The 57424-nt window shown below is 61.9% G+C and carries 53 protein-coding genes, 2 tRNA genes and 1 pseudogene (2 of these 56 running past the window's edge); 29 read left to right on the forward strand and 27 right to left on the reverse strand.

The genetic code is table 11. The features are described from left to right. The 4 genes from EL199_RS06685 to EL199_RS06700 all read right to left on the reverse strand — a co-directional run. Positions 1–671, reverse strand: partial view of an enoyl-ACP reductase FabI gene (locus tag EL199_RS06685; RefSeq protein ID WP_004139940.1) — the 5' portion only. Its footprint begins 124 nt before the window's first position; 671 of the gene's 795 nt are visible here — the first part of the coding sequence; the start codon lies at positions 669–671; the stop codon falls past the left edge of the window. Between the two features lie 247 nt (positions 672–918). Then, the gene (dnaJ, locus tag EL199_RS06690; protein ID WP_004139941.1) at positions 919–2061 is read right to left on the reverse strand and encodes a molecular chaperone DnaJ; all 1143 of its coding nucleotides are present in this window, start codon (positions 2059–2061) and stop codon (positions 919–921) included. A gap of 606 nt (positions 2062–2667) precedes the next feature. Then, entirely contained in the window at positions 2668–4596 is a 1929-nt protein-coding gene (gene dnaK, locus EL199_RS06695; RefSeq protein WP_004139942.1) for a molecular chaperone DnaK, read from the reverse strand. A gap of 68 nt (positions 4597–4664) precedes the next feature. Continuing rightward, positions 4665–5255, reverse strand: a complete 591-nt coding sequence (locus tag EL199_RS06700; RefSeq protein WP_004139943.1) for a nucleotide exchange factor GrpE — start codon at positions 5253–5255, stop codon at positions 4665–4667. A 308-nt stretch (positions 5256–5563) separates the two neighbouring features. Between EL199_RS06700 and EL199_RS06705 the strand changes: the two genes are divergently transcribed. Together EL199_RS06705 and EL199_RS06710 are read left to right on the forward strand one after the other, a co-directional pair. Continuing rightward, complete coding sequence (locus tag EL199_RS06705) at positions 5564–7468, forward strand: translocation/assembly module TamB domain-containing protein (RefSeq protein ID WP_004139946.1); 1905 nt, start codon at positions 5564–5566, stop codon at positions 7466–7468. 41 nt (positions 7469–7509) lie between these two features. Further along, positions 7510–9456 (forward strand): ComEC/Rec2 family competence protein, encoded by a 1947-nt coding sequence (locus EL199_RS06710; RefSeq protein ID WP_004139948.1) that lies wholly within the window; start codon positions 7510–7512, stop codon positions 9454–9456. 197 nt (positions 9457–9653) lie between these two features. Here EL199_RS06710 and yccS read toward each other — a convergent pair whose 3' ends face one another. Next, a complete protein-coding gene (gene yccS, locus EL199_RS06715; protein WP_004139951.1) occupies positions 9654–11774 on the reverse strand; it encodes a YccS family putative transporter in 2121 nt (706 codons plus the stop codon). A 179-nt stretch (positions 11775–11953) separates the two neighbouring features. On the opposite strand from yccS, the gene EL199_RS06720 reads away from it, so the two are divergent. The 6 genes from EL199_RS06720 to cmoB all read left to right on the forward strand — a co-directional run bounded on the left by EL199_RS06720 (position 11954) and on the right by cmoB (position 17141). Next, the gene (locus EL199_RS06720; protein WP_004139954.1) at positions 11954–12742 is read left to right on the forward strand and encodes a segregation and condensation protein A; all 789 of its coding nucleotides are present in this window, start codon (positions 11954–11956) and stop codon (positions 12740–12742) included. A 17-nt stretch (positions 12743–12759) separates the two neighbouring features. After that, positions 12760–13281 carry an SMC-Scp complex subunit ScpB gene (scpB, locus tag EL199_RS06725; protein ID WP_004139956.1) on the forward strand — a complete coding sequence of 174 codons (522 nt, stop codon included), beginning with the start codon at positions 12760–12762 and terminating at the stop codon, positions 13279–13281. Beyond that, complete coding sequence (rluB, locus tag EL199_RS06730) at positions 13274–14056, forward strand: 23S rRNA pseudouridine(2605) synthase RluB (RefSeq protein WP_004139959.1); 783 nt, start codon at positions 13274–13276, stop codon at positions 14054–14056. The genes scpB and rluB overlap by 8 nt, the downstream gene beginning before the upstream one ends. A 41-nt stretch (positions 14057–14097) precedes the next feature. Then, positions 14098–15081: a lipoyl synthase gene (lipA, locus tag EL199_RS06735; protein ID WP_004139962.1), complete on the forward strand. Its 984-nt coding sequence runs from the start codon at positions 14098–14100 to the stop codon at positions 15079–15081. A gap of 385 nt (positions 15082–15466) precedes the next feature. Beyond that, positions 15467–16177: a carboxy-S-adenosyl-L-methionine synthase CmoA gene (cmoA, locus tag EL199_RS06740; RefSeq protein ID WP_004139964.1), complete on the forward strand. Its 711-nt coding sequence runs from the start codon at positions 15467–15469 to the stop codon at positions 16175–16177. 4 nt (positions 16178–16181) lie between these two features. Then, a complete protein-coding gene (gene cmoB / locus EL199_RS06745) occupies positions 16182–17141 on the forward strand; it encodes a tRNA 5-methoxyuridine(34)/uridine 5-oxyacetic acid(34) synthase CmoB (RefSeq protein WP_004139966.1) in 960 nt (319 codons plus the stop codon). 136 nt (positions 17142–17277) lie between these two features. On the opposite strand, the gene EL199_RS06750 is transcribed toward cmoB, so the two are convergent. Continuing rightward, on the reverse strand, positions 17278–18507 hold the full coding sequence (locus EL199_RS06750; RefSeq protein WP_004139967.1) for a disulfide isomerase DsbC N-terminal domain-containing protein: 1230 nt from the start codon (positions 18505–18507) through the stop codon (positions 17278–17280). 92 nt (positions 18508–18599) lie between these two features. Further along, positions 18600–19469 carry a site-specific tyrosine recombinase XerD gene (gene xerD, locus EL199_RS06755; RefSeq protein WP_004139968.1) on the reverse strand — a complete coding sequence of 290 codons (870 nt, stop codon included), beginning with the start codon at positions 19467–19469 and terminating at the stop codon, positions 18600–18602. A gap of 22 nt (positions 19470–19491) precedes the next feature. On the opposite strand from xerD, the gene EL199_RS06760 reads away from it, so the two are divergent. The 4 genes and pseudogenes from EL199_RS06760 to EL199_RS06775 form a co-directional block, all read left to right on the forward strand. Then, positions 19492–20826 (forward strand): Gldg family protein, encoded by a 1335-nt coding sequence (locus tag EL199_RS06760; protein WP_040354570.1) that lies wholly within the window; start codon positions 19492–19494, stop codon positions 20824–20826. A 73-nt stretch (positions 20827–20899) separates the two neighbouring features. Beyond that, positions 20900–21367, forward strand: coding sequence for a hypothetical protein (locus EL199_RS06765; protein ID WP_004139969.1), 468 nt, complete (start codon positions 20900–20902; stop codon positions 21365–21367). 48 nt (positions 21368–21415) lie between these two features. After that, on the forward strand, positions 21416–22234 hold the full coding sequence (mutM, locus tag EL199_RS06770) for a bifunctional DNA-formamidopyrimidine glycosylase/DNA-(apurinic or apyrimidinic site) lyase (RefSeq protein ID WP_004139970.1): 819 nt from the start codon (positions 21416–21418) through the stop codon (positions 22232–22234). 186 nt (positions 22235–22420) lie between these two features. Next, positions 22421–23758, forward strand: a pseudogene (locus tag EL199_RS06775) (DEAD/DEAH box helicase); the annotation flags it as partial. A 178-nt stretch (positions 23759–23936) separates the two neighbouring features. Here EL199_RS06775 and EL199_RS06780 read toward each other — a convergent pair. Both EL199_RS06780 and EL199_RS06785 read right to left on the reverse strand, forming a co-directional pair. Next, positions 23937–24013, reverse strand: a tRNA-Arg gene (locus EL199_RS06780). 53 nt (positions 24014–24066) lie between these two features. Further along, the gene (locus tag EL199_RS06785; protein ID WP_040354576.1) at positions 24067–24741 is read right to left on the reverse strand and encodes a tellurite resistance TerB family protein; all 675 of its coding nucleotides are present in this window, start codon (positions 24739–24741) and stop codon (positions 24067–24069) included. Positions 24742–24796: 55 nt separating this feature from the next. On the opposite strand from EL199_RS06785, the gene EL199_RS06790 reads away from it, so the two are divergent. From EL199_RS06790 to ftnA, 16 genes are all read left to right on the forward strand, one after another. Further along, positions 24797–25300: a retropepsin-like aspartic protease family protein gene (locus EL199_RS06790; protein WP_050768044.1), complete on the forward strand. Its 504-nt coding sequence runs from the start codon at positions 24797–24799 to the stop codon at positions 25298–25300. Positions 25301–25619: 319 nt separating this feature from the next. Continuing rightward, positions 25620–26996: a M48 family metalloprotease gene (locus tag EL199_RS06795; protein WP_004139974.1), complete on the forward strand. Its 1377-nt coding sequence runs from the start codon at positions 25620–25622 to the stop codon at positions 26994–26996. Positions 26997–27060: 64 nt separating this feature from the next. Then, positions 27061–27369: an H-NS histone family protein gene (locus tag EL199_RS06800; protein WP_004139975.1), complete on the forward strand. Its 309-nt coding sequence runs from the start codon at positions 27061–27063 to the stop codon at positions 27367–27369. Positions 27370–27436: 67 nt separating this feature from the next. Next, a complete protein-coding gene (locus tag EL199_RS06805; protein ID WP_004139977.1) occupies positions 27437–27844 on the forward strand; it encodes an HIT family protein in 408 nt (135 codons plus the stop codon). A gap of 14 nt (positions 27845–27858) precedes the next feature. After that, positions 27859–28731: a bifunctional methylenetetrahydrofolate dehydrogenase/methenyltetrahydrofolate cyclohydrolase FolD gene (folD, locus tag EL199_RS06810; protein ID WP_004139978.1), complete on the forward strand. Its 873-nt coding sequence runs from the start codon at positions 27859–27861 to the stop codon at positions 28729–28731. A 40-nt stretch (positions 28732–28771) separates the two neighbouring features. Next, entirely contained in the window at positions 28772–29299 is a 528-nt protein-coding gene (locus tag EL199_RS06815) for a flavodoxin (RefSeq protein WP_004139979.1), read from the forward strand. Positions 29300–29358: 59 nt separating this feature from the next. After that, positions 29359–29556: a DUF1737 domain-containing protein gene (locus EL199_RS06820; RefSeq protein WP_004139980.1), complete on the forward strand. Its 198-nt coding sequence runs from the start codon at positions 29359–29361 to the stop codon at positions 29554–29556. Beyond that, entirely contained in the window at positions 29556–30161 is a 606-nt protein-coding gene (locus tag EL199_RS06825; RefSeq protein WP_004139981.1) for a sugar O-acetyltransferase, read from the forward strand. The genes EL199_RS06820 and EL199_RS06825 overlap by 1 nt, the downstream gene beginning before the upstream one ends. A gap of 20 nt (positions 30162–30181) precedes the next feature. Next, positions 30182–30667 carry a DUF3828 domain-containing protein gene (locus EL199_RS06830; RefSeq protein ID WP_004139982.1) on the forward strand — a complete coding sequence of 162 codons (486 nt, stop codon included), beginning with the start codon at positions 30182–30184 and terminating at the stop codon, positions 30665–30667. Between the two features lie 41 nt (positions 30668–30708). Next, a complete protein-coding gene (lpxK, locus tag EL199_RS06835) occupies positions 30709–31698 on the forward strand; it encodes a tetraacyldisaccharide 4'-kinase (protein ID WP_004139983.1) in 990 nt (329 codons plus the stop codon). Between the two features lie 35 nt (positions 31699–31733). Next, positions 31734–33851, forward strand: a complete 2118-nt coding sequence (recG, locus tag EL199_RS06840; RefSeq protein ID WP_081447801.1) for an ATP-dependent DNA helicase RecG — start codon at positions 31734–31736, stop codon at positions 33849–33851. A 122-nt stretch (positions 33852–33973) separates the two neighbouring features. Continuing rightward, positions 33974–34555, forward strand: coding sequence for an NAD(P)H-dependent oxidoreductase (locus tag EL199_RS06845; RefSeq protein WP_004139985.1), 582 nt, complete (start codon positions 33974–33976; stop codon positions 34553–34555). A 40-nt stretch (positions 34556–34595) separates the two neighbouring features. After that, positions 34596–35450 (forward strand): factor H binding protein domain-containing protein, encoded by an 855-nt coding sequence (locus tag EL199_RS06850; RefSeq protein ID WP_004139986.1) that lies wholly within the window; start codon positions 34596–34598, stop codon positions 35448–35450. Between the two features lie 9 nt (positions 35451–35459). Next, the gene (locus tag EL199_RS06855) at positions 35460–35960 is read left to right on the forward strand and encodes a hypothetical protein (protein WP_004139987.1); all 501 of its coding nucleotides are present in this window, start codon (positions 35460–35462) and stop codon (positions 35958–35960) included. Between the two features lie 8 nt (positions 35961–35968). Beyond that, positions 35969–36994 (forward strand): A/G-specific adenine glycosylase, encoded by a 1026-nt coding sequence (mutY, locus tag EL199_RS06860; RefSeq protein ID WP_004139988.1) that lies wholly within the window; start codon positions 35969–35971, stop codon positions 36992–36994. 72 nt (positions 36995–37066) lie between these two features. Further along, on the forward strand, positions 37067–37567 hold the full coding sequence (gene ftnA, locus EL199_RS06865) for a non-heme ferritin (protein ID WP_040354581.1): 501 nt from the start codon (positions 37067–37069) through the stop codon (positions 37565–37567). 52 nt (positions 37568–37619) lie between these two features. Here the strand turns inward: ftnA and EL199_RS06870 are convergent, their stop codons facing one another. The 10 genes from EL199_RS06870 to lgt all read right to left on the reverse strand — a co-directional run bounded on the left by EL199_RS06870 (position 37620) and on the right by lgt (position 50849). Further along, positions 37620–39194, reverse strand: a complete 1575-nt coding sequence (locus tag EL199_RS06870) for an alanine/glycine:cation symporter family protein (protein ID WP_004139990.1) — start codon at positions 39192–39194, stop codon at positions 37620–37622. Between the two features lie 179 nt (positions 39195–39373). Next, positions 39374–40762: a GTP-binding protein gene (locus EL199_RS06875; RefSeq protein WP_004139991.1), complete on the reverse strand. Its 1389-nt coding sequence runs from the start codon at positions 40760–40762 to the stop codon at positions 39374–39376. Continuing rightward, the gene (locus EL199_RS06880; RefSeq protein ID WP_004139992.1) at positions 40689–42200 is read right to left on the reverse strand and encodes a GTPase; all 1512 of its coding nucleotides are present in this window, start codon (positions 42198–42200) and stop codon (positions 40689–40691) included. Before EL199_RS06880 ends, EL199_RS06875 begins: the two co-directional genes overlap by 74 nt. Next, positions 42197–42604, reverse strand: coding sequence for an acyl-CoA thioesterase (locus EL199_RS06885; protein ID WP_004139993.1), 408 nt, complete (start codon positions 42602–42604; stop codon positions 42197–42199). Before EL199_RS06885 ends, EL199_RS06880 begins: the two co-directional genes overlap by 4 nt. 442 nt (positions 42605–43046) lie before the next feature. Then, on the reverse strand, positions 43047–43703 hold the full coding sequence (gene tsaB, locus EL199_RS06890) for a tRNA (adenosine(37)-N6)-threonylcarbamoyltransferase complex dimerization subunit type 1 TsaB (protein ID WP_004139995.1): 657 nt from the start codon (positions 43701–43703) through the stop codon (positions 43047–43049). Then, entirely contained in the window at positions 43700–45688 is a 1989-nt protein-coding gene (locus tag EL199_RS06895; RefSeq protein WP_004139996.1) for an ATP-dependent DNA helicase, read from the reverse strand. Before EL199_RS06895 ends, tsaB begins: the two co-directional genes overlap by 4 nt. A gap of 1 nt (position 45689) precedes the next feature. Continuing rightward, on the reverse strand, positions 45690–46667 hold the full coding sequence (locus tag EL199_RS06900; RefSeq protein WP_004139998.1) for a tetratricopeptide repeat protein: 978 nt from the start codon (positions 46665–46667) through the stop codon (positions 45690–45692). A gap of 212 nt (positions 46668–46879) precedes the next feature. Next, on the reverse strand, positions 46880–49282 hold the full coding sequence (mrcB, locus tag EL199_RS06905; protein ID WP_004140000.1) for a penicillin-binding protein 1B: 2403 nt from the start codon (positions 49280–49282) through the stop codon (positions 46880–46882). A gap of 21 nt (positions 49283–49303) precedes the next feature. Then, positions 49304–50080 (reverse strand): thymidylate synthase, encoded by a 777-nt coding sequence (locus EL199_RS06910; protein WP_004140001.1) that lies wholly within the window; start codon positions 50078–50080, stop codon positions 49304–49306. Next, positions 50064–50849 carry a prolipoprotein diacylglyceryl transferase gene (gene lgt, locus EL199_RS06915; RefSeq protein WP_004140002.1) on the reverse strand — a complete coding sequence of 262 codons (786 nt, stop codon included), beginning with the start codon at positions 50847–50849 and terminating at the stop codon, positions 50064–50066. The genes EL199_RS06910 and lgt overlap by 17 nt, the downstream gene beginning before the upstream one ends. 193 nt (positions 50850–51042) lie before the next feature. Between lgt and EL199_RS06920 the strand changes: the two genes are divergently transcribed. Further along, positions 51043–51387 (forward strand): cupin domain-containing protein, encoded by a 345-nt coding sequence (locus tag EL199_RS06920; protein ID WP_004140003.1) that lies wholly within the window; start codon positions 51043–51045, stop codon positions 51385–51387. 47 nt (positions 51388–51434) lie between these two features. On the opposite strand, the gene EL199_RS06925 is transcribed toward EL199_RS06920, so the two are convergent. The 8 genes from EL199_RS06925 to clpX all read right to left on the reverse strand — a co-directional run. Further along, entirely contained in the window at positions 51435–52133 is a 699-nt protein-coding gene (locus EL199_RS06925) for a tetratricopeptide repeat protein (RefSeq protein ID WP_004140005.1), read from the reverse strand. 154 nt (positions 52134–52287) lie between these two features. Beyond that, positions 52288–53235 carry a transaldolase gene (gene tal, locus EL199_RS06930; protein ID WP_004140007.1) on the reverse strand — a complete coding sequence of 316 codons (948 nt, stop codon included), beginning with the start codon at positions 53233–53235 and terminating at the stop codon, positions 52288–52290. Positions 53236–53247: 12 nt separating this feature from the next. Next, positions 53248–53793: a 5' nucleotidase, NT5C type gene (locus EL199_RS06935; RefSeq protein WP_004140009.1), complete on the reverse strand. Its 546-nt coding sequence runs from the start codon at positions 53791–53793 to the stop codon at positions 53248–53250. A 5-nt stretch (positions 53794–53798) separates the two neighbouring features. After that, entirely contained in the window at positions 53799–54101 is a 303-nt protein-coding gene (locus EL199_RS06940) for a PTS sugar transporter subunit IIB (RefSeq protein ID WP_004140011.1), read from the reverse strand. Between the two features lie 60 nt (positions 54102–54161). After that, positions 54162–54248: transfer RNA gene (locus tag EL199_RS06945), tRNA-Leu, on the reverse strand. Between the two features lie 110 nt (positions 54249–54358). Then, entirely contained in the window at positions 54359–54670 is a 312-nt protein-coding gene (locus tag EL199_RS06950; RefSeq protein WP_004140013.1) for an HU family DNA-binding protein, read from the reverse strand. Between the two features lie 206 nt (positions 54671–54876). Next, on the reverse strand, positions 54877–57264 hold the full coding sequence (gene lon, locus EL199_RS06955; RefSeq protein ID WP_004140014.1) for an endopeptidase La: 2388 nt from the start codon (positions 57262–57264) through the stop codon (positions 54877–54879). 17 nt (positions 57265–57281) lie between these two features. After that, positions 57282–57424, reverse strand: partial view of an ATP-dependent Clp protease ATP-binding subunit ClpX gene (gene clpX, locus EL199_RS06960; RefSeq protein WP_004140016.1) — the 3' end only. The gene runs 1105 nt beyond the window's last position; only the last 143 of its 1248 coding nucleotides appear in the window; its start codon lies off the right edge, out of view; the stop codon is at positions 57282–57284.

Below are 57424 nucleotides of genomic sequence, written 5' to 3' on the forward strand. Positions count from 1 at the left end.
TCGATGGTGACGCAGCGTTTGAGCGGCGCGGTTTTCTCGAAACCTTTGAGCATTTTGCGGAAGTCTTTGATGCCGGAGGCGGCGAGGGTGCGAATCGGGCCGGCGCTGATGCCATTGACGCGGATACCGTCCTGTCCCAAGTCGGCGGCAAGGTAGCGGATGGCCGCTTCGAGCGAGGCTTTGGCGAGCCCCATGGTGTTGTAGTTGGGGATGGCTTTGACCGCGCCGAGGTAGGTGAGCGCAAGCGCTGCGGCGTTGCGGCCTTTCATCAGCGGGGCGGCGCCGCGCATGAGGGCGGCGAAGCTGTAGGCGCTGATGTCGTGTGCGAGGGCAAAGTTTTCGCGGGTGCAGCCTTCGAGGAAACGTCCTTCGATGGCTTCGCGCGGGGCGAAGGCGATGGCGTGGATGAGGCCGTCCAGCCCGCCCCAGGCTTCTTGCAGGCTGGCGAAGACGGCGTCGATTTCGGCGTCGCTTGCCACGTCGCAGGGCAGGAAGATTTGGCTGCCAAATTCGGCACCCATTTTTTCGACGCGCGGTTTCAATTTGTCGTTTTGGTAGGTGAAGGCGAGTTCGGCGCCTTCGCGGTGCATGGCCTGGGCGATGCCGTAGGCGATGGAGAGGTTGCTGGCAAGGCCGGTGATGAGGATTTTTTTGCCGCTGAGGAAGCCCATGGTTTTGTCCTTGGTTTTGAGGTTTTTGGAAATCTCCCTTCCCCGTGGGGGAGGGCGGGGTGGGTTTGTCCCACCATGACTTGTCATCCGTTTAACGGTGGGGCAAGCCCCACCCTACGGTTTTACATACACCTTGAGCGCTCAGGTGTATGTAAATGTGCAGACTGTCGTTATGGGTTTTGAGGTATGCAGGTGAACCCCACTCCAACTTTCCCCACAAGGGGAGGGGGCAGATTGTAAACGGCGCTTACAGGTTATCGAAGAATTTTTTGACGCTGTCGAGGAAGCCTTTTTCTTTCGGTGCGTGGGTTTTGCCGCCTTCGTTCAGGGTTTTGCCGAAGTCGGCGAGGATGTCTTTTTGTGCTTTGGAGAGGTTTACCGGCGTTTCGATGTTCACGGTGCAGTAGAGGTCGCCGGTGGTGCGGCTGCGCACGGATTTGACGCCTTTGCCTTTTAAGCGGAAGGTTTTGCCGGTCTGAGTTTCGGGTGGCACGGTGAGCATGACGCGCCCGCCGAGGGTCGGCACTTCGAGGTCGCCGCCGAGGGCGGCGGTGACGAAGCTGATGGGCATGGCGCAGTGCAGGTTGTCGCCTTCGCGCGCGAAGATGGGGTGTTTGCGCACCCGTATTTCGACGTAGAGGTCGCCTGCCGCCGCGCCGCGTTCGCCCGCTTCGCCTTCGCCGGAGAGGCGGATGCGGTCACCGTTATCCACACCTGCCGGGATGTTCACGTTCAGGGTTTTTTGTTGTTTGACGCGGCCGTCACCGTGGCAGTCGGTGCAGGGGTTTTCGATGATTTGGCCTTTGCCGCCGCATTGCGGGCAGGCTTGGGCGATGGAGAAGAAGCCTTGTTGCATGCGCACTTGGCCGCTTCCGTTGCAGCCGGGGCAGTTGCGTTTGACGGATTTTTCGGTGGCGCCGGTGCCGCTACAGTTTTTGCAGCGGACGTAGGTCGGGATGCGGATGCGTTTTTCGCCGCCGTTCACGGCTTCTTCGAGGGAGAGGTCGAGTTCGTAGGCGAGGTCATGGCCGCGCGCCTGTTGTTGGCGGGCACCACCGCGGTTGCGTCCGCCGCCGAAGATGTCGCCGAAGATGTCGCCGAAGATGTCGGCGTTGAAGCCGCCCGCGCCGAAGCCACCGAAGCCGCCACCGGCGCCGTTTCCGCTGACGGCGTCGTAGCCGTAGCGGTCGTAGTGGGCGCGTTTTTGTTCGTCGGAGAGGATGTCGTAGGCGGCTTTGGCTTCTTTGAATTTGGCTTCGGCTTCTTCGCGGTTGTCCGGGTTGCGGTCCGGGTGGTATTTCATCGCCAGTTTGCGGAACGCTTTTTTGATGTCGTCCTGGCTGGCGGTTTTGGCGACGCCGAGGATGTTGTAGAGGTCTTTTTCTGCCATTTTTGTGTGGGTGATGGAAAAGGGCGGGTTGCTGATGCCACCGGCGGGGTGGTTTCAGCAACCCGTCCTGGGGACGGGGTTGGGTTGGTAACGGAATTTGGGTATTTACGTTACCCGGTATTTTTTATGGTTCGCACACGTTGTAAACCGTATTAGGGAAAACGATAGTCAACGCTTCAACCCCCTCCCCTGCAAAGCGGCACTACTGTCCGGAATATTTTTTTGGATGAAATTCTTTTTAAAACAGTATGATTTATACAGATTCCCCCGTAATAACGCGCCATATCACACCTCAAAAAGCTGCTTTTGAGCACTATTTTGGGGTGCCTGACGCATCGCACGCGGTTCTGTATGGTGATTATTCACATGATTTATAAGCATTTTATCAACCAAAAATTATTCCGGACACTAGTGCTGCAAAGCGGGGGAGGGTTGGGGAGGGGGTGTACGCAATTCGCATAGCGGCAATATTGGCTATTTGTCGCTCCGCGGGGTGTTTGCTGCCCTCACCCCAACCCTCTCCCACAGGGAGAGGGGGCTTTCAGTGGTTTTTCGAACTTTCGTTTCCTGATTGGGTTTGCATGTTCACAGTGCGGTTTACGCTTGTTATTTGTCGTCTTTGACTTCCTGGAAGTCGGCATCGACGACGTTGTCGTCTTTCGGTGCGCTGTCGCTGTTGCCGCCCGCGCTGGCGCCTGCTGCCGCGCCTTCGCCGCTCATTTTGTTGTAGGCTTTTTGCATGACCGGGCCGGCAGCGTTCATCAGCGCTTCGCTCTTGGCGTTGATGTCTTCGACGCTGCCTTTGTCTATCGCTTCTTTCAGCGCTTTGGTGGCATCGTCAATCGCGCTTTTTTCGTCGGCGGTGACTTCGTCGCCAAGGTCGGCTACGGCTTTTTCGATGTTGTGAATCATGGATTCGGCGTTGTTGCGCGCGCTGACTTTTTCCTGGAAGGCTTTGTCTTCTTCGGCGTGCGCTTCGGCGTCTTTCACCATGCGCTGTACTTCGTCTTCGGAGAGGCCGGAGCTGGCTTTGATGATGATGGATTGTTCTTTGCCGGTTTTTTTGTCTTTGGCCGAGACGTTCAGGATGCCGTTGGCGTCGATGTCGAAGCTGACTTCGATTTGCGGCATGCCGCGCGGTGCGGGCTCAATGCCGGCAAGGTCGAAGCGGCCGAGCGATTTGTTGCCGCTCGCCTGTTGGCGTTCGCCTTGCAGGACGTGGATGGTCACGGCGGACTGGTTGTCTTCGGCGGTGGAGAACACTTGCGACGCGGTGGTCGGGATGGTGGTGTTCTTTTCGATCAGTTTGGTCATGACGCCGCCCATGGTTTCGATGCCGAGCGAGAGCGGGGTAACGTCCAGGAGGAGGATGTCTTTGACGTCGCCGCCGATGACGCCGCCCTGGATGGCCGCACCGAGGGCGACGGCTTCGTCCGGGTTCACGTCTTTGCGCGGCTCTTTGCCGAAGAAGTTTTTCACGGTTTCTTGGACTTTCGGCATGCGGGTCTGGCCGCCGACGAGGATGACGTCGTGGATGTCTTTGGCAGACAGGCCTGCGTCTTTCAGCGCTTGACGGCAAGGCTCCAGGGTGCGCTCAATCAGCTCGCCCACGAGTGATTCCAGTTTGGCGCGGGTCATTTTGATGTTGAGGTGTTTCGGCCCGGAGGCGTCGGCGGTGATGTAGGGCAGGTTGATTTCGGTCTGCTCGCTGGAAGAGAGTTCGATTTTTGCTTTTTCTGCCGCTTCTTTCAGGCGTTGCAGGGCGAGTGAGTCTTTGGAGAGGTCAATGCCGCTGTCTTTTTTGAATTCGGCGACGAGGTAGTCGATGATGCGCGCGTCAAAGTCTTCCCCGCCAAGGAAGGTGTCGCCGTTGGTGGAGAGTACTTCAAATTGTTGTTCGCCTTCGAGGTCAACGGTTTCGATGATGGAGATGTCGAAGGTGCCGCCACCGAGGTCATAGACGGCGATTTTCGCGTCGCGCGCGCCACGGTCCATGCCGTAGGCCAGGGCGGCTGCGGTCGGTTCGTTGATGATGCGCTTGACGTTCAGCCCGGCGATGCGGCCGGCGTCTTTGGTTGCCTGGCGCTGGCTGTCGTTGAAGTAGGCAGGCACGGTGATGACGGCGTCGGTAATTTTTTCGCCGAGGAAGTCTTCCACCGTTTTTTTCATTTTCATCAAAACGCGCGCGGACACTTCCGGCGGGGCCATTTTTTTGTCCACCGCTTCTACCCAGGCGTCGCCGTTGTCGGCCTTGACGATTTTGTAGGGGACGAGGTTGATGTCTTTCTGTACTTCTTTTTCGTCGAAGCGGCGGCCAATCAGACGCTTGATGGCGTAGAGGGTGTTTTTCGGGTTGGTAACCGCCTGGCGTTTCGCCGGTTGGCCGACCAGCACTTCGCCGTCGTCGGTGAAGGCGACGATAGACGGCGTGGTGCGCGCGCCTTCGGCGTTTTCGATGACGCGCGGCTTGTCGCCGTCCATGATGGATACGCATGAGTTGGTGGTACCGAGGTCAATACCGATAATTTTAGCCATATGTATAAACTCCAAATTTCAAATTAAAACGTTTGCTGACAACCTAAGTGGGGCGGCTTGTCCTGATTTCAAGATTGCGGCGGATTTTTCTGCGCGCCATCGGCAACGATGACCTGCGCGGCGCGAATCACCCGCCCGTTTAACAAATAACCCTTCTGCGCCACGTGCAGAATCGTGTTCGGCTCGGCGTCGGGGCTGGGGATGGCAGAAAGCGCCTGATGCCGCTCCGGGTCGAGCTTCTCGCCGACCGGGTTGATTTCCGTGATGCCGTTTTTCTCCAGCGTTTCCAACAGCAGCTTGAGCGTCATCGCCGAACCGGCAATGAACTGCTCCAGCGCCTGCTTGCCCTCCGCTTCGTGCGCTTTTGCTGCGTCCAGGCCGAGGGTGAGCGAATCCAGCACCGGCAACAAATCGCGCACCAACTTCTCGCTGCCGTATTTCAGCGCGCTTTCCTTCTCGCGCTCAAAACGCTTGCGCAAATTGTCCTGATCGGCGCGCTCGCGCAGCACCGCGTTTTTCAGCTCGGCGACTTGCGCGGTGAGCGCCTCAATTTCCGCCTCGCGCGTGTCAATCAACGGCGCTTCCGTTTCGGCGGCAGGCGGCGCGGCGGGCGACTCGTCGGACGGCGGGACGTCGTGTATCATCTCGTCATCAATCATAAAAACCTCTCTGGCATGACAAAAAACAGTTTTTCCGACATGAAGGCAGGCCGTCAAAAAATCAAGGCGGCGAAGTGAAAAAACTACATATCTCCCGCTGTCAATGTCGGAAACCCGCATCCCGCAAACAGCCAAACAGCCCCCTCCCCCAGCGGGGGAGGGCGGGGACGGGGTTTGTCCGCATACTGCGCGCTGCAATACGCCAGCGGACAGCAAAATCCGCGCTGGCGTTCCTTCTCCTCACCGCCCTCAGCGCGCACGCCATCACCCTCGAACTCGCCCTGGACGGACAAATCCACGGCGTCCCTGTGGATAACCTGCAACTGCGCGCGGAAAGCGACGACTACCAACACTGGCGCGTCAGCGGCCAACTGCCCGCCACCCGCCTTGCCGGTTCACCGCTGAAAAACACCGTCCTTGACGCGCAACTGCGCCGCGACGGCGACCACCTCGCCATCGAAACCCTCGCCCTGCGCAGCCAGCGCGGCAAAACCCCGCTGCACCTCAACGCCGACCGTATCCTCCTGCAAAACCTGCTGCGCGGCGAGCTTCGGCTCCCGCCCGGCGCGAAGCTGCGCCTGCAAGCGGGCAAACACACCCTGCAAACCACCTTGAGCGCGGCAAACGGCAGCGCGCATCTCGCCGCCGACCTGCCGCTCGCCCTCGTACAAACCCTGCTGAACGCGCGCGGCATCCAGACCGGCGGCAGCCTGCGTCCCGACCTCACCCTGCGCCAAACCGCCGACGGCCTGCGCCTCACCGGTAGCGTCGCCCTGGACGACCTCCGCTACAACAGCGCCGATAGCCTGCAAGCCGCCGAACACCTCGGCGGCAGCGCCACCCTCGACCTGCACCAACAGGGCGAGCGCTGGCAGGGCGACATCCGCCTGCACCTCGACCGCGGCGAAATCCTCATCACCCCCTACTACCTCAAACTGGACGGCGCACCCATCGACCTCAGCGCCCGCCTTGACAGCCAACCTGGCCGCCTCACCCTGCGCGAGCTCACCCTTGACGACGGCAAAACCCACGCCCGCGCCGACCTCGACTGGAATACCGCACAAAAGCGCCTGACCGCCCTCACCCTGCACCAACTGAGCGGCGACGCCGACAACCTCTACCGCCGCTACCTCAAACCCATGCTGGGCGACGGCCTCTTTGGCGACGCCGAACTCAAAGGCAGCCTCTACCTGCGCGGCAACTACCGCGACGGCAAAATCGGCGAACTCGCCGTCGTCCTCCACCACATCGACATCGAAGACCGCCAGGGACGCTACCAACTGCACGACCTTGACGGCCAGGCGGGCAACAACGGCGCACCCTCGCGCCTCACCCTCGCCGGGGCACGCTGGCACAAACTGCCGGTGGGCGCGCTGCGCGCCGAACTGCGCTGGAACGCCGCGGGCGTTACCCTGGAAAAACCGCTGCACATCCCGCTGCTTGACGGCGGCATCACCATCCACCGCCTCGCGCCACAGGGCGACAACTACAAAATCAGCGCCCAAATCGAACCCATCAGCCTCGCCCATCTGGGCGAAGCGCTGGACACCGTGCGCTTTCGCGGCATGATCAGCGGCACCCTGCCCGACATCCGCCTCGCCCGCGACGGCCTGCAACTGCGCCAACCGGTCAACGTCGCCCTCTTTGATGGCAACATCCAGATCGAACAACTGCACATCAGCCGCTTCTTCAGCAACGCGCCGCTTGCCGTTTTCAACCTCAGCCTGCACCGCCTCGACCTGCAACAACTGACCAACGCCTTCGGCATCGGCGAAATCGAAGGGCGCATCGAAGGCAGCGCCGAAGACGTCGTCCTCACCAATTGGCGGCCACAATACTTCCGCGCCCGCCTGCAAACCCCGGCGCAAAACCCCGGACGGCGGCGCATCAGCCACGAAGCGGTGGCCTACCTCTCGCGCGCCAGCGACGGCGGCAGCAACCTCATGGTCAGCCAATTCATCCGCGTGCTAAACCGCTTCCCCTACGACAAACTCGGCTTCAGCGGCGAACTCGCGAACGGCGTGCTGAAACTCGACGGCATCGCCCCCGCCGCCGACGGACAAAACGGCTACTACCTCGTCAAAGGCCGCGGCGTGCCGCATCTGGACATCATCGGCCACACCCGCGAAATCGACTGGGCAGAACTGCTCAACCGCCTGAAAAGCGCGAGCGAAAGCGAAGGCGCGCAGGTAGAAAGCAAATTGGGACAATAACACCATGAAACGGCAAAACCCGCCGCGCCAAACCCTTTGACATGACAACCCTGCGCGCGCCCGCACCGCTTGACCTCACCCTGCTTGCCGTTGCCGGCGGCATCGCGCTGGCCTGGCAGGGCGCGCCGCCGCTGTGGTTGCTGCCGCTGGCGCTCCTCCTCCTTTACCCGCGTCTGACCCGCTATCCCGCCCTCGCCTTGCTTGCCGCCTTGTGGATGCACAGCCCGTGGCAATACACCGCGCCCATCGCCGTGGAGAGCCGCTGCAACGCCACCCTGCGCCTGGACGACTTTCCCGCGCGCGGCTATCCCGTCGGCAGCCGCTTCACCGCCGTCATCACCGCGCCCGGCGACTGCCCGCTTGCCACGGGCGACCGCCTCACCTTCAACGATTACCAACCCGTCGCCCGCCAACCCGGCGACACCCTGCGCGCCCGCCTGCACCTGAAGCCGGGCAACAACAGCGCCGCCAACCAGCGGCAGCGCCTGCGCGGCTATGCGGCCATCAACAACGCAGAAACCGTCGCTGACGCGCCCGTGCCGTGGCTTATCCGCCAGCGCCTCGCCCTCGCCGCACGCATCGACCGCACCTTTCCGCCCGCACAACGCCCGTGGTTGCGCGCACTGCTCCTTGGAGACCGCAGCGGCCTTAACGCCGACGCACAAACCCGCCTGCGCCGCAGCGGCACCTCACACCTCATCGCCATCTCCGGCCTGCACCTCGCGCTCATCGCCGGACTCATCTACCTCGCGTTACGCCCGCTGCTCGCCAGCCTGCCGCCGCGCTGGCGACGTGGCGTGCAGCCGCGCACCATCGCCCTGCACCTCACCCTTGCCGCCAGCCTCGCTTACGCCCTGCTCACCGGCGGCGCCGCGCCGGTGCTGCGCGCCTGGCTGATGCTCGCCGCGGTGGCGCTGTGCTGGCATATTCCCGTCATTGGCAGCCGCGACGCGCTCAAACTGGCCGCCCTCGGCGTCCTCCTGCAAAACCCGTGGCAACTGGGTGCTGTGGGTGCGTGGCTCTCCTTCAGCGCCGTCGCCATCATCCTCTACAGCGCGCCGCTGTGGCGCGAGCTGCGCCCGCTGAAACAATGGCTGCTGCTACAACTGCTCATCACCGCCATCCTCACCCCGCTCGGCTGGGCGCTCTTTGGCGGCATCAGCCTGATAGCGCCCCTTGCCAACCTCATCCTCATCCCGTGGCTGGCGCCGGTGCTAACGCTCGCCATCCTCGCTCTCATCCTGCCCGTGCTGGTAGCGCCCGCCAGCTGGCTGCTCGACCACTACCTGCGCGCGCTCGCCCAACTCGCCCGCTTTGACCTCGCCTATATCACACCGCCGTGGCAGCCCTCCACCATGACCGCGCTCCTTTTCACCATCGCTTGCCTGCTGACGCTGGCGCGCTGGCGCAGTCCGCTGCGGTTTGAGCAAAACCCCCGCCCCTGCGAAGCGGGGGAGAGTCGGGGAGGGGGTGTAGTCATGTCGCGCAGCGACAGCAAAAGAACGCGCAAACTGCTGATGATATTGCAGCGACCAAACTGGCAAACCCTTACCGCGCCGCCGCTCTGGTTCGCGCTCACCCTTGCCACGGCGCTTGTCACCACCTTCGCCCCGGCAGGCGACTACCACGCCCCGAACGGCAGCGCCATCCTGCGCGCGGGCGGCAAAACCATCATCCACAACACCGGCCTGCGCAGCCGCAACCATGGCCGCGACGATGCCGCGCGTTATCTCTTGCCCGAACTGCGCCGCCATGCCGCGCGTCCGGACGCCATCGTCCTCACCGGCAAAAACCTGCGCGACGTGAGCGCCCTGAAAACCCTGCTTGATGCCTGGCCGGACACGCCGGTGTACAGCACAGTCATCATCCCCAACCTGCCGTATCCCGTGACCTACTGCCCCGCCACAAACCCTGCCGGCATTACCTTCATAAAAACGAACGCGGGCTGCAGCGCACGCTTTGGCGATGCGGTACTCACCGCGCCGTAATGCACAAACCATTTTCATGTGGGGCAGGTAGGGGCGGTTATAGCAATCCTCCGAAAACCTCATGCTGTGTTTCGCTCTTAGGAGTTACAGGGGTGCCTTGGCGCATCATTGATAAGAAACAAATATTTCCTCGACGGTGCGCCGAGGCGCACCCTATAGAGTTGTTTTCTAGGGGGATTGCTTAGGCGTAGCGGTCGCTATGCCTGCGCCAGCGCCTGGTAGCACGGCTCCAGCGTGCGGGTAATCATCAGCAGCTGTTGCCAGAGGATGCTGTGTTGCAGGTCGGGGTCGTCTTCGCGCGGGCGCAGTTGGTCGAGCGCGGTGCGGATGTGTTGCAGGCGTGCGGCGAAGGCGTCCGGCGGCAGTTGCTCGAGCTGTTCCAGCAGGTCGGCGACGTTTTCGCCGAGCGGGTAGTAGTGCGCGAGGAAGGGGTCGTGTTCGCGGTTTTCGATTTGGCTGCGGTAGGCGCCGAGCGCCGAGATGTAGCCGATGAGGCTGTAGTTGAGGTTGAGCAGGCGGAAGGCGTTTTCTTGTTGGGCGGCGTATTTGTGCGGTTCGCTGTTGATGTCGGAGACGGTGCTGCCGAGCAGCGCCGCCTGTTCGTGCGTCTGGCGGCGGATGCTGCGGTAGGCGAGGTCGTCGCCGCCGCCGTGTTGTAGTTGGCCGAGGATGTGGCGCAGGTAGGCGGCGTCGCTACGGATGGCGGCACGCGCGGTGTTGGTCAGCGTCAGGTAGCGCCAGTCCGGCCAGAGGTAGGTGACGGCCGCCCAGGCGATGCCGCCGCCGATGAGGGTGTCGATGATGCGGCGCGGGATGGCGTCGGCGAGGTTGAATCCGGCCAGCGAGAAGGCGGTCAGCGCCTGTACGGTGATGAAGAAGGTGGAGAAGCTGTATTTGCGGTTGCGGAAGTAGAAGAAGCAGGTGGTGCTCACGATGATGAGCCACAGTTTGGTGGCAACGGTCGGGGTGAAGTTCGGCGCGATGCTGCCGGCGATGACGCCGAGGATGGTGCCGAGGACGCGCTGGTTCACCCGGCTTTTGGTGGCGCTGTAGTTCGGCTGGCAGACGAAGATGGCGGTGAGCAGTATCCAGTAACCGAGTTCGAGTTGGAGTGTGGCGACGATGAGGCAGCAGACGAGGACGACGAGGGTGAGGCGCACCGCGTGGCGGTACACGGGCGAGGCGAGTGTCAGTTGGCTGCGCAGGGCGGGCAGGAGGGCGGCGAGGGTCGGGTCTTCTTGCGCGGCGATGGCGCTGTTTTGTTCGTGCGGGTTGGGGTCGTCGCTGTCGAGATGGGCGAGCTGGTAGTTGATGCTGCGCAGGTTGTCGAGTAGGCGTTGTAGCGGGTGACGGCTGCCGCCGTGCGCCGGACGGGTTTCGAGGTGGCGTTGCAGGGATTGGCGGACGCCGTCAATGGCGCGTTCGAGGCGCGGGTCGTGGTGGTAGGCGTCGTGGGTGTGCAGCGCGGTGGCGACGTTGCGGCAGGCCTGCGCCTGCCATTCGACGAGGCGCCAAAGGCGGAAGATGAGGTCGCTGTTTTTCAGGGCGCTTGCCAGTTCGCGGTAATCGACGTGCGCCGAGCTGATGCGTTCGTGGATGTCCTGTGCGGCGAAGTAGTAGCGCAGCATGCGCGTGGTGCGCGGGTGGCGGTGCTGGCCGCGCAGGCGGTAAAAGAGGGTACTGCGGCAGCGGTTGAAGGTCTGGATGAGCGCGGTGTTGGCCAGCGCGAGGCGGGTCTGGCGCGCGCGGTAGTCGTCGTCATCGGGGTCGAAGAAGCAGGCTTTGGCGTCGATGTAGTCGGCAAGCGCGGCGTAGGCGGCGGCCATGTCTTCTTGTACCTGGCGGTGCGGCAGGAGGATTTGCGTCAGCAGAGTGCAGCCGCCATAGAGCAGGGTGCCGAGGAGGATAAGCAGGGGGTTGGCGTACCACGGCAGGGCGGTGTTGTAGGCGAGGGTAGTGTAGATGGCGACGACCAGCGCGCCGAAGGCGATGGTGCGGTAGCGCAGGCCGACCGCGCCCATGAAGGTGAAGGTGAAGGTCATCAGCAGCATGGCGATGATGTAGGCGAGCGGGCGGCTCAGGGTGAGCTGCACCGCGAGCGAGGAGGTGGCGAACGCGGCGAGGACGATGCCCAGGTCTTTGATGCGCCCGCGCAGGCGGTTGTCCAAATCCACCAGGCCGCCGGCGATGACGCCGAGGATGAGTGGCATGGCGAGCTGCGGGATGTTGAGCAGGCCGATGGCGAGCGCGGCGGCGCTGACGCTGAGGAATACGGGCAGGGTGGAGATGAGGCTGACGCTTGGCAGGAGTTTTTTCACGGGTATGGCGGTGGCTAAAGGGGCGGCGATTGTAGCGGCCGGACGCAGGCGATGCCATGAGAAATGGCATGAAAAACCCCGTCGGCGACGGGGTGGTGTTTGGAAGGCGTTTTCGTACGCGAGGATGCGTATAATGCGCGCCTTTTCCGCAGGTTGTCAGAGGCAAAATCAGGAGCAGGATGGAGCAGCAGGTATTGGTGTTCGGCGAGCCGGTGGTGCAGTTGCCGAAGGATTTGTTTATTCCGCCGGATGCGCTGCGGGTGTTGCTGGAGACGTTTTCCGGGCCGCTGGATGTGCTCGTCTATTTGATTCGCAAACAGAATTTTGATGTGCTGGATATTCCGGTGGCGCTGATTACCGAGCAGTACCTCGCCTATCTGGAGGTGATGGAGCAGCTTGATATGGCGCTGGCGGCGGAGTATTTGCTGATGGCGGCGACGCTCGCCGAGATTAAGGCGCGGATGTTGTTGCCACGGCCGCCGCTGCCGGAAGACGCCGAAGAAGCACCCGACCCGCGCGCGGCGCTGGCGGAGCAGTTGTTGCTTTATGTGCAGACGGGGCAGGCGGCGGAAGCGCTCGCCGCGTTGCCACGGGTCGGCGCGGGCACGGCGCTGTCGGCGCATGTGCCGCCGTCGGGCGCGCAGCCGTTGGTGAAGCCGTCAGCGGATGCGGGCAAGTTGGCAGAGATGTTGCGCCGGTTGTGGCTGCGGCATGATTTGCGCCGCGCGCATGAGGTGGAGTCCGAGGAGTTTTCGCTGACCGAGCGGATGGACGCGATGCAGGCGCGGCTGCGCCATCATGACGGCTGGCAGTCGCTCTCGTCGTTTTGTCAGGCGGGCGAGGGGCGCGGCGGGCTGGTGATTTCGCTGATGGCCATGCTGGAGCTTGACCGCTCGCAGTTGCTGGAGTGGCAGCAGAAAGCGCTGTTCGCGCCGGTAGATGTGCGGCTGCGGGGCGGGCGCCTTTAGTTTTTGGTACGGTTTTTATGACGACTTTATCCCGCCGCATTGAGGCGATTTTGTTTACCCGCGATGAGGCGGTGAGTGAGGCGCTGCTCGCGCAGGCGCTGGATGTGTCGGAAGATGCCATCCGCGCGGCGCTGCTTGTGCTGGAAGCGCGCTATGAGGCGTCGGCGATGATGCTGGTGCGACTTGCCGGCGGTTGGCGTTTGCAGTTGCGTCCGGCGTTTTTTCCGGCGGTGGCGGCGTTTGCCGAGGCGCAGCCGGCGCGTTTTTCCCGCGCCTTTTGGGAGACGCTGGCGTTTATCGCGTATCATCAGCCGGTCACGCGCGCCGAGATTGACGCGGTGCGCGGTGTGACCACCAGCAGCGGGATTTACCGCCAGCTGTTCGAGCTGGAATGGATTGAGGTGATTGGCACGAAGGAGGTGCCGGGGCGGCCGGAGTTGCTGGCGACGACGGCACAGTTTTTATCCGATTTTTCCGTGGCAAGTCTTGAGGATTTGCCCGCTTTGCCCGATGACGGGTTTGGAGGCAGTAATGAGTAATGAGTTGGAGCGCATCCAGAAATGGCTGGCAGCGCGCGGTTTGGGTTCGCGACGCGAGATTGAGGGCTGGATTCGCGAGGGGCGCCTGCGCGTCAATGGCAAACTGGCCGAGCTTGGGCAGCGCATCAGCGGCTATGAGCGCCTGAGTCTGGACGGCAAACCGCTGCGCGTGTCGCCGGAGCGCGAAGCACCGCGACAAATCCTGATGTATCACAAACCACCGGGCGAGATTTGCTCACGCAACGACCCGGACGGCCGCCCGACGGTTTTCCGCCATTTGCCGAAACTGCGGCAGGGGCGCTGGGTCAGCATTGGCCGTCTCGATTTGAACACCGCCGGATTGCTGCTCTTTACCAACGACGGCGAACTTGCCAACCGCCTGATGCACCCCAGCGCCGAAATCGAGCGTGAATACTGGGTGCGGGTGGCGGGCGAGGTCAATGAAGACACCTTGCAGGCGCTGCGCAACGGCCTTGAGCTGGAAGACGGCTTCGCCTGCTTTGACGACGTGCAGCCGTTGCAGGCCTTGCACGAGGACGACACCCAATACAACCGCTACTTCAGCGTGGTGCTGAAAGAAGGGCGCAACCGCGAAGTGCGGCGGCTGTGGGAAGCGGTCGGCTGCCAGGTCAGCCGCCTGAAACGCATCCGCTTCGGCAATCTGTGGCTGCCGAAAAACCTCGCCGCCGGACGCTGGCGGCCACTTACCGCCGGTGAAGTCAATGCGCTGCTGGACCTGCTGCAACGCAAACAGCGGCGCGACGCGGCGAAATGACAAGACTATAATAAGCACACATTAATAATCAGGGCATCACCATGAGCGACAGCGAACAAGCCGTCCCCGTGCGCGTCAAACCAAACGCGATGGGGGTGAAGAAAAAAGGGGCGGAAAAAATCCGCCAGGTTCCCGAAAACACCGGCCACGTCGGCGAAGAACGCCTGCGCAAACCGGGCTGGATACGCGCGCAATTCCCCGGCGGCGAAGAAGTGCGGCGGATGAAAGCCATCATGCGCGAACAGAAACTGCACAGCGTCTGCGAAGAAGCCTCCTGCCCGAACATCGGCGAATGCTTCCGCCACAACACCGCCTCCTTCATGATCATGGGCGACATCTGCACGCGCCGCTGCCCGTTCTGCGACGTCGGCCACGGCCGCCCCAACCCGCTTGACCCGATGGAGCCGACGCACCTTGCTGAAACCGTGCGCAACATCGGCTTGCACCACGTCGTCATCACCTCGGTGGACCGTGACGACCTGCTCGACGGTGGCGCGGCACATTTTGCCGCCTGCGTGCGCGAAATCCGCCGCCTCGCACCGCGCATGACCGTCGAAATCCTCACCCCCGACTTCCGCGGCCGCATGGACAAAGCCATCGAAATCCTGCGCCACACCCCGCCGGACATCTTCAACCACAACATGGAAACCGTGGCGCGGATGTACGAAGAAGTACGCCCCGGTGCCAACTACGAACAATCACTGGAACTCCTGCGCGAATACAAAAAAGCGAGCAACAAACCGGTTATCACCAAATCCGGGCTGATGGTCGGACTTGGCGAAGAAGTGGACGAAATCCTCGGCGTGATGGAAGACCTGCGCCGCCACGACGTCAGCATGCTCACCGTCGGCCAGTACCTGCAACCCTCGGTGCACCACTTGCCGGTCAAACACTACTACACCCCGGAACAGTTCCAAATATTTACCGACGAAGGCCTGAAAATGGGCTTCACCCACGTCGCCTCCGGGCCGATGGTGCGCTCCTCCTTCCACGCCGACATGTCGGCGAAAGCGGTACTGGATTAACTAAAAGCCTCCTTTCTCTCTGGGACAAGCATCGCTCGTTCACAGGAATTAAGAGTGGGGGAGGGCTTGAGGCGTGTTGACAATTCGGCGAACGAGCCCCTCTCTCGCTACGCGAGCAATGCTTGTCCCTCTGGGACTGGAACAGCTCACGCAGTGAGAGAGGGGTTGGGGTGAGGGCAGCAATCAATTGAAAAACAGGAATTTTGGTTCATCAATGATTGCTCACCCCCTCCCCGGCCCTCCCCCGGACCCCATGCAAAATGCGTCCGCATTTTGCATGGGTACCCGCCCGCTGCGGGCTTCGCCCTGCGGGGGAGGGGGACTCAAATTGCAAACAGACTCTTAGAGCCTCACCTTTCCGCCATCCCATCACCGTACCCATCCCATGCCCTACCAACGCGACACCCTCTACGACACCCCGCAAGCCGTCGTCGATTTCCGCTTTGACGAACGCACCGCCGCCGTTTTCCCCGACATGATCCACCGCTCCGTGCCGGGTTACGCCACGCTCCTGCAACTCTTTGCCGTCATCGGTGCGGGATTCGTTCCGGAAGGCGGCCACGTCTATGACCTCGGCTGCGCCCTGGGCGGCGCCAGCATCGCCCTGCAACGCCACATCCCGCAGAGCGCGACCATCGACGCGGTAGACAACGCCGAAGCGATGACCCGTCGCCTCGCCGCTTACGTCGAAGGCGCGGGCATCCGCAACATCCGCGTCCAGCAAGCCGACATCACCGCACTCGACTACCGCCCGGCCGACCTCATCATCATGGCGTTCACCCTACAATTCATCCCGCCACAGGCACGCGACGCGCTGCTCACCCGCCTGCGCCAAACCCTGCGCCCCGGCGGCGCGTTGCTACTCGCCGAAAAAACCCGCCCGGATGACGACCGCCTGCGCCAGTGGCACGAAGGCTTCAAAGCCGCACAAGGTTACTCACAAATGGCGATTGCACAAAAACGCGAGTCGCTGGAAAACGTGATGCAAACCGACCGCGCCGCCACCATCGAAACCCGCCTGCAACAAGCGGGCTTTACCCGCATCGAACCCTGCTTTCGCGCCCTGCAATTTTGCGGCTGGGTAGCAAGCGTCTAAACCCATGCCCCACCTCGCCCCCGCCCTTGCCCAATGGCAACACGCCCTCGCCCTCAAACCCGCCCTCGCCACGCAAGACGACGCGGTGCGCGCTGCCCTTGCCCGCGCCACGCCGCACGGCCATTTTGCCGACTGGCTCGGCATCATCGCCGCGCTGCCGTCGCCCGTCGCCGCAAGCATCGACCTGCAAAGCGCCGCCGTGAGCGCGAGCGGCGACACCCCGCCCAATCTCGAAGCGGGGCTGCGTGCGCTGCAACCCTGGCGCAAAGGGCCGTTCACCCTCTACGGCGTCCACATCGACAGCGAATGGCGCAGCGACCTCAAATTCGCGCGCCTGCTCGCCGCCGGCGTGGACTTTTCCGGCAAACACGTGCTGGACGTTGGCTGCGGCAACGGCTACTACCTCTACCGCGCCCTCGGTGCGGGGGCAAAAATGGCGCTTGGCCTTGACCCCTCCTGGCATTACCTCGCGCAGTACCTCGCGCTGGAACGCCTCCTCGGCACGCAGCACTGCGCCTACCTGCCGCTGACGCTGGACGACTGCGCGCCAACCGGCTTTGACCTGACCCTCTCCATGGGCGTGCTGTATCACCGCCGCGACCCGCTACAGCACCTGGCGCAACTGCGCGACACCCTGCGCGACGGTGGCCAACTCATTCTGGAAACACTGGTGATTGATGGCGACGCACAAACCGTGCTGGTGCCGCCTGACCGCTACGCCGGCATGCGCAACGTCTGGTTTCTGCCGAGCGTCGCCGCGCTGCACCGCTGGCTGGCGCGCCTCGGCTTTGCCATTGCCTACAGTGGCGAAACGGTCGCGACAACGAGCGCCGAACAACGCGCGACCGACTGGATTGACCGCTACTCGCTCGCCGATTTCATGAACGCCGATTTCAGCGCGACCATAGAAAACCTGCCGCCACCGCAGCGCGTCATTATCATTGCGACGAAAGGGCGGGGATAAATTTATCTATCGGCATAGAAGACGTAAGTTTTATTCCTGCCCAATACGCTGAATTCGTGCGCGATTCTTCCGCTGTCAAACCTCGCACCGCATAAAAAACGGCTCATCATGAGCCGTTTTTTCTTGCGGATAGCGCTTACTCCAGCGCTGCCCTGGCCGCTTCGTGTCCCTGGGCGGCGGCTTTTTCAAACCAGACGCGGGCTTGCGCGGCATCAACGGGGATGCCCAGCCCTTCGCGGCACATCACGCCCAGTTGGTATTGGGCGTCGGCGTCGCCCGCGTTGGCGGCTTTTTCCCATTGTTGCCGCGCGGTTTCGTAGTATTGCCCGGCCTTGGTTTTGTCATGGGCGTCGTCGTAGAGGCGGCCGAGTTTGTAGGCGGCATCGGCATAGCCTTGCGCGGCGGCTTTTTCGTACCATTTTTTCGCTTCCATGAGGTTTTGCGCGGCGACGTAGTGCTGGCCGAGGCGGTATTGCGCGCTGGCGTCGCCGTGTTCGGCCTGGGTCCGGATTTTGGCGGCTTCCGGAGTCTGTGCGACGATGGCGGCAAGCACGCTGAGGGCAAAGTCGGGAATGGGCGGGGGCTCGCTGGGGTTAAGGGCCGGTGGCAATGGCGGCGGCGGGCGGCGCACCGGGCTGCGCGGTTCGGGTGGCGGCTCGCGCTGGCGCAGGTGCTGGCTCAGGATGGCTTCAAGGTTGGCCGGAGCGACGAAACCGGGGATGAGCGTGCCGTCTTCGAGGATGACCGACGGCGTGCTGGCGATGCCCATGCGCAGGCCGGTGGCGAAGTGGTCGCGGATGATGTTGGTGCAGTCGCCGCGTGAGTTGGGCAGCGGTTGGTCGGTTTCGGCGAGTAGCAAGGCGCTCAGGCGGTCGGGCGAACACCAGACTTGCGACATGCGCAGCGCGGCGACGGATTCGGGGCCGCTGCGCGGGAAGGCGAGGTAGCGGATGGCGATGCCGCGCTGGGTGTATTCGAGGATGTTTTGCTGCATGACGCGGCAATAGGGGCAATCAACGTCAATGAAGACGGTCACCTGGTACTGCGGCGCGTTCGGCATGACGCTGATCATGGTTTTCGGATCCAGCTGCGTCAGCGCCTTGACGCGCTCGGAGGCGCGGAAGGCTTCGGTGACGTTGTTTTGCGTTTGCAGGTCAATCATTTCGCCCTGCATGACGTAGCGGCCGTCGGCGCTGATGTAGAAGACTTCCGCCCCCTGCGCGAACTGGTACAGCCCGGGAATGGGCGATTCTTCTGCATTGCTCATCACGCGCGGGTCGAAAACCGATTTCGCCAGTTCCATGTTGGGCGAGGCGGCGTGCACGAGGGGAATCGCGGCGGTGAGCAGGCAGAGCAGGGGGCGCATAGGGGGCAGGTTATCCAGGGAAATATCAAATGTGTATCTTACCGACAACAACGCCGCCGTTTCATGACGATGCGGGGGTTATTACCGTAACGTCATGCGCGCGGATGGTGCGCGGCAAAGACTTTCGCCAGCCGCGCTTCGGCGACGTGCGTATAAATCTGCGTGGTGGAGAGATTGCTGTGGCCGAGCAGCATTTGCACCACGCGCAGGTCGGCGCCGTGATTGACGAGATGGGTCGCAAAGGCATGGCGCAGGGTGTGCGGCGAGACGGCGGTGCGAATGCCGACGGCAATCGCATAATCATGAATAAGCTTCCAGAAAGTGCGGCGGTTCATCGCCCCACCGCGCGCCGCGATGAACAGCACATCGCTCACCCGCCCCTCAAGCAGCAGCGGGCGCGCCTCGCGGCAATAACGTTCGACCATTTCCGCTGCCTGCTCGCCCATCGGCACGAGGCGCACCTTGTCGCCCTTGCCGCGTACGCGCAACACCGCTTCCTGCAGGAAAACCGCCGACAGCGGCAGCCCGACCAGCTCGCTCACCCGTAGCCCGCAGGCGTAGAGCAACTCCAGCATTGCCGCATCGCGCAGACCGGCGGGCGTTGCAAGATCCGGCGCGGCGAGCAGGCGCTCCACCTCCGCCTCGGACAAACTGCGCGGCAAAGGTTTCTCATGCCGCACCGCTTCCAAGAGTACCGTCGGGTCGTCCGCGCGCAAACGCTCCTCCACCATCCAGGCAAAAAAACGGCGCAACGACACCCGCATCCGCGCCAGGGACGACGCCTTGCGCTGCAAATCCAGCAACTGCGCCAGCACCGCCTGCACATCCGCCGCAGAAAAATCCGATAACGGCTTCGCGCACAGCCGCTCCGCCAACCGCAAATCACGGCGGTACGACGCCACTGACGCCTCCGCCAGCCCCGCTTCCAGCCACATCGCCTCACAAAAGCGCTCGATCACCACAAACCCCCGCTAAAATAGCCAGATGAAAAAACAGACCCTATATTACACCGCCCTGCTGCCGCTCATCGCCGCCACCCTTCTCGCCAGCGCCTGGTGGAGCCTGCACGACAACCGCGCCCTCATCCTGCGCGACCAGCCGCTCTTACAACTCAGCGAAGCACAAAAACAGGCCATCCGCGACCTCAAGGGCGACATCACCCTCGAAGCCTACGTGCGCAACAACCCGCGCCAGCGCCGGGGCTTTGCCGACCTCGTCGCGCCTTACAAACAACTGCAACCGCGGCTGCACCTCGAATTCATCAACCCCGACAGCGACCCGCTGCGCGTCCAAGAACGCGACATCACCCGCGAAGGCCAGCTCTACCTGACAGACGGCAGCCACGGCGAACGCATCGACATCGCCAGCCCGCAAAGCCTCGCCAGCGCGCTCCTGAACCTCGGCGAAACCACGGACAGCCAAATCCTGCACCTGCAAGGCCACGGCGAACGCGCCTGGCGGCAAGACAGCAGCGGCAATTGGCGCGCCGCTTACGAACGCATCCAAAACGCCAAAACCAGCCTCGGCGACCAAGACCAAAACCGCACGCGCGACATCCCGCGCAGCGTCAGCCTGCTCGTCATCGCCGACCCCGAAACCATCCCGCAAGACCACGGCAGCGCGCTGCAAACCTACCTCGCGCGCGGCGGCAACCTCCTCTACACCACCGACACCCGCCACCCCTACCTGCCGCCGTGGCTGGCGAGCCTCACCGGCCTGAAACTCGTGGAGGGCAGCATCGTCGATCCCGGCGCGAAAACCTACGGCCTGAACGACCCGCAAATGCTCATCATCGACACCCTGGGCGACGACCGCGTCAGCGACGGCATCAGCCAGGCGCCGCTCTTGCCGACTGCCGTTGCCATCGCCGCAGACCCCGAACACCCGCCGACCAGCGACTGGACGCGCACCGCCCTCCTCTGGACGAACAACCAAAGCTGGGCAGAACACACCCCGGACGCCGCCGCCCTCCTGCCCGATGCCAACGAGGCCAAAGGGCCGCTCGCGCTCGGCTGGCTGCTCGAACGGCAGTATCAGGACAAAGTGCAGCGCATCATCATCCTCGGCGACAGCGACATCTTCCAGGACAACTACCTCAACATCGGCGGCAACAGCACCCTCGTGCAGAACCTCTTTGCCCGCCTGCTGCCGGACAAGGCGCACGGCAACATCGCCCCGCCCGAACTCAAAGACCAATACCTCACCCTGCCCGAAGCCGAACAACTGCCGCTGGCGTTGACCCTCATCGTCGCTTTGCCGCTCATGCCGCCCGTTGTCGGCTTGCTGCTCGCCTGGCGTCGCAAACGGAAATATGGCTGAGTGCCCCCGCCCTGCACCCAAATTCACGTTCCCTTGGCGCCGCAGCCCTTGCCCGCCACACCGCCCTCATCGCATGAAAAACCGCTTTCTCCCCCTCGCCCTCATCCTCTGGAGCGGCCTGCTCGCCGCCTTCGCCACCCTCGACTACCGCCTCGACCACGCCGACCGCTTCCTTGACCCGGCTCGCGTGCAGCGCATCGCCATCACCCAAAAAGACAGCGCCATCACCCTCGAACGCAGCACAGAGGGCTGGCATGGCGACGGCAAGCCCATCCGCCCTGGCAGAGCCGAACAAATGCTGGACATCCTTGCGAGCTGCCACAGCCCGCAACCGCTCGCCGACCTCAAAGCGCCGCCCAACCCGCGACCGCTAACCCTCACCCTCGACGACAAACCCTACACCCTCGGCGGCTACAACACCTACCACCACGCGCACTACCTCGACGACGGCACAACCGTCTGGCTGTGCAGCGAAAACCTCAAAGCCATGCTCGCCCAACCGCCCGCCAGCTGGTATCCCGCCGCTGAAAACCCGTCATAAAAAAGCTGCAAACGCCATAGCACCGCCCCAACCATACAAAACCCTACCATGCCCGAACTCCCCGAAGTCGAAACCACCCGCCGCGGCATCGCACCGCATCTCGAAAACCACCGCATCCACAGCATCAGCGCGCACATCGCCAAACTGCGCCAACCGCTGGACACCGCGGAGCTGAACCGCATCAGCGGCCACACCCTCACCCGCATCGAGCGGCGCGGCAAACACCTCATCCTGCACAGCGACCAGCCAGAGCTCGCGCTACACATCCACCTCGGCATGAGCGGCGCGCTGCGCATCACCCCCGCCAGCAGCCCGCACAAAAAACACGACCACGTCGCCATCACCCTCGATAACGGCGACGAACTGCGCCTGCACGACCCGCGCCGCTTCGGCCACGTCGCCCTTATCGACCCGACCCGTCCGCCTGCAAGCCTTGCCAACCTCGGCGACGAACCGCTGGACGACAACTTCAACGGCGCCCGCCTCTACGCACAAACCCGCGGCAAAAAGAGCGCCATCAAAACCCACATCATGAACCAGCGCTACCTCACCGGCGTCGGCAACATCTACGCCACCGAAGCACTGTTTGCGAGTGCCATCCATCCGGCGCGCGCCGCCACAACACTCACCCGCGCCGACTGCGACCGCCTGGCGGAAGCCATCAAGACAGTATTACAAGCCGCCATCGCCCAGGGCGGCACCACCCTGCGCGACTTCACCCAACCGGACGGCACGCACGGCTACTTCGCACAAACCCTCAACGCCTACGGCAGAAGCGGCGAACCCTGCCCGCGCTGCCAGCGCCCGCTACAAAACATGACAATCGGCGGGCGCAGCACCGTTTACTGCGCACATTGCCAACACTGACGCTGCGACAAAATTCCGAAAAAACAAAACTTTTCCTTTACAACGCGCCGCGCTCGCGTACAATGCGCGCCCTTTGACGACATCGCCCGCGATCCGAAGCACGAGGCTTCACCTGATTGTTGCCGATGATTTGAAAATTCCGGCAACCCTCATCTTCGTAACCCCCCCAACGGCGCTGCGGTCGTCATGGTTTGCCATTCTCATTGCCCGACAACAGGACAACACATGCAAACCTTTAACGACCTTCACCTCCCCGAAGCCCTGCTCAAATCCATCGCTGACAGCGGCTACACCACCCCGACGCCCATCCAGGCACAAGCCATCCCGCTTGCCGTCGCCGGGCGCGACCTGCAACTCTCCGCACAGACCGGCAGCGGCAAAACCGCCGCCTTCGTCCTGCCCATCCTCACCCGCCTCATCGAAAGCGAACAAAAAGGCAAACGCCCGCGCGCGCTCATCCTCACCCCGACGCGCGAACTCGCCCTGCAAGTCCACGAACAAGTGCGCAAATACGGCAAAGAACTCAAATGGCTGTTCTCCGTACCGCTGGTCGGCGGCGCCCCCTACGGCGGACAAATCCGCGCCCTGAAAAAAGGCGTACAAATCATCATCGCCACGCCTGGCCGCCTGCTGGATCACATGCGCGACGAACGCATCGACTGCGGCGCGCTCGATATGCTCGTTTTGGACGAAGCCGACCGCATGCTCGACATGGGCTTTGCCGACGACATCAACGCCATCATCGAAGCGCTGCCCGAAACCCGCCAAACCATCATGTCATCCGCCACCTGGGACGGCGCGGTGGGCAAAATCGCGCGCCGCTACACCCGCGAGCCGGAGCGCATCGCCATCAAAGTCGAAAGCGCGCACATCGAAGAAAAAGTCTACTTCTGCGACAACGCCGAACACAAAAACCAAATCCTTGAGCACCTCGTTGCCGACCCGGAGATGGGACAGGCAATCATCTTTGCCGCCACCAAACGCGCCAGCGAAGAAATCGCCGACAGCCTGCGTGACAACGGCTTCCGCGCCCGCTACCTGCACGGCGACCTGCCGCAAGTCAAACGCAACCGCATCGTTGAAGACCTGCGCAAAGGCAAATGCGACATCCTGGTCGCAACCGACGTTGCCGCGCGTGGCATAGACGTACCCGCCATCAGCCACGTCATTAACTACGACCTGCCGCGTCAGGTCGAAGACTACGTGCACCGCATCGGCCGCAGCGGCCGCGCCGGACGCACCGGTACCGCCATCAACCTGTGCAGCCTTGCCGACCGCAGCCAGCTCTCCGCCATCACCCGTTACCTGGAGCGGAAAATCGAAGAACATCGCATCGCCGGGCTGGAGCCGAAAATCACCAGCAAGCCGAAAACCAAGCCGGGCAAAAAATTCCGTGGCGCGCCGGGCAAGAACTACGGCAACGGCAAACCGGGCGAGAAAAAATTTGACGGCAAACGCGGCGGCAAAAAACCGTTTTCCGACCGCAAAGGCGGCGACCGCAGTTACACCCGCAAAGGCAACCGGGTTTAACGATAGCCGCGTCACATAAAAAGCAACCCCGCTGCGGCGGGGTTCTTTATTATTTAGACGGAAGACCGTCGCCATACGAAAAAAGCCCCGCAACTCGCGGGGCTTTCCATTTAAATAAGACAAAAAAGAACCCGCTTTGCAGCGGGTTGAATGTTTTTTACAACAAGGAGATTGGCCTGCTCGAAGGGATTCGAACCCCCGACCTTTGCCTCCGGAGGGCAACGCTCTATCCAGCTGAGCTACGAGCAGTGTGGCGGCGCATTGTACTGGAAGCCCTGCACGCGGGCAAAGGCTTTTTCGCCTCAAAAACCGGCCTGATGTTCCAGTTTTTCCACCAGTGCGTCGTCAAGATGCAGCGCCTCGGCGAGTTCATGCAGATAGACGATTTCCTTGCGGTCAAGATCGCCACAAACGATGCGCGAGGCAAGATAAATTTCCGCCGCCAGCGCCGGATCATTGCCCACTTCGGCGGCAAGCGTTTGCGGCGTCGGCGGGTTGTGGATTTGCTGCTCCAGCCAGGCGCGCGCTTCGGCGTTTTCCGTGCCGATTTGCGCGAGAATGGCGCTGCTTTCGGCGGTATCAATGCGGCCGTCTGCCGCGGCGGCGGCAATCATCGCCTTGATGGTCAGCTCGCTCGCCTGTGCGGTTTGCGCCTGCGAGCGTTCTTCTGCCGGGATGAACTGCCCTTGTGCGGCGCTGGCAGGCGCGGCTTGCCCGCCCTGATAATTCTTCCAGGCGTTATAGGCGAGCGCGCCGAGGGCTGCCATGGAGCCCAGTTGCAGCGCGTTGCTGCCAAAGCCTTTTTTGCCCATCAGTAGCGACAACAGCCCGGTCGCGGCAACGCCGCCGCCAAAGCCTTTCAGCGTGTCGTTATTGATGTTGCCGAGAATATTGCCGAGTGTGCCGCCGCTTTTGCGCTGCTGCGTGATTTGCTGACCGCCGTTGAGTACCTGGTTTAGAATGCTGTTGAAGTCCATGCGAGGCTCCTGTGTGGGTAAATGGGCGGTCATCATGTCATGTTTGGGAGATTTTATGCAAACAGAACCGGTGGGACGGCGTTATGCGACCGCCTTCGCGCTAATCGTGTTTTTCCTGTTCGGCTTTCTTTTTTTCTATTTTTATCAACGCTACGAGCAGGACGCCTATCTGCCCAACCGTGACGCGACCGCGACTGCCGACGGTCTGGCGCTGAAAGCCTCTGCCGACGGCCATTTCCGCACCACCGGCACGATTAACGGCGAACCGGTAGTGTTCATGCTTGATACCGGTGCGACGGGCGTCGCCCTGAGCGAATCATTGGCGCGACGGTTGGGCGTGACGGGGCGCGGTTCGGGGCAGGTCAGCACCGCCAACGGCGTCACCCAAGCGCAACTGGCGCAGCTGGACGTGCTCGCCTTCGGCGGTTGGACATTTGAAGATGTACCCGCCTTCATCATGCCGCAGATGGACGACGAAGTGCTGCTCGGCATGCAGGTTTTGCGCCATTTCCGCTGGCACCAAGAAGCGGGGGTTTTACGGCTGCAACCCCCGGAATAGCAGGGCTGGCGCGTTTTCCACTTATCCACATTTTCTGTGTATAAGCGCCGGGGATAAATCCTTACCCCGCGTCCGGAAAACAGTTTTTTTCTTGCTTAAATTTTGCGCAGGGTTTGTGGCATGGCGGATACAACCCTTGCCGCGCATCGGGTCTTTGTAAAAGCACCATCTATTACGGGCGACGTATTTCTCCGGGAATCGTCGCCCGTTGCATTTTATATAGATGGTCATCATGAAAGCATAAAAGTCATATTCCCATGTAGATGGAATCGTAATGGGATGGCGATATAATGCGCATTCATTTTTTTCGACGATTCCCATGCACAAACCGCTCGCCTTTTTCATCGCGGCTTTTGCCGCTTGCGGCATTTCTGCTGCCGATCTTGAATTACCCGATCTGGGCAATCCGGAAAAACGCATCTTCATCGGCGACAAGGCGCGCAATATCGGGATGGGCGTCGAGGGACAACTGCGGCAGCGTGGCGAATTACTGGAACAGCCGGAAATCACCCAATACCTGCGCGAATTGGGTAACCGTCTTGCCGCCTATGCGCCCGCGCCGTCCGGTTATCATTTCTTCGTGATTGATTCACCCGCGATCAATGCCTTTGCCACCAGCGGCGGCTATATCGGCATCAATAGCGGCCTGATTGCCATGACCGATAACGAAGACCAACTCGCCGGCGTCATTGCGCATGAAATCGGCCACGTCAATCAATCACATATTGCCCGCTCCATTGCCAATGCGGAAAAATACGGCTGGATGCAGGCGATTAGTTTACTGGCGGGCATTGCCGTTTCCGTTGCGGCAGACAGTGCCAGCGGCGCCCAGGCGACCATTGCCGGAACGCAGGCCTATATTCAGGAAAAGAAACTGGAATACTCGCGCGCGCATGAACAGCAGGCCGATGATGTCGCGGTCAAAGTGTTGCAGAAAGCGGGTTATGATGCGACGCAAATGGCGACCTTTTTCGAAAAACTGATGATTAACGGCAGCCATCCGCCGGAATTTCTCATGACCCACCCTTTGCCGGAAAACCGCGCCGACCGTCAGCGCAGCAAAGCACAAAAACATACCGCCGCACGCAATCCGCTCGATTATCAATTGGCGAAAACGGCGATTCAACGTTACAGCCGCCATAAACTGCGCGATTATCGCCCTGATAACGCCTTCGCCGAGCAATACCGGCAAGTGCTGGAAGCGCAGCGCCGCAATGACCAAGCCGTATTGCCCACCATGCTCGCCGCCTTGCCGCCAGAAAAACATCCGTTATTCGCCCGCTTGCATGGAGAACAGGCATTATTAAATGGCGATCCGGTGCAGGCGGAAGCCGTATTGGAAAATGCATGGAAACGCTGGAAAAACAATGAAAATCTGATTATGCCCTATGCGCGCACGCTTATCGCCAATGGCAAAGCCGCCGAGGCGGAGAAACTGTTGCAGGGACAAATTGCGCGCGATCCGGGAGCGGTGCAATATTATGATCTCTATGGGGATTTATTGGAAAGGCAACGCCGCCGCGGCGAGCAACTTTTGCTTACCGCCAAATATTATGCGCTGATTGGCGACTATAAACTGGCAGCCGAACAAGTCGGGCGCGCACTAAAAGACCCGACGCTCCCTGCCAATGAAAGACAAAAAGCACGCACATTGCAAAAGCGCTATGAACTTTTGCAGGAACAGGACGAAAAATAGGCTTTACATTTCTTTTCGCCTCGCTATAATTGCCCCGTCTTTTAAAAAAAACCGAGGAACCAAAATGAGTCTTGAAGATCTCTTTAACCAAGTTGATAACCTGAACAATGACGACTTTGAAGCATTGATCAATCATGTGGACAAGCAAAAGAAACGCCGCGCCCGCGATATTCTGGCTGAAGCCCAACGCCAGGCTTCCCGCTTTATCAGTAGTGCTGAAGGCGGCAAACCTGCCACCCAACGTACCGCTATGCCGCCGCGTTATCGTAACCCGCACAATCACAGCCAAACCTGGAGTGGCATGGGTCGCCAACCGCAATGGTTCAAAGAGAACCTTGAGCACGGCATGAGCGAACACGACATGCTAATCTAAGTTTGCGACTTGCAAGGAAAGGCACGAAATCTCGTGCCTTTTTTATTACCCCGAAAGGAGCATAAAAATGAGCGATACCATCTTCCACAAAATTCTTGCCGGTGAAATTCCCTGCGCCAAAATTTATGAAGACGAACACCTTTTTGCCTTCATGGATGCCTTCCCGCAAAGTAAAGGGCATAGCCTGATTATCCCGAAAAACTTTGCCCCCGATCTTCTCACTGCCCATCCTGAATCGCTGCAACATATCATCGTCTTTAGCCAAAAACTGGCGCGGGCGCAGAAAAAAGCGCTGGCTGCCGATGGCATCAAAGTCGTGCAATACAATGGTGCAGCCGCCGGGCAAACCGTCTTCTATTACCATATGCACCTTATCCCGGTCTGGGAAGGCAAAACGCTCGGCGCACATGCGCAAGGCCCTGCCGATATAAATGAATTACGCGAAACCGCAGCGGCGATCGCCGCCGCCTTATAAATAAAGGAGGAAACATGAGCGCAGAAATCATTGATGGCAAAGCCTTTGCCGCAAAAATTCGCGCCGAAGTCGCGCAAGAATGTGCCGCGTTTCGTGCGCAAACCGGCGTGCAACCCGGATTGGCGGTCGTTCTCGTTGGCAATGATGCGGCGAGTGAAGTCTATGTGCGCAACAAAGGTATTCAGGCGAAAGAAGCGGGCTTTAACAGTCTCGAATACCGCCTGCCCGCAGAAACCACCCAAAGCGAATTGCTCGCCCAGGTCGCAGCGCTCAATGCCGACCCGCAGGTGCATGGCATCCTGGTGCAACTGCCCTTGCCCGCGCACCTCGACGCCGATGCGGTATTAAACGCCATTGCGCCGGACAAAGACGTGGACGGCTTCCACCCGGTGAACGTCGGCCGCCTGTGGACGGGCAACCCCGTTTCCATCCCCTGTACGCCGCTCGGCTGCGCGCTCATCCTGAAAGACCGCCTCGGCGACCTTTCCGGCAAACGTGCCATCGTCATCGGCCGCTCCAACATCGTCGGCAAGCCGATGGCGGCGCTCCTGCTCGCGGCAAACGCCACCGTTACCATCGCCCATTCGCGCACCGCCGACCTTGCTGCGCGCTGCCGCGAAGCCGATATCGTCATCGCTGCCGTCGGCAAGCCCGAGCTGGTGCGTGGCGACTGGCTCAAAGCGGGCGCGACCGTGCTGGACGTTGGCATCAACCGTATTGCCGAGGGCGAGAAAACCCGCCTCGTTGGCGACGTGCATTTTGCGAGCGCCGTGGCAGTCGCCGGTGCCATCACCCCCGTCCCCGGCGGTATCGGCCCGATGACCATTGCCTGCCTGCTGCGCAACACGTTGGCATGCGCGAAAGCGTTGCACGGCACGCACGATTAACCGACAATAGCCGCCGTTTTAACCCCTTCAGGAGACTGAAATGAGTCAAGAAATCGGCTTCTTCTACGGCAGCACCACCGGCATGACCGAAGACGTCGCCTACCGCATCGAAGCCTGCATCAAAGAAAAGTTCGGCCTGGAAATTGTGCCGATCAACATCATCGACCTCGACGACCCGAACGACATGTTCCTCTACAAGCGCATCATCCTCGGCATGCCGACCTGGAACTACGGCGAATACCAGGACGACTGGGAGCTTGTCGTCGATAAAATCGCCAGTGCCAACCTCCAGGGCACGGTGATTGCGATGTTCGGCCTGGGCGACCAAATCGGCTACCCCGAATACTATCTGGATGCGATGGGCATGCTTGCCGAACAACTGGGCGCACAAGGCGCGACCTTTGTCGGTGAATGGCCGAGCGCCGATTACAAATTCGCCTCGTCCAAGGCGCTCAAGGCAAACGGCAACTTCATCGGCCTCGCGCTGGACGAAGACAGCCAGCCGGAAAAAACACAAGAGCGGCTGGAAGCGTGGGTTGCGCAAGTCATCCCGCTGCTGCTCGCCTGACGACCCCATGCCCGCCACGCGCGGGCATTTTCAATACTGCGCTAACCACCGGAGACCCCATGAAAATCTACCGCTTCCTCACTGGCCCGGACGACAGCAGCTTCTGCCGCCGCATCACCGAAGCCCTGCAAAACGGCTGGGAACTTTACGGTGACCCACAACTGACCGGCGACGCGAACGGGCGCTACTGCGGCCAGGCCGTCGTCAAGGAAATCGGCGACAGCTACGACCCCGCCAAACCGCTTGGGGACTACTGATGAGTGCTGCCTGGGAAGCGATGCGCAGCGGCGCGCCGCACCAGCCCTATGATCACGACCTCAAAGCGCGGCGCGTGCGTTGCCGCGCGCTGCTCTGGCGCTATAACACGCAAATCCCGCCCGGCGACAGCGCCGCGCAACAGGCGCTACTTGCCGAACTTTTCGGCGAACTGCCGGAAGGCATCCACATCACCCCGCCGTTTCACTGCGACTACGGCCGCGGCATCCGCTTTGGCCGCCATTTCTATGCCAACAGCGGCTGTACCATCCTGGATGGCGGCGCGGTTCACATTGGCGACCACGTCCTGTTCGCGCCGAACGTCGCGCTCTACACCGTCGGCCATCCGCTGCATCCCGCACTGCGCCGCGCGGGCTGGGAGCAAACCGCGCCGATTACCATCGAAGACGACGTCTGGCTCGGCGGCGGCGTCATCGTCCTGCCCGGCGTGACCATCGGCGCGGGCAGCGTCATTGGTGCGGGCAGCGTCGTTACTAAAAATATCCCGCCGCACAGCCTCGCTGTCGGCAATCCCTGCCGCGTATTGCGCGCCATCACCGACGCTTACCGCGAGCAATACGCCGCCTGGAATATCCGCGCCGAATAAAATCCATAAAGGAGTCACTCATGAAAAAGTATCTTCTACTCGCATTGGCACTCTCTGCCGGCGCCTTCGCCGCGCCCAAAGAAAGCCCGGCGCAAATCGTGCAGAAACTCTATGACGCCTATCAGCAACCCAGCGTGCAAGAAAATACGGCTCTATTTGAAGACTACGCCAGCGCAGAACTAAAAGCGCTCCTTGCCAAAGACGAGCAGCTGGCGGGCGATGAAATCGGCTGCCTCGACTACGACTTTGTTATTCAGGGACAGGATTATGATGCGGAAAGCATCAAAAAAACCCTGAAAATAAAAGCGCTGGATAAAGAAAGTGTAGAAGCTAAATTTACCAATTTTGATCCGACGACGGTCATCTATAAATTCGCCTGTACGGAAAACCAATGCGAAATTACAGACCTGCTCGAAGAAGACCAGGAAACGCACAAGCCCAAATCCTTCAAAGAAGGCCTTGCCAACTGTTTGGTGGATTTGGAAAAAAGCGCGAGCGCCAAATAACACCTTGCTATCCCGCGGGCATCGCCCGCTTTTTCATCGCCATGCCGCACGACATCCCCCGCTTCTGGCGCCGCCGCACACTCCTCAGCTACCTGCTGCTGCCGCTGGCGGCGCTCTTTGCCCTCATCACCGCCTGCCGCCGCGCGCTTTACCGTGCGGGCATACTGCGCGCCTACCGTGCGCCCGTTCCCGTCCTCATCGTCGGCAACATCAGCGTCGGCGGCAATGGCAAAACGCCGCTGGTGCAGGCGCTCGCCCGTGCCTTGCAGCAAGAGGGCGTTGCCGTCGGCATCATCAGCCGCGGTTACGGGGGCAGGGCGGTTGCGGCGACCGACGTTGCCGCCTGCCCGGATGCCGCCATCGTCGGCGACGAGCCGCTGCTTCTCTGGCAAAGCACCGGCGCACCGGTGGTGATCGCCCGCAAACGCGCGCAGGCGGCGGCGAAGCTGCTGCGCGATTACCCCGCCACCCGCCTCATTCTCGCCGACGACGGCCTGCAACACTACGCGCTCGCCCGCGATGCGGAAATCGCGGTTATCGCCGCCGATTTTGGCCTTGGCAACGGCTTTCTCATGCCCGCAGGCCCCCTGCGCGAAAGTGCCTCCCGCCTGCAAAGTGTGGATGCGGTGGTAGGCAGCGGGGCAGGGCAGGGCAGGGCGGACGGCTACGTTCTCCAGTACACCAGCGACGGCGTGCGACCGCTCAATGGCGGCGCGCTGCGGCCACTCGCCAGCCTCGCCGCAGCGCCGCTCTATGCGCTGACCGCCATCGCTCGCCCCGAACGCTTCTTTGACAGCCTGCGCGCGCAGGGCGCAATGCTCACCGCGACGCACAGTCTGCCCGACCACGCCGCCATTCCCGCCGATGCCGCTGCGTTTGCGGGCGACGGCAACCTCCTCATCAGCGAAAAAGACGCAGTGAAAACCGCCGCCTGGCCGGAGGCGCTCAAGGCGCGCACCTACGTCGTCGATTACCGCGCGCTGCTGCCGCCGGAACTCTTGCCCGCGTTGCGGCGCAAATTGGGGGTATAGATGCGGTTTACTGCGCGCGCGGCACATGGCACAAGATGCAGCCAAACGCCTGCTGTTGCACAATAGCGCCTCCTTCCGGCCAGACCCGTCCCATGCCCCTCAACCAACCGCTCTCCGCCATCTCCAGCCACGGCGACAAAACCGCCGAACTCCTCGCCCGCTGCGGCGTGGAAACCCTGCGCGATTTACTCACCCACCTGCCGCTGCGCTACGAAGACCGCTCGCACATCACCCCCATCGCCGCCCTGCGCGACGGCGCCACCGTACAAATCCACGGCGAAGTGCTGCACGCCGACCTCATCCAGCGGCGCAAGCGGATGCTGCACGTTACCCTGCGCGACGCCGCCGGCGATTACTGCAAACTCGTGTACTTCAACTTCTACCCCAGCCAGCAAAAAGCCTTCGCCCCCGGACGGCGCGGCCTCTTTTACGGCAAGGCGGTGTGGACGATGCAGGGCTACCAAATCCACCACCCCGAAGTGCAATGGCTGGCAGACGGCGAAACGCCGCACCTCTCCGCGCAACTCCATCCGGTCTATCCCACCGTCAAAGGCCTGGGGCAGACGCGCTGGCACGACCTCATCCGCCGCGCCCTCGCCCACGCCCTGCCGCAACTGCCCGCAGACGACCCGCTCACCGCAATGGGTTATTGCCCGCTGCCCGCCGCGCTCACCACCCTGCACCAGCCGGACGAAAGCACCGCGCCCGATGCGCTACTTGAGCGCAACCATCCGGCGCGCCGCCGCCTCATCATCGAAGAACTCATCGCGCACCAACTCTCCATCCAGAACGCCCGCCAGCGTCTGCGCGAACAGCGTGCCACCGCGCTACCCGCCGAACCGCCGCTGCTACGCGAGTTTCGCGCCGCTTTGCCCTATACGCTGACCGCCGCACAAAGCCGCGTCTGTGCGGAAATCGCCGCCGATCTCGCGCAAGCGACGCCGATGCTGCGCCTGGTGCAAGGCGACGTCGGCAGCGGCAAAACCGTGGTTGCGCTCTCGGCCTGCCTGCAAGCCATCGCCGCCGGACAACAGGCGGTGTTCATGGTGCCGACCGAACTGCTCGCCGAACAGCACGCCGCCAACATCCGCCGCCTGCTCGGCGCGCTGCCGGTGCGCGTTGCCGTCCTCACCAGCAAAATGCCCGCCGCCGACAAACGCGCCTGCCTGCAAGCCATTGCCGACGGCAGCGCCGACCTCATCATCGGCACGCATGCCGTCTTTCAAGAACAAGTCCGCTACGCCCGCCTCGCCCTCGTCGTCATCGACGAACAGCACCGCTTCGGCGTGCACCAGCGCCTGCAATTACAAGACAAAACCGCGCCCGGTGTCAGCGTGCACCAACTCGTCCTGACCGCTACCCCCATCCCGAGAACGCTGGCGATGAGCCACTACGGCGAGCTCGACTGCTCCATCATCGACGCCCTGCCCGCCGGGCGCCAGCCCATCCAGACCAGCGTCGTCTCCAACCAAAAACGCGATGCCGTCATCGCCCGCGTCGGCGAAAACTGCCGCGCCGGGCGGCAAGCCTACTGGGTCTGCCCGCTCATCGAAGAATCCGACACCCTCGAATGCGAAAACGCCGAAGCAACCGCCGCACAACTGCAAATGATGCTGCCGGACATCCGCGTCGCCCTGCTGCATGGCCGCATGAATAACGACCAGCGGCAGGCGACGATGAGCGCCTTCGTCGCCGGCGAGGCACAACTGCTGGTCGCCACCACCGTCATCGAAGTCGGCGTGGACGTCGCCAACGCCACCCTGATGATAATAGAGAACGCCGAACGCTTTGGCCTGGCGCAACTGCACCAACTGCGCGGCCGCGTTGGCCGGGGCAGCGCCCAATCCTACTGCCTGCTGATGTACCAGCCGCCGCTGGGCGAGACCGCACAACGCCGCCTGCGCATCATGCGCGAAACCACCGACGGCTTCCGCATCGCCGAAGAAGACCTCGCCATCCGTGGTGCGGGCGAACTGCTCGGCACACGGCAGACCGGCGAAGCCAGCTTCCGCGTTGCCCGCCTGCCGCGCGACGGCGACCTGCTCGCGGAAACCGAACGCCTCACCCGCACCCTGCGCGCAGAACATCCCGACTACTGCGCCGTCCTGCTCGCACGCTGGACGGCCTCGCGCGAAAAATACCTCAATGCTTGAACCGTATCCGCGCAGGTTGGGTTAGGCGCTTGCGTCGTAACCCAACAAAGCGAGTGCAAGCTGGGGAAGAACCACCGCCAGCCGCTATAATCCCCGCTTCTCTCAACCCACCCGGAGCCCCCATGAACATCCTCCTCATCAACGGCGGCAAAGCCTACGGCCCGTCGCAAGGCCGCCTCAACCACAGCCTGCACACCCACGCGCGCGACACCCTCGCCGCCCTCGGCCATCACATCCAGGAAACCCACATCGACGACGGCTACGACGTCCCCGCCGAAATCGAAAAATTCCTGTGGATGGACGCCGTCATCTGGCAAATGCCCGGCTGGTGGATGGGCGAGCCGTGGATCGTCAAAGAATACATCGACCACGTCTTCTCCCTCGGCGCGGGCAAACTGTTTGCGAGCGACGGCCGCCACAGCGCCACCCCGACCGAAGGCTACGGCACCGGCGGCCTGCTGCACGGCAAGCACCACATGCTCTCGCTCACCTGGAACGCGCCGATCGAAGCCTTCACCCGCCCCGGCGACTTCTTCGACGGCGCCGGCGTGGACGCCGTTTACCTCCACTTCCACAAGGCCAACGAATTTCTCGGCATGAAGCCACTGCCGACATATATCTGCAACGACGTCGTGAAAAACCCGCAAATCGCGCGCTTCCTCGCCGACTACACCACGCATTTACAGCGCCTTTTCCCCGCCTGAACGTGCGACAATGCCGCGACGCCCAAACCGGAAACCAGCCATGCAGCAAAACCGCCTTATCGCCCTCATCACCACCCTCGCACTCAGCGCCTGCGGCGGTAACGACGTCAGCCTTTCCCTGAGCGGCCCCGGCATCAACATCAACACCCAGCACTACGGCAGCCGCAGCCCGAACCGCCCCGGCTTCACCCCGAACCCAAACAGCCAGAACAACAACCGCGCCACCCCGCCTGCCGCCAACTGGCGCCGCCTAAACGGCATGGTCGCCACCACCGCACGCACCGACGGCGACAACATCCAGCGCTACTTCCCGGACACGAGCGGCTGTCGCGACTGCGCCGCCATCCCCAGCGCTGACCGCAGCAGCCCCTATTACCTGAACGGCGGCAACGGCACATACCGCGACACCACCCCCGGCGGCGGCCAAATCCTCTACCGCAACCTCTCCTACGCCAGCTTCGGCAGCTACCACGCGCCCGGCGACCGCTACCGCCATTTCCACGTCCTCCAGCCGACGCCCTACGCCGCCGTGCCGACCAGCGGCAGCGCGCACTACGCGGGCGCGGTCATCTACCGCGATGCCGAAGACGGCCGTATCGCCCTTGACGTCGATTTCGCCAGCCGCGCCGTCGGCGGCAGCGTCAGCGGCCTCTCTGCGGTCGGCGGCCAGCCGCTCGACATCAGCGCCAACCTCGCTGGCAACAGCATCAGCGGCAACCTGCACTACCGCGAGCGCAGCCAGGAAAACCTCGTGCCGTACAGCGGCGGCATCCTGGACGCCACCCTCTCCGGCCCGCGCGCCGAGCACATCATCGGCCAATTCAGCCTGCCTGCCGCCAAAGCCGTGCGCCAGTACCCGGAAAACACCGCCGTCTTCGGCGCAGACAAACAATAGGAAACCATCATGAGTACCTACCAAGACACCCTCGCCCGCCTGCAAGCGCAGATGCAAAACCACAGCGAGATGGCGCTCGAACGTCTGGCGCGCAAAATCATCATCGCGCTGGAAGCACAAATGAAAGACGAAGAAATCGCGCAAGAACTCACCATCGAACAGCCGCATTACCGCAACCTGCGCCGCCTCATACAAGAGCGCGACTGGAACGACCGCCGCATCGGCGCCGAACTCGACATGCTCGACCAAGTCGCGCAAGCGCTTGGCGACGACTACCCCGGCGATACCGCGCAGAACAACCTGAGCTTCACCTGCGCGCTGGACTACTGGCGCGAACTACAAAACCACGCCGATGCCGCGACCGTCGCCGCCATTGCCGGACTGTACCTCGATAACGCCGACCACGCCGCTTTCGGCGCCGACGGCGCGCCGGACGAAGCCACCTGGGCGAACGCGCCGGGCATCGCCAGCGCCATCCGCCAACTGGAAGAGTGGATTCAAAACGCCTGAACGACCGGATGACCCCTTTCGCCCACCGCCTCGCCGCCTGGCAAGCCCGCCACGGCCGCAACCACCTGCCTTGGCAAAGCGACGACCCCTACCGCGTCTGGCTCTCGGAAATCATGCTGCAACAAACGCAGGTGGCGACCGTGCTGCAATACTACCCGCGCTTCCTCGCCCGCTTTCCGGACGTCGCCAGCCTTGCCGCCGCCGCTGATGACGACGTGCTGGCGCTGTGGTCAGGCCTTGGCTACTACAGCCGCGCGCGCAACCTGCACCACGCAGCCAGGCAAATCATGGGAGAACACGGCGGGCAGTTTCCGCGCGACCGCGCCGGACTGGAAACACTGAAAGGCGTCGGCCGCAGCACCGCCGCCGCCATCGCCGTCTTCGCCTACGGACAAAAAGAAGCCATCCTCGACGGCAACGTCAAACGCCTGCTTGCCCGCCATGCCGGCATTTACGGCGCGACCGACCAACCGGCGACGCTCGCCGCCCTCTGGCACGAGGCCGAAGCGCGCCTGCCGGACGACCCCGCCACCCTGCGCCGCTACACCCAAGGCCTGATGGATCTTGGCAACAGCATCTGCACCCGCAGTCGCCCGCACTGCGACGCATGCCCGGTCGCCGCCGACTGCTACGCCTACCGCCGCGACGAAACCGCCGCCCTGCCGGAAAAGCGCGCGAAAAAAACCAACCCCGAAAAACACACGGTAATGCTGCTCGCCCGCTGCGGCGACCGCCTGCACCTCTACCGCCGCCCCGACCACGGCATTTGGCGCGGCCTGTGGTCTTTGCCCGAATACGACACGCTCGCCGCAGCCGATGCCGCCGCACAAGCGCTCGGCACAGTTAGCGCCCGCGAAACACTGCCGACCATCACCCACAAATTCACCCACTACACCCTGCACATCGCGCCGCTCGCGGTTCGCATCGCGGCACCCGTAAGTCCCGCCGACTGGCTAGCGCAGGAACAGGCGCTGGCAAAAGGCCTGCCCGCACCGGTGCGCCGCCTGATTGAAAAATTGCGCGCCGCCGCATGACTTTCTTGCCTCGCACGTGCTACGCTTTCCTCGCCGCGTCCCGCGGATTTTTTCTTAACAATGGAGCAAACCATGCTTTCTGAAAACATCGTCAAACACCTCAATGCGCAAATGAATGCCGAGTTCTATTCCTCCAACGTCTATCTGCAAATGTCAGCCTGGGCGGACAATAAAGGATTCCCCGGCGCGGCGAAATTCCTCAAGGCGCACGCGGCCGAAGAAATGGAGCATATGCAGCGCCTCTTTACCTATCTGTGCGAGACGGGCGCGATGCCGCATATTGGCGCGATTGCCGCCCCGAAAACGGAATACGCCAGCCTGAAAGAACTCTTTGAAGAAGTCTATGCCCACGAAAAAGAGATAACCAGCAAAATCAACAAGCTGGTCGAGGAAACCTTCAAGGAAAAAGACTATTCTTCCTTCAATTTCCTGCAATGGTATGTCGCCGAGCAGCATGAAGAAGAACACCTCTTTACTTCCATTCTCGACAAATTCAATCTCGCCGGAAATTCCGGTATCAGCCTTTATCATATTGACGAAGATTTGGGCAAAATGGCGGATGCGACCAATTAAGCCATTTGCCGGATATAAAAAGCCGCCCCGAAGGGCGGTTTTTTATGGGTCTTTATGACGATTTTTCTTTTTCTGCTTTTGCCCGCTCTTCCCAGAAGGTCGCGTTTTTGATGCCGAGCGCCTGCGGGTCGAAGGTGTAAACCGCGGCATTTTCCTTTTGCTGGCGCTCGTAGTCGCGCAGGGCGCGGATGGTCGGCCGGCCGGCGGCAAAGAAGATGATGACGAGGCCGACGATGTTTAGCCAGGCGTTGAGGCCGACGCCGATGTCGCCCAGTTTCCAGATGTAGCCCGCGCTGCCGATTGCGCCGTAGGTGACGGCAAGCATCGCGCTCAGTTTGACGATGAGGGTTACGTCGCGTTTCCAGCCAAATTTGCGAGCGAGGTAGAGGATGTTGGTCTCGGCGATGTAGTAGTAGGCGAGGATAGTGGTGAAGGCGAAGAAGAAGGTGGCGATGCCGACCAGCACCGGGCCGCTCTTGCCGAAGACGCTCGCCATCGCGTACTGGGTGAAGGCGGTGGTGCCGGGGTCGGCGTTGATGACCGCGCCGCTCGCGTCTTTCAGGTGGGTGACGAGGTATTGCGTGGCGTCCCCGGCGAAGGTCTGGTCGGCGACGATGTTGTACTGCTGTGTCATCAGGATGATGAGCGCGGTCGCGGTACAGACGAAGAGGGTGTCGATATAGACGGAAAACGCCTGCACCAGCCCCTGCTGCACCGGATGCTCAACTGCCGCAGCGGCAGCGGCGTGCGCGCCCGTGCCTTGTCCGGCTTCGTTGGAATAAATGCCACGTTTGACGCCCATGCCGATGGCCGCGCCGAGACCGGCGGTGGGGCTGAAGGCATCGCTGACGATGAGCGCGAGCAGCTCCGGTACGCGGTTGATATTGATGAAGACGATGATCATCGCCAGCACGATGTAGGCCAGCGCCATGAACGGCACCACCACCTGCGCGAAATTGGCGATGCGGCGGATGCCGCCGAAGATGATGAAGGCGAGCAGCACCAGCACGCAGGCGGTAGCGATGAGGCGGTGCGAGCCGACCGCACCGGCGATGCCGGTCGTTACCGCCTGCCCCTCGCCGAAGACTTGCACCACGGCGCTGGCAACGCCGTTCGCCTGCGGGCCAATCAGAAAGAGACCGCAGGAAAACGTCGCGGCGACGGCAAAGAGGATGCCGTACCAGCGCCATCCGAGGCAGCGCTCAAAATAATAGGCGGGGCCGCCGAGATACATCCCCGATTCCTTGTCGTGCATCTTGTAAATCTGGCCGAGGGTGGATTCCACATAGGCGGTGCTGGCGCCGAGGAAGGCAACGACCCACATCCAGAACACCGCGCCGGGCCCGCCGAAACCAATCGCCGCGGCGACCCCGGCGATGTTGCCGATGCCGACGCGGCCGGAGAGCGACACCGACAAGGCCTGAAACGAGGAAATACCGTGTTCGGACGAATCATCCGAGCGAAAGAGCAGGCGGCACATTTCGGCGAAGTGGCGCACCTGGGCGAAGCGTGTCATCACTGAAAAAAACAGCCCGACGCCGAGGCAAAGCCAGATGAACGACGGGTTCCAAATCACATCATTGAGCCAGAGGACGGCGGCCTCAATCACACTTTTTTCTTGCGGCATGACTATCTCCAGTAATTATGAGGGAACGTCAATGTACAACGCGGCGCGCAGGGCTGTCAGCAAAAAAACGCAAGGAAGGGTCGGGAAGTGGCGCGGTCGGCGGGGCAAATCCGCGCGAATAAAGGGAAAAATGCCGCCCGCGGCGGCGCGGGAACGCGCAGGTTGGCAGGGCAGGGCGGTCAGCTTTTTTTGCCGAGGTACTGCGCGATGGAGGTTTTCGCTTCCTGGATGAGGGTGTCTTTGTCCAGATCGCGCAGGATTTCTTCGATGACAGGTTTGGCGCCACCCGCGCCCCAGCTCGCCCCTTGCGCGAAGTAGCGCTCTGCTGCTTTGCCGATGACGTAGCTGCCGTAGTAGGCCACACCTCCCTGCGCGCCCGCGGTGAGCACGGTGGAAAGTCCGGCAGTGAGGCCTTTCAGGAGCGAGGAGAGCGCCTGGATGCCGTAAACGGTGCCCATGAGGTAGCCGGTTTGCAGGGCGATGGTGCGCACCAGTTCGCCTGCCTGGTGGCGGGTGATGTCAATGCCGTAGGTGCGCGAGAGGTGGACAATCATGGTCGCGTCTGCGGCGAGTGCGAGGAGATCGACCGCCGGGATGGGGTTCACCGCGACGCCGACGGCTTTGATGAGTGCGTAGTGGCGGATGATGTTCTCTGCCAAATGTTGGCGCGCGGCGACGATTTCCTGGCCGACGCGCTCGGAGAGTTTGCCCGCAAAGACGCTGGCGTTTAATGCTGCGTAGCTTTTGCCGTCGGCTTCGAGCAGTTTCCACAGGACGGTTTTGAGCGCATCCACGTCCGCTGCGGGCTGGATGGTTTCTTCGTGTTCGCGCCCCTCTGCGTCGGTTGCGATTTGGATGTAGGTGTCGGGGCGGGCGCTGGCGGCGACGATGCGCTGCGCCGGGATGATGCCCGCGACGCGGCGGGTGAGGTGCGCCAACAGGGTGTCGCGGTCGGCTTCGTTCAGGCGGTCGGCTTTGTTGAGGACGAGGATGAGCGGCTGGGTTTTTTCGTGGAGTTGCAGGAGCGCCTGGTATTCGTCGCGGGTCATGTCGCTGTCCACCACGAACAGGACGGCGTCGGCCTGGCGGGCGACGTGCGCGGCGAGTTCGGCGCGGCTCTTGCCGCCGATTTCGTCGATGCCGGGGGTGTCGATGAGGTAGATGCCGCCGCTGTCGAGGGTTTGCCACAGGGTGTGTTCGCTGTGGCGGGTTTTGCCGTGCAGGACGCTGGTGGCAAAGATTTCTTTGCCGGCGAGCGCGTTTAAGAGCGCGGATTTGCCGACGCTGACGCGGCCGTAGGCGGCGACGTGGACGTGGCCCTGTTCGAGTTTGTCGAGCAGGCGCTGGAGTTGGCGGTAGTCTTCGCCGAGGCGCGCTTTGGCGTCATCCGGCAGGCGCTTGTCGTCGAGCAGGGCGGCGACGCTGTCGCGCGCTTTTTTGAGGTGCGCTTCGGCTTTGCCCGCGCGGCGTGCGGCGGCGGCTTTTTGGTGCGCTTCAGCTTTGGCGGTTTTTTTCGCGGCTGCCGAGGGCGAGCCGGACGAGGCTTTGCGCCCGCGTTTCGAGGTCATGATGCAGTTGTTCCTCAAAGTTTTGCATGATGTTCTGGGTGTTGAGCGCGCCTTGGCTGCTGTGTTCGAGCGCTTGCAGGGTGGCGCGGCCGAGGCTTTCGAAGATGAGGCCGTAGGCGACGGCGTGCGAGGCGCCGCCAATGACGGTGCCGACGCCGGGGAAGGCTTTGCAGACGTTACCGGCCAGCGCGAGGATGACGGTGAGGTGGGTTTTGACTTTGCTGCTCGCCGCTTCGACCAGGGTTTGCAGGTCGATGTCGCGCGTGGGGACGTCGTAGAGTTTGGTGAGGTGTTTCAACATGTCCATGCCGAGGTAGCCCTGGATGAGGACGTCGGTACCGGGGCCGACCGCGGCGACGCCGCCGAGCATGGCTTTGCGCGCGTAGCTTTTGACCATCGCTTCGCCGCGTTCGCGCCGGTAGTGGGCGAGGCGTTCGCTGAGCGCTTCGTCGGCCAGTGCTAGCAGCGCTTGGCGGTTGCGCGCGGTGAGGGTGCCGCGTTCGGCGGTCATTTGCGCGAGTTGTTGCAGGAGCGCGCTGACCTCTCCCGGCGCTTCGCGCTCTTGCCAGACGGTGCTGCCGTCCGGATTCAGGCGGCGCACGCTCTGGCGGTGCGCGCTGGCGCTGGTGATGAAGGCGACGCCTTCCGGCAGGCGGGCGCGGATGCGGGTTTGCAGTTCTTCCAGTTCGGATGCGCTGTAGAGGTTGGTTTTGTTGAGGATGACCAGCATCGGTTTGTCGAAGGCGTGCAGGCGCAGGATGGAGATCATGTCGCTTTCGGTGAGGTCTTGGTCGATGACGTAGGCGACGATATGCACGCGCCGCGCGGCATTCATCACTTCCTGGTCGAGCGTGCCGTCCGCGCCCGCCTGGTGCGTTCCGGGCATGTCGAGCAGGGTGAGGCTGAGGCCGCGCGGGTTTTCGTAGTGGTAGCGCTCGATGGTGGCGGTGCTGCCGCCGATGATGGAGGTGTCGATGGTCGCGTGCGGCAATAGCGTCTGGATGAGCGAGCTTTTGCCGGTACTAATTTTGCCGAAGAAGGCGAGTTCCAGCTCTTGCGGTTCGGCGGCGATGGCTTCAATTTCGGCGTCGATGGCGCTGGTGTCGAGGCCTTGCGCGCGGGCGGCGGCGGCGCGCGCTTGTAGTTCTTCGAGGCTGACGCGCTTGCGCTCGGCGGCGGGGGTTTTGCCGTTTTTGCGGTTGCGCCCGACCGTCCAGATTTTCCAGATGAGCCCGGCGCCTGCGGCGGCAATCAGGCTGATGATGATGAGGTAGAAGACGAGGAAGCCGGGCGAGGTGTGCTGCAGGCGGTCCCAGACGCGGAAGGCGATGTCGGTGAACTGGAAGATGATGAGGAAGACGACCAGCACGATGAGCACGGTCAGCAGGATGATGGCTTTGCGAATGAGCGAGACGCTGTTGCCGTTGTTCGGGGTCATGCGGTTTCTCCGTGCAGGCGGGTAAGCGCTGCGGTAAAGGCGGGCGGCAGGGCGGTGATTTTGCGCGCCTGGTAGTCAAAGGCAACCATTTCGGTCGCAGCTTCGGCGATGAGGATCGCACCGCGGCAGACGCGGTAGTGCAGGGTGAAGGCGGTGCGGCGCAGGTCGCTCGCGTGCAGGGTGATGTCGAGCGTGTCGCCGAGGAAGGCCTCGGCGCGGTAGTCGCAAGTCAGGCGGCGCATGATGAGTCCCGCGCCGAAGCAGTGGTGTTCTTCCGCGCCGAGGGCATGCAGCCAGTCCAGCCGCGCCTGGTGCAGCAGGGTGATGAGGCGGTCGTGGCCGAGATGGCCGCCGTAGTTGATGTCGCCAATGCGGACGGTGAGACGGGTGGTGATGGTGGTCATGATGGTGGGAGGTTTTTCTTTAGAGAGCGAAAGCTGGAGGCGCAGCAGAAAGGCGGGCGCTGGTGGGCGAATGTAGAGGGCGGTGCGCCAAGGTGTACGCGCTATGCTTATTGTGGGGATGAAAGTCGGAGATGCCGCAGAAAGACGCCCTCCCTCGCAGGGCGAAGCCCGCAGCGGGGGAGGGTTGGGGTGGGGGTAGCCATCGCGGCTTTACCATGAACGCTGCATGTTTAACGCAACGACGGTGCGCCAAGGCGCACCCTATGCCGGGATGGTTTACATACGCCTGAGCGCTCGTGCTGTATGTATAGCGACACTCATAAAGTCTCATACAAGGCGTGCCGCCGAAGACAGTACGCGGTTGTACGGCGAGGCGACGCAACGCCGTATGAGGCTTTAGGAGGATTGCTATAAATGGCAGGGCGGTATTCATCGCGGCGGCTTACCGTTGTACTACGTCGTTGCGCAGGTAGTGCAGTTCGATGCCTTGTAGCGGCGGTTGCCAGGCGGCGCTGTCGAGCAGGCTGAAGGCGTCGATGGCTTCCGGCATGTAGTGGTCTTCGGCGAGTGTCGCGCCTGTCGGGAAGCGGTCGGCGTACACGGTGCCTGCGCCTGCGACCAAGGCGCCCTCGAACCATGCGGCGGGCAAGGCTTCCGGCGCGCAGACGCGGTCTTCGCCAGTGCAGGCGCCGTTTTCGTACAGTCCGGCATAGACTTCGCCCATGCGCGCGTCCATGACGGCAAGGATTTTGTTCGCGCCGCTGTGGCGTTGGACGGTGGCGGCAAGTAAGGCGAGCGAGGAGACAGGCAGCAGCGGTACGTTCCAGGCGGCGGCCAGCCCCATCGCCACTGCCGCGCCGACGCGCAGGCCGGTAAACGCGCCCGGTCCGGCGCTGATGATGATGCCCTGGATGGCGCTTTTTTCGATGCCGCCTTTTTGCAGGAGTTTGTCCACCAGCGGCAGGATTTCGCGGGTGTGTTTTTGTGCTTCGAGTTCGTAGGCTTGCAGGGTGTTGCCGCCGGCAAGCAGGGCGACGGAGCAGGCGGGGCCGGAGGTGTCGAGGGCGAGCAGAGTGCTGTGTTTGTTGGGCGGGATCATGCGGTTTTGGTGGTTTCGTGGTAGGCGAAGAAGCGGTCAATGACTTCTATTTTACGGGTTTTGCTCATGGGCGGCAGGCTGTTGAGGAAGGTTTGGCCGTAGTTTTTTTGGGTGAGGCGCGGGTCGGCAAGGACGAGCACGCCGTAGTCGCCGCTGTCGCGGATGAGGCGGCCGACGCCTTGTTTCAGGGTGATGATGGCTTGCGGCAGGGTGTCGTGCATGAAGGGCGACAGGCCTTTGTCTTCGAGCAGGCGGTGGCGGGCGCGGGTGACGGGGTCGTTCGGCGCGGCAAAGGGCAGTTTGTCGATGACGACGCAGACGAGGCGGTCGCCGCGTACGTCCACGCCTTCCCAGAAGCTGGAGGTGGCGAGTAGTACGGCGCGTTCGTGGCGGCGGAAGTCGGCGAGCAGTATGTTTTTGCCGGCGCGGCCTTGTACCAGCAGGTGGTAGTCGGTGTCGCGCAGGGCGCGTTCGGCGGCGTGCAGCGCCTTGTAGCTGGTAAACAGCAGGAAGGCGCGGCCGCGGCTGCGTTCCAGTACGGGCAGGATGGCGCTGATGAGGGCGTCGTTGTAGCGCGCGTCGTTCGGGTCGGGCAGGCCGGGCGGGTGGTAGAGCAGCGCCTGGTGGCGGAAGTCGAACGGGCTTTGTAGCTGGATGCTGCGGTATTCGGAAAGGCCGAGTTCGCGGCTGAAGTGGTCGAATTTGCCATTTACCGCCAGCGTCGCCGAGAGGAAGGCCCAGCTGGCGTTGCTGTTCGCTATCCAGCTGGCGAAGCGTCCGGCGGCATTGACCGGCACGGAGCAGAGGGTGTAGTGGCGCGGGCCGACGTCCAGCCAGATGGCGCGCGGCACCGGCGGTTTGTCGTTGTTTTCTGCGTCGTTGCCGGTTTTTTCGGTGGCGGCGGGCAGCGCGGCGCGGTCTTCGGCAAGGAAGGCGGCAAGCAGTTTTTGCAGGTCCTGACAGCGGCCGTCGAGATGGGCGAGCAGTTTGCCGCGCGCTTTTTGCGGCGCGAGTTGTATGTGCAGCAGTTCAAACAGTGCCGCCAGCGCCTGTAATTCTGTCCAGAAGGCGCGGTGCGCGAACAGTTGTTCTTCGTCCAGCCGCGTTTCTGTCGGCTGGCGCACGGCGAGGAGGATTTTGCTGTGTTGTAGTTTGAGCTCGCGCAGGGTTTCGCGCAGTTCGAGCGCGTCCGGCGCTTCCGCGAGTGCCGCCGCTTCGCCGTCGCTGATGAAGCCGAGCAGTTGCCGCGCGGAGAGGCGGTCGCCGAGGAAGTGGATGGCCGTCAGCGGCAGGTGGTGTGCCTCGTCGATGACAAACGCCTGGATGTCCGGCAGGATTTCCGCGAATCCTTCGCTTTTCAGGGCGAAATCGGCGAGCAGCAGGTGGTGGTTGATGATGGTCACGTCCGCTTCTTTCGCCTTCTGCCGCGCCTGCTGCACGAAGCATTCTTCAAAGAAGGCGCAGTCGCGGCCGAGGCAGTTTTCTGCGGTCGAGGTGATGCGCGCCAGCACCGGCGCGTCTTCCGGGATTTCGGTCAGGGCGACCAGATCGCCGTCGGCGGTTTTGTCGAAAAAGCGCTCAATCGCGCGCCGCCACGCTTTTTCTTCCGCCGTGTGCGGTTCGCTGTCGAGGTACTGGTGATAGTGGTGATGGCAGAGGTAATTGCGCCGCCCCTTGAGCAGGGCGACGCGCGCGGTGGAGCGCAGCACTTTGCGTACCAGCGGCAAGTCTTTTGTAAAAATCTGCTCTTGCAGGTTGCGTGTTGCGGTCGAAACCAGCCCCTTCTTGCCGCTGGCAAGGAGCGGCAAGAGGTAGGCGAAGGTTTTGCCGGTGCCGGTGCCTGCTTCTGCCAACAAAATGCCGTCGTCCGACAGATTGTCGGCGACGGCTTCTGCCAGTTCCTGTTGCCCCGGTCGCGGCTGGTAATCGCGCACCGCTTGCGCCAGCGCGCCATCCGCGGCGAACAGGGCCTTGATGTCAGCCAAATCAGTACGATGCGGCTTTGGTCGCGGCCTGCACCGCACCCTGGCTGTCGCCCAGCTTGTTGCGCGAGTTGGAGATGAGCGACCACGATTTTTTCAGCATCGCATTGCTGCCGCCGGTTTGCACGGCGCGGCTTGCCATGCTTTCCGCTTCTTTGTAGCGGCCTTGGTGATAGCGGATATTGGCGATGTCGTAGAGGATTTTGCTGTTTTTCGGGTCGAGGCGCTGCGCGTTTTCCAGATACGCCGCCGCACCGTCCAAATCGCCCTTGCCGAGCGAACCGGAGGCTTTTTTGAGCAGCGCGGAGACGGCGGTTTCGCCTTCCGCTTTCGGCGCGGGGTCAGGCGCGTTGCTGGCGACCGTTTTCGTTTCCACCGGCGGCGGTACGGCCGGGTTGGCAGCGGGCTCCGTGCCGGTGTTCGGGCGCAATGCCTGGCGCTTGTTGTTCGCCCCGGCGGCGGGATCGGCGACCGCGACTTTCGGCGCTTCCTTCACCGCATCACGAATCGCTGCCGCGCCCGGTGCTTGCGGCTGGTTGGCGTTAGGCGCGGGCGTAACCTTGGGCTGGTCGGCAGGCGCGCCCCAACCCGGTGCGGGGGCGGGCGTCTTGGCAATATTCGGCGCGGCGGGCTGGTAGGGGTTCGCCGCCTGCACCTGCGTCTGCTGCACGGGCGGCGGTACATTCGGCACGGCGGGCGTATTGACCGGCGGCTGTCCCATCTGCGGGCGTAGCGGCTGGTTGTTGGCGTAAGCGGGATTGACCGGCGGCGGTACTGCCTGCCCGGCGTTGGCATAGCCGCCGTTGAAGTTGAAGCCGCCCTGTTGCGGTTGTTGCGGCTGTAGTCCGCCTTGCCCGCCGAAATTGCCGGATTGGCCGTAGGCGACGTTGCGGTCAACGACGCGTGCGCTTTCGTTGCCGTAAATGCTGCAACCGCTGAGCAGAAGCGCGGCCAATGCGGCGCCCAACCATGTGTGTTTCATGTTCCGTACCCTCTGAGAGTGTTGTGCTGAAAGTGTGAAGGCGCGCATTTTACCTGGATTTTCCGGGGCGTGGCAGGGATGAACGTGGTGTTAATGTTTGCGCGGGGTGGTGCCTGCGCAGGGCGCTCATCATGGTCTGTTGTTTTTTGCGGTGTATAGCTATAAATGTAAAAACGCCGGATAGTCGGCGTTTTTGTGGGGGGAATGTACGGTCAGTTGCCTGGTCCCCAACCGGAGACGGGTTGGCCGCTGCTGCCGCCGCTGTTGCCGCGCGTGCCTGTGGGTTGTTCCCATTGTAGGCCGCCGCTGTTGTCAAAGACGCCGGTGCCGCCGCCTTCGTCGTCGTCTTGCGCGGCGGGTTTGGGTGCGGCGCAGCTTTGGTAGTGGGTCGGCTCGGAGCCGGCGATGAAGGCGAATTCTGCCGCGCGTCCGGCGCAGCCTTGTCCGGCGAGCGCGCCGCTGTATTTGTCCACCATGCGGGTGACGATGCCTTCGGGTTTTTTCAGTTCAAGCGGTTCGTTGGGCAGTGCTTTCATGATGTCCATCCAGACGCGCATTGCGCCGGTGCCGCCGGTGAGTTTGGTGATTTTGTTCTGGTCGTTGCCGACCCAGACGACGGAGAGGAGGTTGCCGGAAAATCCGGCGAACCAGCTGTCGCGGTAGCTGTCTGTTGTGCCGGTTTTGCCTGCGATGTTGAGGCTGGGGCTGATTTTTTCTTTGAGCGCGGTGGCCGTGCCCCGGCGCGGGATTTCTTGCATGGTGGAGACGATGAGGTAGTGCGGCCCCGGCTCGATGGCTTTTACTGCCTTGAGGTCAAAGCGGCTGATGACGGTGCCATCCTGGGTGGTGATTTCGCGGATGGAGCGCAAAGGGATGAGGTAGCCGCCGCTGGCGAAGGTTTCGTACATTTGCGCGACTTCAAAGGCGTTCATGCTGACGGCGCCGAGCGAGACGGCGGGGTAGTTCGGCAGGTCGGCGCGCGCGCCAAGGCGCTGCATGGTGCCGGTGACGTCTTTGATGCCGATGTCGAGGGCGATGCGCGCGGTGGGGACGTTGTAGGAGCGGATGAGGGATTCTTGCAGGGTGACTTTGCCGCGGCTGCGTTTGTCGTAGTTTTTCGGTGACCAGGTGGTGCCGCCCTGTTTGTAGTTGAGCGGGCTGTCGTCCAGCGGGGTGGCGAGCGTGTAGATTTGCGGGTATTCGACGGCGGCGAGGTATACCATCGGTTTGACGACGGAGCCGATGTTGCGCTGTGAGTAGAGGGCGCGGTTGTAGCCTTGTTCGTTGGCGACTCTGGAGCCGACGACGGAGAGCACTTCGGCGTTGGCGGTATTGACGACAACGGCCGCGCTTTGCAGGAAGTTGGCTTTGAGGCCGTTGCGTTTTTCCAGCGTCGGCAGCGCGCCACTAAGCGCTTTTTGGGTTTTTTGTTGGATGAGCGGGTCGAGGGTGGTGAAGATGTTGAGGCCGTCTTTGGTGAGGTCTTCCGGTTTGTAGTGTTCGCCGAGTTGTTGGTAGACGAGGTCGACGAAGGCGGGGAAGCGCACGCGGTCGCGTTGGGTTTCGGCATTGACGACGTCCAGCGGCAGGCTTTGCGCCAGTTTCATGTCGGTGTCGCTGATGAGGCCGTTTTGTTGCATCAGGCCGAGCATCATGTTGCGCCGTTGCAGGGCGTAGTCGGGGTGGCGGCGCGGGTCGGCGTTGCCCGGTTCGCGCACGAGGCCGATGAGCATGGCGATTTCGTGCAGGCCGAGGTCTTTGAGTTCTTTGTTGAAGTAGTATTCGCTCGCCAGGCCAAAGCCGTGGATAGCGCGCTGCCCGTCCTGGCCGAGGTAGATTTCGTTGAGGTAGCCTTCGAGGATGGTTTTTTTGTCGTTGTGGTATTCGATGACTAGCGCCATCAGCATTTCTTTGAGTTTGCGCGAGAGGGTCTGTTCGTTGCTGAGGTAGTGGTTTTTGATGAATTGTTGGGTGAGGGTACTCGCGCCCTGTTTGCCGCCTTTCTGGATGTAGGTGACGTAGATGGAGCGGGCGAGGCCGCGCGGGTCAATGCCGGGGTGTTTCCAGAAGTTTTTGTCTTCGATGGCAATCAGGCTGTCCACCAGCACCGGCGGCACGTCGTCAAGGTCCACCAGTACGCGGTCCTGTTTGTGCGCGGGGTAGATGCTGGCGATGCGCAGCGGGTCGAGGCGCTCCAGCACTTCTTCTTCGAGGGTGGTGAGGTTTTGTACGTCCGCGACTTTGTCTTTGTTAAAGCGGATTTGCATTTTCCGCGCTGGGCGCGCGCCGTCCCAGAAGGCGAACGGCTGGGCGTAGTATTCGACGGTGTCGCCGTCGCGGCGGTATTGTTTGATGTCGCTGAGGTTCGCCACTTCGCGGTAGTCGAGCAGGCGCAGTTCGTTGATGAGGTCGTCGGCGGAAAGCGTCGCGCCACGGTAGATTTCCAGCGGACGGGCGTAAACCCGTGCCGGGACGGACCACAGCGCGCCATCCAGGGTGCGGTCATCGAGGTGGTATTCTTTTTCCAGCTTGAGCGCGTACATGAAGAGCAGCACGCAGCCAAAGATGCCGATGATGATCAGGAAATAGAAGGTGTTACGGATGAGGCGCAGCAAGGAGGTTCTCCGGTAAGCGGTTTAGACGGCGACCGGCGCGGGAATGGCCGGGTGGCTCTGGTAGTTTTGCAGCGTGATGTCGCTGTACTGGTAGGCGTCGATGGACGGCGCGTGGCGCAGCGCCAGCGTCGGCAGCGGGTAGGGTTCGCGCGCCAGCTGGGTTTCGGCCTGGGCAAGGTGGTTGTTGTAAAGGTGAACGTCGCCGCCCGTCCATACCAGTTCGCCCGGTTGCAGGTTGGCCTGTTGCGCCATCATGTGGATGAGCAGGGCGTAGCTCGCGATATTGAACGGCACGCCGAGGAAAACGTCCGCCGAGCGCTGATAGAGTTGGCAGGAGAGGCGGCCGCCTGCGACGTAAAACTGAAACAGCGCGTGGCAGGGCGCAAGCGCCATTTGCGGCAGTTCGCCGACGTTCCAGGCGGAGACGATCATCCGGCGCGAATCGGGGTCGGTGCGCAAGAGGTCAAGCACGTTGGCAATCTGGTCGCAACCGCCCCAGTCACGCCATTGTTTGCCATAGACCGGGCCGAGGTCGCCGCGGGCGTCCGCCCATTCGTCCCAAATGGAAACGCCGTGTTCGTGCAGCCAATGGATATTGGTGTCGCCGCGTAAAAACCACAGCAGTTCGTAAGCCACGGATTTGAAATGCACCCGCTTGGTGGTCAGCAGCGGGAAACCACGGGTGAGGTCAAAGCGCATCTGGTAGCCGAAGACCGAGCGCGTGCCGGTGCCGGTACGGTCAGCCTTGGGCGCGCCGTGTTCCAGAATGTGGCGCAGCAGATCAAGATAGGTTTGCACGCGGCCCCCGCCGGAAAAGCAGCCACAGGCCGAGGACAATCATCGGCAGGCTGAGCGCCTGCCCCATCGTGATGCGGCCAATGATGAAGTCGATATGACCGTCCGGCTGGCGCACCATCTCGACCAGCGAGCGGAAAACGCCGTAAAGGACGAGGAACATGCCGGAAACCTGGCCGCTGCGGCGTGGCTTGGCGGAATAAAACCAGATGATGACAAACAGCGCGATGCCTTCCAACCCCGCTTCATAAAGCTGCGAGGGGTGGCGCGGAATGCCGTCGTGCGTGCCGGGGAAAACCATGCCCCAAGGCACATCCGTCGGCCGTCCCCACAGTTCGCCGTTGATGAAATTGCCGATGCGGCCAAAGAACAGCCCTGGCGGAATCATCGGCGCGACATAATCGGTCACATCCCAAAAGCGTTTGCCTTTCTTGCGGCCAAACAGCCACAGCGCAAACATCACGCCGAGCAGCCCGCCGTGGAAAGACATGCCGCCTTCCCAAATCTTGAACGGATAGAGCAAATCCTGCGCCCAGTAGCCCATGCCATAAAAGAGCACGTAACCGATGCGCCCGCCGAGGACAACGCCGAGCATCAGATACGTCATGAGATCGCTCACCTCCTCCTTGTTCCAGGCCGGGTTGGATTTGGTGCGCTGCACGCCGAGCAAATAGGCGCAGCCGAAGCCGATGACGTACATCAGGCCGTACCAGGTCGGGTGAATCGGGCCGAGCTTGAAAATATAGGGATTAAAATCGGGGAAAGTGAGCATGAAAAGTGAGCCTTGTTGTTGTAAATGCGTAAGTTAGCAGCGGAAAAACCGCGCGATAATAGCACAAAATCCCCGGGATAGCGGGGGCGGCGTGCAGGATGAACAAACGGAATATGGTTGAGAGGAAATCGCATTTGCACGCCGAGCGACCGGGGGGTATAGTCGCGCCTCCATTTACAACCGGAGCATCTCCATGAAAACCCTGCTGACCGCTGCCCTCATCGCCCTTGCCGTCCCCGCTTTTGCCGCCGACGCGCCTGCGGGCAAAGTGCTGAGCGAAGAAGGCAAAGTCTTCCACAACACGAACGGCACCGTGGTGCGCAAGGCGCTGAAAAGCGGCGAGAAAATCGACCGCCATAACCACGAAGGCGAAGACATCATCTTCAACGTGATGAGCGGCAAAATCACCGTTACCCTGAACGACGGCGAAGTGCATGAGTTGAACGCGGGCGACACCCTGGTCTTCAACGGCAAAAACTACATTTCCGCCGTCGCTGGCGCCGATACGGTGGTGGTGATTACGCTGGTGAAGGAATAAACGCTGCGGCGAACGTTTTAAAAGGCGGGATTTCCCCGCCTTTTTTGTTACATGTTTTGCACTTGTATCTGGCCGCTTTCGATGGCGCCGAGGATTTCTTGCGCCTGCGGGTCGTTCGGGTTGGCGCGGGTGTATTCTTTCAGCACTTTGACGGATTCGTCGCGTTTGTCCTGGGCAAGCAGCGCCATGGCAAGCGGGATGGCGCTCATGCGGTTGCCGTTTTTGTAGGCGGCGCGCAGGTTTTCTACGGCTTCGCCCGCTTTGCCGACTGAGGCGAGGAAGCGGCCGAATTCGTCTTGGATGTCGGCTTTGCGGTTCGCGGGCGTGTATTGCAGCAGTTGGCGATAGGCGGCTTCGGCTTTTTCGCCGTAGCCAGGCTGGTCGAGGTTGTGGCCGATCCAGGCGAGGCGCGCGCTCATCAGCAGGCTGGCGAGGTGCGCTTCGCTCGCTTTGCCGCCGGCGGGCGGAGCGCTGTTTTCGGTCATGTTGTCCAGCACGATGGCGATTGGCGCAAGGTCGTTGATGGCTTGTTGGCGGTCGGCGTCGCTGTCGAATTGCGGCGGGTAGTCGCCTGCGTGCATGCTGAGGTTGCCGAGTGCGTTTTGCAGTGCCGGGATGTTGACGGTGATCGGCGGGTGTTCCGGGGTGCCGTTGATGAGGCTGTTCGGGTCCAGACGCGGGTAGGGCGCGGCGTAGAGGGTGGCGGTGGCGAGTAGGCAGCTCAGGGTCAGCAAGTGTTTTTTCATGTTTCGGGTCTCCTGGGGTTTCGGGTGGGGCGCGTCTGTTGGGACGTGCACGGGTTGCGGATGTGGTGTTCTATTGGCTACGGATAGGGTTATAGCAATGAACCCCACCCCAACTCTCCCCTACAGGGGGAGGGCGCCGTTCGGTAGAGATGTCTTAAAGTTTGGCAGCCAGCATCGCTTCCAGTTTTTCCTGGTCGGCGGCGAATTTGCGGATGCCTTCGGCCAGTTTTTCAACTGCCATCGGGTCGCTGTTGTGTTGCCAGTAAAATTCGGCTTCGGTGAGCGGCGCGGGTTTTTCGGTTGTACTGCCTTTGGCTTCGAGTTTGCGCGGCAGCGTGGCGTCGCTCGCTTGCAGTTCGGCGAGAAGCGGCGGGGCGATGGTGAGGCGGTCACAACCGGCCAGTTCGGTGATTTCGCCGATGTTGCGGAAGCTCGCGCCCATGACGATGGTCGGGTAGCCGTGTGCTTTGTAGTAGCGGTAGATGGCGGTTACGGATTTGACGCCGGGGTCTTCGGCCGGGGCGTAGTCTGCGTTGCCGTGCGCTTTGTACCAGTCAAGGATGCGGCCGACAAAGGGCGAGATGAGGTACACGCCCGCTTCTGCACAGGCGCGCGCTTGGGCTTGCGAGAAGAGCAGGGTGAGGTTGCAGTTGATGCCTTCTTTTTCGAGGGTTTCGGCGGCGCGGATGCCCTGCCAGGTGGCCGCGATTTTGATGAGGATGCGTTCGCGGCCAACGCCTGCCGCCTGGTAGAGGGCGATGATTTTGCGCGCTTTGGCGACGGTGGCGGCGCTGTCGTAGGAGAGGCGGGCATCGACTTCGGTAGAGATGCGGCCGGGGATGAAGTTCAGGATTTCGAGGCCGATGTTCACCGCCAGTTTGTCTTCGGCGTCGATGAGTTGTTGGGCGCGGTCGTCGCTTTGTTTTTTGCCGTAGGCGATGGCGTTGTCGATGAGCGGTGCGTATTGCGGCAGGGCGGCGGCGGAGAGGATGAGCGAGGGGTTGGTGGTCGCGTCTTCGGGCTGGTATTGGCGGATGGCTTCGATGTCGCCGGTGTCGGCGACGACGATGGTCATGCTTTTCAGGGCTTCGAGTTGGTTCATGGGTGTCTCCTTTCAGGGGGTGAGCAGTGCCGCCCAGCTCGCCGGGTCTTGCCAGCGGATGCGGCGCGGGGTGTTGATGTGGCGGTTGTAGGGCGCGTCGTAGAGCCAGTGTTGCCAGACGGGCGCGAGGCTGCCGCTGATGTCGGGTTTGTCGTCAATGAGGATGTCGCCACGCACCAGGGTTTTGTCTTTGGTGAGCATGACGCGCGCCGTCCAATCGAAGCCGAGGTGTTCTTCAACCCAGGCGATTTTTTCGCCGACGCAGTGGCGGTAGTTGGTGATGGGCGCGGTGCAGATGCGGACGTCGTGTCCGGCGGCGAGCAGGGCGCGGGCGGCGTCCAGCGCGCCCTCGACCGGGCGCAATCCGGCGAAGAAACCGGCGGCGGAGTAGAGGTCTATCAGGGCGTCACGGTGTTCGGGAGCGGCGTCGTCGCGCACGTAGAAGTTTTGTCGCGGCTGCGGTAATGGCACGGGCGTGCCGTAGCGCGTTTGCCAGCCGTGGGCGATGCCGTGTTCGAAATCGGCGAGGACGCCGTCTTGGTCAAGCAGGATGAGCATGAGGGTCAGGGGGTGTCAGCGGGAGCGAAACCGGCGTCTTGCAGGCGCTGGCGGATTTCTTCGAGGGAGAGGATGTTGCGCATGCCGATAACGGTGGTGCCCGCCGCTGCGGCGTTTTTGAAGATGCTGGCGAAGCTGGTGGCGCAGAAGATGATGTCGTAGTCGGGAGCGAGGGTTTTGGCCTCGCTGATGGCACAGTGGTGGATGGTTTCGAAGGGTATGCCGTATTCTTGCAGCACTTGTTCGACTTTGGCTTTCATGATGGGGCCGGTGGCTGTGCCGTGCGCGCATGTGACGAGGATTTTCATGGGTTCTCCTGTTGCCCGCAAAAATTAAAGCCCCGCAGCAAGCGGGGCTTTGTGGGTGTCTGGTGCCTAAGGAGAGACTCGAACTCTCAAGATGTTACCATCGGCGGATTTTGAATCCGCTGCGTCTACCAGTTCCGCCACTCAGGCTGGGCAAGGCGCGCATTATAAGGGGTTTTGCCGCGGGTGCAAGTTTTTGTTCTGGCCGCAGGCAAGTTAAAGGCGACCCGGAGGTCGCCTTTTTTGGCAGTTCAAAGGTTTTATTTGCCTTTTTTGGCGGCAGGTTTGCCTTTTGCCGGGACGTTGAGGGCGTCTTTCAGTTTTTTGCCGGCTTTGAAGGCAGGCGTGATGCTGGCCGCAATCTGGATTTCCTTGCCGGTTTGCGGGTTGCGTCCGGTACGAGCGGCGCGTTCGCGAGTTTCGAAGGTACCGAAGCCGATCAGGGTGACTTTATCCCCTTTTTTCAGGGTCTCGGTGACACTTTCGAGTACGGCTTCGAGCGCTTTGCCGGCCTGGACTTTGGTAATGTCTGCAGCGGCAGCGATTGCGTCAACTAATTCCGTCTTGTTCATAATTTACCTTTACTGTGAGTTTGTAGGATCTGTCCGGCGCTTCTGCACCGACGGCGAAATTTTATACAGTCATTATGTAACGATGCAATCCTTTTTTTCTTTTTCTTTTGTGTTTTTACTATGTTAGCGTTAATGTTTGGGATAGTTCGCTGTTTTCTCGGGATAAAATTAAACCGCCACGGATGGCGGTTTATGCTTTTTTGGTATTAGCAACGGATGTTTTTGCCCGCTTCTGTGCTAATGGGCGGCGGCTGTTTGTTTTGTAGCAGGCGCTGGTTTAGCGGGGTTTCGGAGGGCTCAAAGGCGTGCTCAAAGACTTGTTCGATACGGCTGACCGGGATGATGGTCAGCGCGTCTTTGACTTCGTCCGGGATTTCGCGCAGGTCTTTGCGGTTTTCTTCCGGGATGAGCACGGTTTTGATGTGGCTGCGTACGGCGGCGAGCAGTTTTTCTTTGAGGCCGCCGATGGCGAGCACCCGCCCGTGCAGGGTGATTTCACCGGTCATGGCGAGATCGCCACGCACCGGGATTTTGCTGAAGGCGGAGAGGAGTGCCGTTGCCATGCCGATACCGGCGCTGGGGCCGTCTTTCGGGGTCGCGCCTTCGGGCAGGTGCATGTGGATGTCATATTCGTCGTAACGCAGTTCGGGCAGGTTTGCTTCGAGATAGCTGCGCACCACCGAGGAGGCGGCCTGGATGGATTCTTTCATGACGTCGCCAAGCTGGCCGGTGAGGTTCAGCTTGCCTTTGCCACGGAAGATGGTCGCCTCGATTTGCAGGGTTTCGCCGCCGACGGACGTCCAGGCAAGGCCGGTAACGCAGCCGATTTTGTTGCGCAGGTCGTCTTCGCTGCGGCGGTATTTGGGCACGCCGAGGAAGTCTTCAAGATTGCTCTTGTTGATGGCGATGTTTTTTATGTCCGAGGTCAGCAGTTTGCGCACACTTTTGCGCGCCAGTTTGCCGATTTCCCGCTCAAGGTTGCGCACGCCCGCTTCGCGGGTGTAGTCCTCGATGATGTCGGTGACAACACCGTCTTCCAGCGCGAATTCGTCTTTGCGCAGGCCGTGTTCGCGGATTTGTCGCGGCAGGATGTAGCGCGTGGCGATTTCGCTTTTTTCGCGGCTGGTGTAGCCGGGCAGGCGGATGACTTCCATGCGGTCCAGGAGCGGCGCCGGGATGTTCAGGGTGTTGGCGGTCGCGATGAAGAGCACCCCGGAGAGGTCAATGTCGGTTTCGAGGTAGTGATCGCTGAAGGCGTTGTTTTGCGCGGGATCGAGGACTTCGAGCAGGGCGGAGGCGGGGTCGCCGCGGTGGTCCATGCCGATTTTGTCGATTTCGTCCAGCAGGATGAGCGGGTTGTTGCTTCCCAGTTTGCACAGTTTTTGTACGATTTTGCCGGGTAGCGAGCCGATGTAGGTGCGGCGGTGGCCGCGGATTTCGGCTTCGTCGTGTACGCCGCCGAGCGAGATGCGGTCAAAGTCGCGGCCGGTCGCCTCGGCGATGGATTTGCCGAGCGAGGTTTTGCCGACGCCGGGCGGGCCAACGAGGCAGATGATGGGGCCTTTGCCGTGTTTGTTGCGTTTTTGTACGGCGAGGTAGTCAAGGATGCGCTCTTTGACGTCTTCGAGGCCGTAGTGGTCGCGCTCCAGGATTTTTTCGGCGCGGGCGATGTCGTACTGGCTGCGGCGGCGTTTGGACCAGGGGTAGTCAATCATCCATTCGAGGTAGTTGCGGATGACGTTGGCCTCGGCCGACATCGGCGACATTTGTTTGAGTTTGTTCAGTTCGGACAGGGCTTTTTTTTCGGCGTCCGCGCTCATGCCGGCGTCTTTGATGGATTTTTCCAGTTGTTCGACGTCGTTGAGCGCGTCTTCCATTTCGCCCAGTTCTTTCTGGATGGCTTTGATTTGTTCGTTGAGGTAGTACTCGCGCTGGTTGCGCTCCATTTGTTGTTTGACGCGACGACGGATTTTGCGGTCCAGGTCGGATTTTTCCAGTTCTTCTTCGAGGAAGATGAGGATGTGTTGCAGGCGGTCGTTGAGCGCGGTGCTGTCGAGGATGGCGATGCGCTGTTCCAGGTTGAGGTCCATGTGCGCCGCGATGGTGTCGGCGATGCGGCCGGGGTTGTTCAGTTGGCGCAGGTTTTGCAGCAGGTCGTCGGCGTTTTTGTCGTTCTCTTTGAGGAAGCGGGTGAATTGTTCGACGGCGGTTTTGCCCATCGCCCGCTGTTCGTCGGTCGGGGTGGCGCCTGCCGTGCCGTAGTCGCGGTAGCTCGCTTGCAGGTAGGGCTGCGCTTCCTGCCAGGCGACGATTTCGACGCGGCGCAGGCCTTCAACCAGCACTTTGACGGTGCCGTCGGAGAGTTTTGCCATTTGTACGATGCGGCCGACGGTGCCGACCGGGTGCAGGTCGGCGATTTCCGGATCGCGGATGCTGGCGTCTTTTTGCGGGATAAGCAGCAGTTCTTGCTGGTTGTCGTTGGCGATGTTGAGCGCGGCGATGGATTTTTCCCGGCCGACAAAGAGCGGCACGATGACGTGCGGGTAAACGACGACGTCGCGCAGCGGCAGGACGGGGAGGGTGTTTTCTTGCATCAGGTTCTTCTTCCGGTTCAGGCGGATTTTTTGTAGTGCAGTTGCGGGGTGCTGCCTTCGAGGATGGTCGCGGCGGTGACGGTCACTTTGTCGATGTCTTTCTGGTCGGGCAGGTTGAACATGGTATCGAGCAGGGTTTGTTCGACGATGGAGCGCAGGC

This window comes from Cardiobacterium hominis (assembly GCF_900637305.1).
GTDB lineage: Bacteria > Pseudomonadota > Gammaproteobacteria > Cardiobacteriales > Cardiobacteriaceae > Cardiobacterium > Cardiobacterium hominis.

Coding starts and splice junctions, on each gene's coding strand:
- dnaJ (WP_004139941.1), bottom strand. CDS start 2,061: ATGGCAGAAAAAGACCTCTACAACATCCTCGGCGTCGCCAAAACCGCC.
- dnaK (WP_004139942.1), bottom strand. CDS start 4,596: ATGGCTAAAATTATCGGTATTGACCTCGGTACCACCAACTCATGCGTA.
- EL199_RS06700 (WP_004139943.1), bottom strand. CDS start 5,255: ATGATTGATGACGAGATGATACACGACGTCCCGCCGTCCGACGAGTCG.
- EL199_RS06710 (WP_004139948.1), top strand. CDS start 7,510: ATGACAACCCTGCGCGCGCCCGCACCGCTTGACCTCACCCTGCTTGCC.
- EL199_RS06720 (WP_004139954.1), top strand. CDS start 11,954: ATGGAGCAGCAGGTATTGGTGTTCGGCGAGCCGGTGGTGCAGTTGCCG.
- scpB (WP_004139956.1), top strand. CDS start 12,760: ATGACGACTTTATCCCGCCGCATTGAGGCGATTTTGTTTACCCGCGAT.
- rluB (WP_004139959.1), top strand. CDS start 13,274: ATGAGTAATGAGTTGGAGCGCATCCAGAAATGGCTGGCAGCGCGCGGT.
- lipA (WP_004139962.1), top strand. CDS start 14,098: ATGAGCGACAGCGAACAAGCCGTCCCCGTGCGCGTCAAACCAAACGCG.
- cmoA (WP_004139964.1), top strand. CDS start 15,467: ATGCCCTACCAACGCGACACCCTCTACGACACCCCGCAAGCCGTCGTC.
- cmoB (WP_004139966.1), top strand. CDS start 16,182: ATGCCCCACCTCGCCCCCGCCCTTGCCCAATGGCAACACGCCCTCGCC.
- EL199_RS06750 (WP_004139967.1), bottom strand. CDS start 18,507: ATGCGCCCCCTGCTCTGCCTGCTCACCGCCGCGATTCCCCTCGTGCAC.
- EL199_RS06760 (WP_040354570.1), top strand. CDS start 19,492: ATGAAAAAACAGACCCTATATTACACCGCCCTGCTGCCGCTCATCGCC.
- EL199_RS06765 (WP_004139969.1), top strand. CDS start 20,900: ATGAAAAACCGCTTTCTCCCCCTCGCCCTCATCCTCTGGAGCGGCCTG.
- mutM (WP_004139970.1), top strand. CDS start 21,416: ATGCCCGAACTCCCCGAAGTCGAAACCACCCGCCGCGGCATCGCACCG.
- EL199_RS06785 (WP_040354576.1), bottom strand. CDS start 24,741: ATGGACTTCAACAGCATTCTAAACCAGGTACTCAACGGCGGTCAGCAA.
- EL199_RS06790 (WP_050768044.1), top strand. CDS start 24,797: ATGCAAACAGAACCGGTGGGACGGCGTTATGCGACCGCCTTCGCGCTA.
- EL199_RS06795 (WP_004139974.1), top strand. CDS start 25,620: ATGCACAAACCGCTCGCCTTTTTCATCGCGGCTTTTGCCGCTTGCGGC.
- EL199_RS06800 (WP_004139975.1), top strand. CDS start 27,061: ATGAGTCTTGAAGATCTCTTTAACCAAGTTGATAACCTGAACAATGAC.
- EL199_RS06805 (WP_004139977.1), top strand. CDS start 27,437: ATGAGCGATACCATCTTCCACAAAATTCTTGCCGGTGAAATTCCCTGC.
- folD (WP_004139978.1), top strand. CDS start 27,859: ATGAGCGCAGAAATCATTGATGGCAAAGCCTTTGCCGCAAAAATTCGC.
- EL199_RS06815 (WP_004139979.1), top strand. CDS start 28,772: ATGAGTCAAGAAATCGGCTTCTTCTACGGCAGCACCACCGGCATGACC.
- EL199_RS06820 (WP_004139980.1), top strand. CDS start 29,359: ATGAAAATCTACCGCTTCCTCACTGGCCCGGACGACAGCAGCTTCTGC.
- EL199_RS06825 (WP_004139981.1), top strand. CDS start 29,556: ATGAGTGCTGCCTGGGAAGCGATGCGCAGCGGCGCGCCGCACCAGCCC.
- EL199_RS06830 (WP_004139982.1), top strand. CDS start 30,182: ATGAAAAAGTATCTTCTACTCGCATTGGCACTCTCTGCCGGCGCCTTC.
- lpxK (WP_004139983.1), top strand. CDS start 30,709: ATGCCGCACGACATCCCCCGCTTCTGGCGCCGCCGCACACTCCTCAGC.
- recG (WP_081447801.1), top strand. CDS start 31,734: ATGCAGCCAAACGCCTGCTGTTGCACAATAGCGCCTCCTTCCGGCCAG.
- EL199_RS06845 (WP_004139985.1), top strand. CDS start 33,974: ATGAACATCCTCCTCATCAACGGCGGCAAAGCCTACGGCCCGTCGCAA.
- EL199_RS06850 (WP_004139986.1), top strand. CDS start 34,596: ATGCAGCAAAACCGCCTTATCGCCCTCATCACCACCCTCGCACTCAGC.
- EL199_RS06855 (WP_004139987.1), top strand. CDS start 35,460: ATGAGTACCTACCAAGACACCCTCGCCCGCCTGCAAGCGCAGATGCAA.
- mutY (WP_004139988.1), top strand. CDS start 35,969: ATGACCCCTTTCGCCCACCGCCTCGCCGCCTGGCAAGCCCGCCACGGC.
- ftnA (WP_040354581.1), top strand. CDS start 37,067: ATGCTTTCTGAAAACATCGTCAAACACCTCAATGCGCAAATGAATGCC.
- EL199_RS06870 (WP_004139990.1), bottom strand. CDS start 39,194: ATGCCGCAAGAAAAAAGTGTGATTGAGGCCGCCGTCCTCTGGCTCAAT.
- EL199_RS06875 (WP_004139991.1), bottom strand. CDS start 40,762: ATGACCTCGAAACGCGGGCGCAAAGCCTCGTCCGGCTCGCCCTCGGCA.
- EL199_RS06880 (WP_004139992.1), bottom strand. CDS start 42,200: ATGACCCCGAACAACGGCAACAGCGTCTCGCTCATTCGCAAAGCCATC.
- EL199_RS06885 (WP_004139993.1), bottom strand. CDS start 42,604: ATGACCACCATCACCACCCGTCTCACCGTCCGCATTGGCGACATCAAC.
- tsaB (WP_004139995.1), bottom strand. CDS start 43,703: ATGATCCCGCCCAACAAACACAGCACTCTGCTCGCCCTCGACACCTCC.
- EL199_RS06900 (WP_004139998.1), bottom strand. CDS start 46,667: ATGAAACACACATGGTTGGGCGCCGCATTGGCCGCGCTTCTGCTCAGC.
- lgt (WP_004140002.1), bottom strand. CDS start 50,849: ATGCTCACTTTCCCCGATTTTAATCCCTATATTTTCAAGCTCGGCCCG.
- EL199_RS06920 (WP_004140003.1), top strand. CDS start 51,043: ATGAAAACCCTGCTGACCGCTGCCCTCATCGCCCTTGCCGTCCCCGCT.
- EL199_RS06925 (WP_004140005.1), bottom strand. CDS start 52,133: ATGAAAAAACACTTGCTGACCCTGAGCTGCCTACTCGCCACCGCCACC.
- tal (WP_004140007.1), bottom strand. CDS start 53,235: ATGAACCAACTCGAAGCCCTGAAAAGCATGACCATCGTCGTCGCCGAC.
- EL199_RS06935 (WP_004140009.1), bottom strand. CDS start 53,793: ATGCTCATCCTGCTTGACCAAGACGGCGTCCTCGCCGATTTCGAACAC.
- EL199_RS06940 (WP_004140011.1), bottom strand. CDS start 54,101: ATGAAAATCCTCGTCACATGCGCGCACGGCACAGCCACCGGCCCCATC.
- EL199_RS06950 (WP_004140013.1), bottom strand. CDS start 54,670: ATGAACAAGACGGAATTAGTTGACGCAATCGCTGCCGCTGCAGACATT.
- lon (WP_004140014.1), bottom strand. CDS start 57,264: ATGCAAGAAAACACCCTCCCCGTCCTGCCGCTGCGCGACGTCGTCGTT.